Raw genomic sequence first — 57,671 nt, 5'->3', positions numbered from 1 at the left:
TTCTGCGAAGCCTGTTTTCTCAACAACTGCTCGGCTCGCTGTTGCTTAAAACGCTGAATACCGTCTTTTGCAGTGCGGATATTCTCTTTTGTGGTTTCAAGTCCTTTTCGTCCCGCTTTGTCAAACGCATAAGCACCATCGTGAACCACCTCGTCAATGCCGCTTTCCAGTTTATCGGAAGCATATTCCTCGGCAGAGCTGCTGTTGGCATTTACCGACCGCTCCGCCTTTTCTTTTGTTGCGATATACGCCTGCTTCATTCGTTGGGTTGCAACGGCAGCCTTATCTATGGTTCGTATCGTACCTTTTGCATTGTCTTTCGTTTTAATATCAGCCATACAATCCCTCCTTCCTATGCAGGCTGAACCACCTGTTGCGTTATTCGTTAATGAGCTTTGCCACTACAACAAGTCTGCCGTTTGTCCGGGAATACTCACAGGTGGAAAGGGTCAGGAGCTTGTCGCCGTATTTAGCGGTTACACCCGTATCGTAAAGTGACAGTTCCTTGCACTTCTCAACATAGGCTGTGAAATCCTCATCGGTCTCCGCATTGATAAAATGATAGTATTTGAAGCTGTCGGGGCTGTCCGTATATACTACGGTTTTGAACACGGCAATCACTTCGTAGGTCTGTCTGTCAGTCAACGTATCAAAGGACACCGTTTTGTGCTTTTCCCAAAAGTTCTTGTCCTTGAATTTCATAAGACCGGCGAACATCGAGCCATCGTTCATATGATGACCGTAGATAATGATATTGTCGCTTGGCAGCTCCATATCGCAGTTTTCCTGAACATAGGGACAGCCGTAGTCGGTGTACGCTTTATCAAAGCCGTGCTTCAGATAGAAGTTCGGGTTGTCCTTTGACTGCATAACGGGATAATTGATTTTTGTGTCCTCAATCTTTATCCAGCCGACCATATCGTTGTTTTGTAAATAAAGCTCCTGATACTCTGGGATAAAGGTCTTTTCTTTGGAGTAGTTCATCGGCTCTTGGGTATCTTCAGGCTCGGTCTCCACAACCTCAATCAGATTGTCGTACATTTCCGCCTGCTTTGCAGAGTCATAATAGTGCTTGATGAGAAAACCTGAACTGACGGCAAATACAATGCTGAAAGCACAGATTATGGCAATATAGATTTTGTTTTTCATAGGTGTTTCCTTTCTCATTTACAGAATAGGGCAAGGGTTATGCACCCTCGCCCGGTTTGGTTGTCATCAGCTTATACAGCTTCGTATTCTTCGGGAACTTATTTGCAAACGGTACAAGCGAACTGCCGACCTTAATCAGTCCGTGTCCTGCGTCAACATTCGTGATATACGAAAGCTGAAGGTCAGAAATGTTAAGGAGCTTTGCAAGCTCAATTCTGTCGGTTGACGCCTGATTGAGCATAATCAAAAACTCGCTGTTTGCAAGCATAGTTCTCGCCGTATGGCTCTGCAAAAGGTCGTCCACATTCTGCGTAATGCCAGTAGCATAAGCACCGTACTTTCTTACACGCTTCCAAAGAGTAAACAGGAAGTTTGCGGAGTATTCGTGCTGGAAAAGGAGATAGATTTCATCAATAAAGATGAATGTCTGCTTACCTTTAGCACGGTTCTGTGTAATACGGTTCAGAATAGAGTCGAGGACGACAAGCATACCGATAGGCATAAGCTGTTTGCCGAGGTCAAGAATGTCATAGCAGATAAGGCGGTTATCTGTATCCACATTGGTCGGCTTTGCAAAGGTATTCAAAGAACCGTGAGTAAACAACTCAATAGCAAGGGCGATTTCCTTTGCTTCCGGCTCGTCCTGTTTCAAAAGCTCCGCACGAAAATCCTGCAAGGTAGGAACAGTACCGGTATATCCTCTCTGCTGATAGTCTCTGTAAACGCTCGCCGTACAACGGTCGATGATAGATTTCTGCTTTGCTCCGAGGTTTGTGCCGCCGATAAGCTGTTCGCAGAGGGACATTATAAACTCGGATTTCAAAATAACCGGGTTTGCACCGTCGCCGTATTCTTTGTTCATATCCATTGCATTGATATGACTCGGAGAAGTTGCGGAAATATTGATGATTTCACCACCGAGAGCCTTTACAAGTTGCGAATACTCTCGCTCAGGGTCGATGATAATAACATCTGCGTTGGAGGAAAGAATGATGTTTTCAATCTCTCCCTTAGCCGCAAAGGATTTACCGCCGCCGGATACACCGAGGATAAAAGAGTTACCGTTGAGTAGCTGTCTGCGGTCGGCGATAATCATATTTTTGCTGATGACATTCTGACCGTAGTAAATGCCGTTTTCGTGGTAAATATCCTGAACCCTGAACGGGATAAATACTGCAAGGCTTTCTGTGGTAAGGGTTCTGAATGCGTCAATCTTGCGAGTTCCGAACGGCATAGCCGTATTCAGTCCGTCCATCTGCTGATATTTGAGAACGGCAAACTGGCACAAATGCTTTCTTGCAGTCGTAAGCAGAGCTTCGGTGTCGTTATCAAGCTGTTCTTTGGAGTCCGCAGTATGAACCATAGTGAGTACAGCGAACATCATTCGCTGATCACGAGTGGTGAGGTCATCAAGGAACTCTTTCATTTCCTTTTTCTGCTGTTCCATATCATAAGGAACGGTGGCGGAAAAGTTGTTGTTCTGATTCTGTTTTCTCTGCCAGTTGGTAATGTTCGTCTCAACACCGAGCAGTCTGCTCTCTGCTTCTCGCACGGCTTCATCGGTCGGAACGGGTACAATGTCAATGGACATCATAAGGTTGCGGTTCAGGTCGGTAAGCTCGGCTACCATACTGTCCTTGATATAGGAAGCGTACTCACGAAGAAAAAGGACTCTCCCGTAACGGTTTCCCATTTTGAAGTAGTCCTTTTCAAATTCCATTGTATCCGGGCAAACATAATCTTTGAAATCGTGTCCCTTTTTTCTCGTTTCCTTAATATTGAAGTGGTAGGCGGTTTCCTCACCGACACGGAAGAAATCGTGGACAATTCTCAGTCTCTCATCGGTTTCAAGCTCCACACATTTGCTTCCGAGTCTTGCAAAGTGGGCAATAAGGTCAGCGCCGACACGGGCAAAATAGGTTCTTGCGTCCTCTACGCTCTTTTTGTTGATAGAGATAGTAACATACTTATCCTGAACGATTGCATTTGCACCGGTTGCCTTGTCGAGAAGCATTTTGTTATATTCCTCTCGGTAAACATCAAGCTCATCGCCGGTTTCGGGGATAAGAATGGTTTTCTCAAAGTCAAGACGGTTAAGCCGTCTGTTGTTGATAGTCAGCTTTGTAGTAGCTCCGCTGTCAAGAGAGTTGAGAAGCTCGGAATATTCAAGGAACATCGCTTCCTTATCCTCACGGCTTGCTACGGCAAAGTTAATATCCGTGAACTTAAAGCTCTTGGAATACTTGTCCTTGCCTACACGGAAAATGCCGTCGTCATAAATTGCGGTAATGGGAATACAATCCTGTACGCCCTTTGGTACTACAAACTTTTCTTTGTCCTGCTTTAACAGGTTCGTAAGGGTTTTAATCATTGTTCTTGTATGCCTCCTTTTGCATAAAAAAATCGCCACTTAATTAAGTGACGATAAAAATTAGTGTTGTTAAGTTTTAATCCCAGTGCTTTCTTGAGTTATAAACATTGTTTACAGCTTCAATATAACAAATAAACGAAGAATGGTTATAGTCATTTGAGGTCAAATACTTGTTTTTTATTCTTTTGTACTGTTCTCTGACTAATGCCCATTTGCCTTTGCTTTTAATATAATCAGCCTTTTCTTTGAGTCGCCTTGAATTAGGTGCTTGATTCCAAAAATACTTATCATAATAAGAAAAGCCTGTTTTTTCGTGAATTAAGCGGTGATAATTGCCGTCAACATCCTCACAGACAATACAGACATCTATTGAAAAATCTGTATCATTGCCCTGAGTGAAACAGCGCTTCTCCGTAGTTAGTGATGATGTTGAATCTTCACAGTCATTCCATCCGTGTTTCCGAAGAACCGTATTAAAAGCCTTTCTGACACACTCCTTGATGTTTCTACAATCCTCCCAGTCATCTATTCTCGTGATTTCAAGGTTATAGTCCAAGTCAATAGGTCTGTTGGCATTTTGCATTATTAGATTTTTTGCACCGCTCCCCACAAGGTAGAATGAAGCACCAATGTCATATTCTTCTTTCAATGTGTGACAAAGGTCTTGCATTATATCTCCACAAAGAGAACGCATACGGCTCAGAAATTGTTTGTCATTTACATACTCGTACATAGTAAAACTCCTTTCTTCCCAAGCCGTCCATTCAGCTAATGCTAAATCATATTATTATAATTAAACAATGCTTACTTGTCAATCCCGAAAAACTGTTCAATTTTCCTTTTTGATTTTTTGTTTTTGTTCGATTGTCGATTTCATCAATTCGTAATAGGTGTTGGTGGAATGAAAAACCAGCTTTTTCGGCATAAGGAACTCGGACTTAATCCACGCCCATATAAATTTCTCAGCTGTCATTCCGTTGTATTTCACAAAGCCTAGAGCCGCAAAAGGGGCAGCTCCCAAAATGCACACCCACGATACGGTTTCTGTTCCAAGGTACGGTTTTAAGAGAAAGTAAAGTCCTACCGCTACCGCACAGGCGAGAACAGAAAAAATGAACTGTCTGAGCGACAGTCCAAAAAACATTGACTCTGTATAGTTTCGTATCTCTCGGTTAATTTTGACTTCCATCAAAAGCTCCTTTCTCTGCGATATGCTTGTTTTGCGTGACGGATTTCATCAGAGCAGACGCAGGCGTCCGCAAGGCAAATTACATTGCCGTTTTTCTTTCCTCCGTAGTACACACAATATTTGCAGTCGCAGTCGGCAGGCGTATAGCCCTGCCATCTATCGTTATTTTTCTTGTTTTTCTTCATCAGAGAACCTCCCGTTATAAGCCCATCATTTCACGGATAATTCGGTCGCTCATCTTTACTGCACCGACAAGCACAAGCATATTGAATACCAGTTCGCCGATATATGCCCATACCTGAGTAACGGCTGCTGCGTCAGGGTTTACTACCGGCGGCGTAGAAGCAAATAGGGAGAAGATGATACAAGCAAGTACAATTACTGCTCCCTCAAGCAAAACGGCACAATAGCTCTTTATAAAGCTCTTACCCACATTCTGCGACGGCTCTCCGGCAAAAGTGGAAAGCGGTATCGGAGCGAGAGCCGTGTACATATACAGCTTGAAAAATCGTCCGTACACCGTCATTATCATAATGAACGACAAGACCGTGATAAACAGTCCGCCGATAAGAGTAACCGCCCACAATGGGATACTCTCAAAAAATCCGCAGCTTTCAATGGTTGTTACCATTTCAGCAGGCAAGGTTGTTTGATTGGGCGTACCGAATCCCGCAGATGTCATTATGGTTGAAATCGTACCTTGTACGATGTCGAACAGGGCAAGCATAAGCTCCAGCCCGTAGGTAATCACACCTTTGGCAATGGCAAATCGAATGAACAGCTTTAATGCGTGTTCCGGTTTCTTTACATCGGTAAAACTGCCGCAGGTGCGAACCACACCGACAACAAAAAACAGAACAAGCAGGGCAAGACCGATAGCCTGAACTGCACCGTTGATATTCACCATTACCGACCAAATACTGCCGCCTTTGAACTGCTGCGGTGAAGTGGTTAGTAACTGCCATATTTCCGATAGCTTGCTGTTCCAAGTTTCAAGGGCATTTTCGAGGTTCTGAACCACCCAGTTATCACTCATCTGTTTGCACCTCCTTTAAGATTAGGGGCATACCTGAAACGCCAGGTATGCCCCGTTTGATAACTGTGTTCTTTTAGCCGGTAATAAGGGTCAGGATTTCCTTGGCAAAGGTGATGATGATACCTCCCGCAAGGGTCAGGAAGCCGTTGGCTCTCTGAGACGGGTCGTGAGACTTCAAAGAGAGACCGACCTGAACGATACCGAAGCCAAGCAGGATAAGACCGATGGCACGGATAAGTCCGAAGATGAAATCGGACAGATTGTTGACTACGGTAATCGGGTCGCTTGCGGCAAAAGCGGTAACGCTCATGCCGCAGACAAGAGTTGCTGCTGCGATTACGGCGCAGTAAGCACGGAAGCCTTTCTTAACCTTTCCGGTCATAGGCAGCTTCTGAGTAGTTTTCTTTTCGTTGTTCTTCTTAAAAATAGTCATTGTGTTTTCCTCCGTTAAAATAAGTTTTTATTTACTTCAAAATCCTCATCGGACAGAAGCTCGTAATTGGTTTCTCCGTAGCTTTCCTCCGGAAGTTCTTCCGGGTCAATAGAAAGAACGGAAATTGATGAGTGTTTGATGGTAACTTCGCCGTGCTTATAGGCAGAAGCCTTTCCATCGGTTGTAAGTGCCACATTCGGGTGCTTCAAGATGTCATACTTGAAATCCATAACGGGGCGTTCTCCACGAATAAACAGAATTGCATATTGGTTATCAAGCATACGAACTTCATCGGGGGTAAGAAGCTCTCGACCGCTAATCTGATAATTGGTGGAGTAGTTACCGCTTCGCCCGGTACTTTTTCCGAAAGTGTTGGTATCAATGGTTTCCTTGCCGAGAAGCTCGGACACATATTTGTGAGTGCTTTGCTCGTTACCGCCGAGATATAAAAACTCGTCGCAGTTGCCGACAATACTTTCCCATTGCTTTTCAAACAAGGCTTTTAACTGAGCCAAGTTCTGCAAGATAATACTTACCGACACTCCACGGGAACGCATAACCGACAGTATCTTGTCAAAGTCATCGGGCAGGCTCACATTTGCAAACTCGTCCATCAGGAAATGGACGGGAACGGGAAGCGAGCCACCGTGAATATGGTCGGCAGCATAAAACAACTGCTGAAAAAGCTGTGTGTAAAGGATAGATACCAAGAAGTTAAAGCTGGAATCGTTATCCGGTATCAAAGCGAACAGAGCGACCTTTTTCTCTCCGAGTGATGGGAGGTCAAGCTCGTCTGTGGTGGTTAAAGAAGCAAGACTTTCAAGGTTGAACTTTTCCAGTCTTGCCGCAAGGGTTATCTGTATGGACTTTAAGGTTTTCGCCGCACCCGAATGATAGGAACGGTAATACTTCAAAGCGATGTGGTCGGGATTTGACATTTCCAGTTCCGCAAACAGTTCATCAAGAGGAGAAGGTCTTGTGTCCTCCTCGTCCTCAATCGAACCGGCTCTGAGCATTTCCATTACCATTGCAAAGTTCTGTTCATCTTCGGGTGCTTCGTAATGAAGATAAAATACAAGTGCAAGCAGAAGCATTGAAGCCGAGGTGTCCCAAAAAGGGTCTTGTGCCTGACTGCCTTTCGGAGTGGTACTCTTAAAAAGGTTCGTCACGAGCTTTTGCACATCGTTGTCATTCTGCAAATAGACAAACGGGTTATAGCAATGGCTTTTCTCCATTGAAATCAAATCGAGAACACGAACTTCATAGCCTTTGCTTTCAAGCAGCTTTCCGGTGTCTCTGAGTATTTCGCCCTTTGGGTCAAGAATGACAAATGATGTGTTGCACTGCATAAGATTCGGCTTGCAGTAAAACCTTGTCTTACCGGCTCCCGAACCGCCGCACACAAGAGTGTTTAAGTTTCTTCGGTGCTTCTTCGCATTGAGTCCGATACAGACATTTTGCGTCATCAGCTTATTCTCTGAAGCCGGAGACTGTCTGTATTTTTTATTTACGGCTCTTGCGTTGCCCCATTTCGCAGAGCCGTGTTCTTCACGCCTTCGATAATTCTTCTGTGTCGAGAAGTAAATCCCGATACCCATTGCATAGCAGAGAAGCAAAACGAGGACAGTTTTTAGGCTGTCCTCGCATAGCTCAATATGAAATGGGTTGTTGAACGCTGTTAATAGGCTTGGCAGTATTTCCGGCAATCCTCCTTTTACAGAAGGTGCAATCAGAAGTGCCAGCCATACGACCGGGATAATACCGATGACGGAAAGAATAATAGCAGACTGCCTTTCGTTATCTCGATTCACAGGAGCGTTCCTTTTCGATAACTCTGAACTTTTTCTTTGGGGCAGTTCCGACCTTGATGATAAGGTCGTCCACCGCATCGGTAGATTTCCCTTCGTTCATCAAATCTGTTTTCTCATCGTTGAGAGAACGGATTATAATGCCGTGTTCATAATCGTCCAATGCGATATGATACATTTCTTCCTTCGCCATAGTCTCACCTTATCTTTCGTAGTCTTTGCTTCGTTCCTGCTTTTTCTTGTAAAGCTCATCGGAAACACGGGAGTGAATATCCGCCATCGCATTTCTCGTTTTGGAAAGCTCATAGCGAATGTCCTTCGGCTCTTTGCCGGCAAGCTTCTCAGGAATACGGTTGATAGCAAAATTCTGTGTATCGACGCCGTACTTCTTGCAAAGCATATAACCGATACATACCGCTTGAAAGCCCATATCCGCTCTGCTGTAACTGTCGCTGTTGATGGAGAGCTGTGCGTGGCCAAGTTCCTGTGCTACGCACTGAGCGACCGCAACGCTGTCTCCCACATCACGCTTCACATACAAGGTCTGCTCCTCGTTGTTGTAAAACGCCGCCATATTGGGATACGGAAGTTCATTTGTGGCTTCCACTTCAACCGGGGAAGAATCCAGCATAACGGTAATGAGAGCTTTCGGGTCACGGTTTACAGTAGGTGCAGGCGGTCTCTTGCCATTGGTCTGCGAAACATCAAAGACCTTTTTCACATTGTAGGAAATGCCGGTCGTACCGTCTCTCTTGGCATACTCGACAGGTTCAAGAATGGAAATGCTTTTCGCACCTTTCTGAATTTTCACATTGTCTTTGCTCCAGTCGTCAAAGTTTTTGAGCTGGCTTGCTTCGGGAAGCTGCTTGAAAATCAGAAGTGCGTTGACCGCAGAATATCGGTCAAGACGGCTCTGCGTATCAAGGAACGCTTTGAACTTCTCCGGGTCGGAAACGATAGCCTTTGCGGTTTCGTCCGCCATCTGATATACGGCTTCCTTTTCTGCCTTCATCTTATCGGCGTATTCCTCTTTGGAAAGTCTGTTTCTCTGCTGTCCTGCCTTAGCAGGGGTAAAATTGTTTGTCATTGTGATTACCTCTCTTTCACATTTTTGCTTTTGGGTTTCGGCTGCTGGTGTACGGTCTGTGCCGGGGCGTTCTTAACCTCCGGCTTTGATACCTCCGGCTCTTTGCGTTCTGCTTCTTTCTGCTGCTTGGACTGTGCCTTATATCGGTCGAGCTTTGCTTTCACCGACGGCTTTCTCTGTCTGTCGCTGACAGTACCCTTATCAGTTTGCATATCTACCGGCTCTGAGTTTTGCCTTGACGGAGGGTTTTTGTCCGTTTTGGCGACTGTGGGGTTTGACTGGGAGTACCCCTCTTTCTGAATAGGCTTTCTGACTGCTTCCTCTGTGATGATTTCGTTCTTGGATTTTGTCGGCTTGTCTTTTTCCAAAGCATCACGCTTTTCGACAGCCTTCTGAGACTCGGTAACAATAGCAGCCTTATCAACCTTGCCGAGTTCAAATCTCTCAACGATTCTCTGAATTTTGGAAGCGTCCTCAGCACGGGCGATAATATCAATCGGTACATTATCGCCCTTTGTGTTTTTATCCCTGAGTACGCAGTAGAGAACGCCGTAGCGTTTTGCCTGCTCGGTAAACTTCTTCAAGTCCTTGTTGGGGATAGAAAACACTTTCAGCTCCTTGCCCGATTTAATCATATTGGTAAGTCGAGCCTTGCCTTTTGTTTTTTGTTCCTGTTTGAGAACAGAGACTAAAAGAACGGCAATATTCTTTGCTGCCGCTCCGCTTAATTTTGCGGCTACTTCAAAGCCCTCAAGCGATAGCCTGACGACCTGTTCTGCCGCATCACCTCCGTTTGTCATTACGGTTCTGCTCCTTTCGTTCTTGTTTTTCTTCGTAAGCTCTTACCGTTTCAAGGTTGGCTTCAATGACCTTTGACCTTTCGGCTATGTCATCACAAAGACCGACCTCTTTTCGGAGAGTCCACAGCTTGCTCGTGATTGCCGTAATCTGCTCTTTGACATTTGATAGCTCATCGTCACTCAAATTTCTTCTTAACTGTTTTCGCAGGTGCGTTCTATCGTCAGTCAGGGATTTGATTTGCGACAATACGGACTCTTTATATGAGAAAAGCTGCTCGTCGGTAGAAATGTTCTCCCGTCCAAGCAGCCTTGTCTCCTGAGTGATTTTGTCCAGCTTCAGTAAATCTTCTTTCAAAAGATAGTGAAGCCTTGCGGTATTCTGTTTTTTATATTTCGGCAGATAACCGAGTTTATAGCAGTAATGCAGATACAGCCCATACAGTCCGCCGACCTTTTTGATTTTGTGTTCTCTTGTGGGCAATCGGTACTGTGTGACTCTTACCGTTTCCTTTACAAAAGGAACGATGAGAACCTTTTGATTTTCCGTCAGCCTACGCTTGATTGCGTCCTCGGTATAATTCTCTCCGAGGGATTTAAGTCGTATCGGCTTCTTGTATCCTTTCGGAACAATCGTCCAATACTTTCGGCTGTCGCTGAGACAATGCTCATAGCCCATCTGCGTCAGGATATAATCAAAGGTCTTTAAGTTAGTGCTGTGTGCAATCGCTTCATCAATGGCGTCACGGGTAATGGAGTATCGGCTCGGCATACCGGCTTGTTCCTGCTTGTAGTAATATGAGGATTGCTTACTGCGGTTCGGGTTCGGATTGTAATACAGTCCGTACTTTTCACAGAGACGGTCGGCAACCAAGCGGAACTTGAACCACGCTTTTTCGTCTCCCCATAATCGCTTACCGTCCACAAAGGAAACGGAATTGATTACATAGTGGCAGTGCAGGTGCTTTGTGTTCAGATGAGTAGTAACCACCACCTGAAATCTTTTGCCCCACACTTCGTTTGCAAATTCCATTCCGATTTTCTGTGCAAGCTCCGGGGAAATATCCTGTTCCTTAAAGCTCAGGTATCCGTGATAGGCTTGAATGCCATCGTCTTTGCCGTATGCTTTTTTCACAGACACAAACTGGTCTCTTGCGGTCGCCGGATTGCAGTTGATACCCTCAACGAAAAACTCACGCTCAGTTTTTTCTTCGTCCTTTGCATAGCTGAGAACATCACGGAGAGCCTGATACTGTTCCTCGGTGTAAATGTCTGTCGCAGTCTTTTCGGGATTGGCGGCATAGTCGATTACCTGACCGAGCCTTGATGTGACCGACCACAATTTACTTACTGCCATTTCATATCGCTCTTATCGGGTCTTAAAAAAGTACGCTCCACATCAGCCTGAAACTTGTGCCAACGCTCGGCTTCCTTTTTGAGCTGCGGTGCGTCAACAAATCCGAGGGAATTTGCTTTTACCGCAAGCTGATTGATGTTGTTCCCGATAGCAGATAACTCACGCATAACATCGTAAAATCTTTCGTCGGGCTTTTCTCTCGGCTCGTATCCTTTGAGAAGCAAACGGATAAGACCGCCTTCGGAAAGACACGCCCGCTTTGCTTTTTTCTGCAAATCCTGAGCTTCTGCCTTGTTCATCAGAATGTGCTTTTCAATGTTTCTCTTGCTCATTTTTATCGCTGTCCTTTCTGTTAATATAGTGCCTGTCCCGGTTTATCTGAAACAGGCACATTGTTGTTACTCCGAAAAAGCCGCCGATGATTAACCCGGCGGCAACCAATACTATCTCCCGCATTGCTTTACTCCTTTCTTGCTTGGGGTATTAGGGGCAACCCCTAACGAGTGTACCGTTTTGGACATTCCTGTCCATAAATGGTCTGCTCGCTAAGATTATGCAGACACTCAGGGTTGCCCCATAGATTGACTCTTATCTCTCCATATCCTTGGAGACCGGCTTATACGGCTTTGCTTCAATACCGTCCAAAGACTTGTAAAACCTCTCCGGATATTTGAACTTTTCCTCGTACTTACGAGCCAGTTCTTTCGGCATACTGAGAAACTTTTCCGACTCAATCGGTGCGTATGCAATGAAGAACTTGCCGGCAATAATGTCGAGCATTTCACGGTTGCTGTCGTCTTTTACATAACATTTTTCAATCTTCCAACCGTCCTTGCCGCCGTGTTCATCAGCCATATATGCTTCCAGTCGCACACATTTATCCGAACCGTCAAGGGAAGAAGCATAGATAGAATATCCGCCCATACCCTCAATGAAAGCCTTATTGTTACTGCTGACAACATAGGTTCTTTGTTCTTCTGTGTAAGGCTTGTCAAAGCTGTCAGCCGTAAAAACAATATATCCGGTCGTGTGGTTTCTTTCTTTTTCTGCCTGCCGGAAATGAGCTTTCAACTGCGGATAACTCATCTCAACATTCTCAGGCTCGGAATAAACAGCCCTGTTCAGCGGCAAGCCGTTCATCTTTCCTTCATCGTTGCAGATGATGGCAACCTCGTCCTCAAAGGGCATATATTCTTCAATATCTCCCTCCACAAGAGACTGCATTGCTTCCAGCGTATCCTCGATTTCAATGAGCTTCGGATACCTGCCCGGCTCAACGAGAATGACGGAAATCTTCTCCGGTGCTTCGACCTTTTCAAAGGTATCTTCGTGAATATTCAAAGCGAGAGAGCTTCCGTTTTCCCAACTCATATGAATCTGTCCGGCGTCGTCAACGAACTTAACCGTTCCTTTCAGACCGTAGGGCATTTGACTTTCGCCAGCCATTTCAGTGAGTACAATCTGCGTACCCTCCGGGTACATTTCTCTGATTTCTTTTAGTTTCATCGTGCAAAACTCCTTTCGGTTTTATCTTTTATTCCCAAGCGTTTACAAAGAAAGTCGTTGACATCTTTCCCGTATTGGGGAGGGTCATCAACGACTTCATACTTATCTGAGAGAATAGTCTGCAACGCTTTGGTTGCTTTTCTTCCAGCAATATCATTATCCAAATGAAGAACAATTCGCTTGATTGTTTTGTCTTTTTCAAGCAGCCTGCCGAGTGTAACAGGCACTTTTGAGTCCTCGATTTTCTGCTTTGGGGAATACACTCCCGCAAGAGAAACAAGGTTAAACTGTCGCCAGTCTTTGCCCTCCAGCTTCATCAAAGTTGCATAGGAAAGCAGGTCAATGGCACACTCAAAAAGATGAACCTCTCCGGTGTTTTCGGCAGTCAGGCGGAAAGAATATTGCTTTTTACTGCCGGTGCAGTCGCCCATAATCCTTGATTGATTTGTTGCTCTGTAAGCGGCGTATTTAGGTTCTTTGTTCTCGTCATAGCCGATAAAAACAGCATTGTGATATGGGAGCGACTCAATGATTAGCTCCTGTTCCAAACAGTGGTTGATGATTTCATAATCAATCCCACGCCCGAAAAGGTAATCAAATACCACATCGGCAGTAGGACTTTTTTCAGGCAGAAGCAAGGGTTGTTCCTCATAGCTTTTGATGTTTTCACAAGTCGGAAAGCTGACTGAACCGTTTCCCATAATGGTCTGAACCGCCTGCACAAAATCCATTCCACGGACTTTGATAAGGTAATCGAGGGCGGATTTGCCCCCGATACCTCTCGACCACCACATCCATTTTCCGTTGGAAATCTTCAAACTGTCGTGGGTTCTTGTGGTGTAGGTGTTGCTTGAAAACTTGACAAGCTCGCCCGGTTCATACTCTCTGAGATAGGTTAATAAATCCATTCGTTTGGCTTCGGTTATGACTTCCGGTGCAATATACGGCATAGGTATCACCGCCTTTTTACATCAGCAAATCGGCAACCGCTTTCTGTATCGGTTCGTTGATACTGAGCTTTGCAATGATAATGAGTATCTTATCAACAGGGCAGCCGATGTCATTCCAAACAGTCCAAGCACCTCCCGCAAGGTCGTCGTTTTCATACAAAGCAATGATTTCTTCCGGCGAAAACACCGTTTCAATGCTCTGTCGAACCAACTCTCCGTAGAAAGAAAGCTTTGCATTTCTAAGGGCAAATTCTGCTTCCTTTGCGGGCGGTTTGCTTCTTTTTAATTCGAGATATGCTTTATCAAGTCTCCTGACCACAACCATCATCATTGCATCAAAAGGGTTAATGATTGCTTTTCTGCAAGGGCAGTTTTCTCTTTCCTTATCGGGTGTCATTTTATCGTTCATAGGTTTTCTCCTTTCGTGTGTTCGGCACTTCGCCCTCATCGGGTTCGCCGCCGACAATTTCGTTTTCTCGCTTATCCATATTGAGCAGAATATTCAGCTCGTCCAGTCGGGCAAGCTTTGTTTTCAATTCTTCCTCTTGGATAAATGGTTTTTGGACTTCTTTCTTTGCGGTTTCCAACTGATTTTTGGTGTTCTCAAGGTCATTTTCCGCAAGCGACAAGCTCTCGGCAAATCTCTCAATTCCGTTATCGAGGCGGATAATATTGCCGTATGCGTCATCGCCGAGAGGAACATTTCTGCTTGTTGCACCTTTCAGTCGAACCTCATAATTTCGCTCTGCGGTATTAAAAAGCAGCTCCGTTTCAAACCCTCGGTACTTGCCGAGAGGAATAGGGTCGGGGCTGTTCATCTGCTTGCAGGCTTCAATGATTGCTTTACCGGCGTCGGCTTTTTCGGAATAAAAAACACCCTTAACCTCCATACCGACAAAGCGGTCTTCCGTTGGTTTCGGGTGCTGTTTCGCAGTATCTACATCTTGCTTCAAGCCTTCAATGCGGTTTTCCAAAGCTTTAATTCGCTGCGGATAATATTTGATTATCTTATCTTCCAAAGCGTATTTTTCAGATAGAAAGTTGGATTTTAAGAGCTTCAGCTTTTGGACTTGAATATCCAAATCCATCTTCTCCTTAATATACGGATTGCCGGTGGCAAGCATTTTAATCTCTGCATAGGACAGGGCGGTTTCATCAATATCCTCGGCAGAACGCACCGGGGATTTGCTCGTCATAATCTGACTGGCGAACTTTTGCTTTCCCTCTACAAGCTGATAGAGATATGCGTCAAAGGTCTGCTCCGTTACATAGCGGTAAATATCTACATCAGGGTTTGAGTTGCCCTGACGGATAATTCGACCGGAACGCTGCTCCAAGTCTGACGGTCTCCACGGACAATCCACATCGTGAAGTGCGATAAGTCTGTCCTGAACATTCGTGCCAGCTCCCATCTTCTGCGTAGAACCGAGAAGCACTCTGACCTCGCCTTTACGGGTCTTTTGGAACAGTTCTTTTTTCTTCACATCGGTATCTGCTTCGTGGATAAAGCGGACTTCGCTTTCGGGGACACCACGCTCTATGAGCTTCTTTCTGATGTCGTTATATACCGAGAATGTGCCGTCGTTTTTTGGCGTTGAAAGGTCGCAGAACACAAGCTGTGCTGATTTTTTATCGGCTGTTTCCTCCCAAATACGGTAGATGTTATCGACGCAGGCGTTGATTTTACTGCCCTCAAAATCAGGCAGCATATCGTTGAGCATACGCTGGTCAAGAGCCAACTTTCTACCGTCGTTTGTGATTTTGAGCATATTATCTACACTCGAATCCACACCGCCACCACGGACTTTCTCGGCTCGCTCCGCAAGGGAAGCAACCATTTCTTTCTGCATTTCAGACGGCTTGACTGCAACATTGTGGAAGTGTGCATCCGGCACAGGCAATTCCAACATATCCGCCGTCTTAATGTCGGCGACCTCCTTAAACATCGCCATAAGCTCCGGAAGGTTATAGAATTTTGCAAAGCGGGTTTTCGCTCTGTAACCCGTTCCCTCCGGGGTAAGCTCTACGGCTGTTACAGTCTCTCCAAAGGTACTTGCCCACGAGTCGAAGTGCTGTAAATTGTTTTTCACAAGCGTGTTGTACTGCAAGTATCGCTGAATGGTATAGAGTTCCACCATACTGTTTGAGATAGGAGTACCGGTTGCAAATACCGTTCCTCGACCGCCTGTAAGCTCGTCAAGGTATCGGCACTTCATAAACAGGTCGGAGGATTTCTGTGCTTCCGTCTGAGCGATACCGCCCACATTACGCATTTTGGTGTAAAGGTAGAGGTTCTTGTAATAATGACTCTCGTCAATAAAGAGCCTGTCCACACCGAGTTCTTCAAAGGTAACAACATCGTCCTTGCGGCTTTGGTCGTTGAGCTTTTCCAGCTTTTGCTTCACGGACTTTTTAGACTTTTCAAGCTGTTTAATGGAGAAGTTTTCTCCACGATTTCGCTTCAAATCCATAATACCGTCTGTCAGTTCTTCAAGCTGTTGCTCAAGAATTGCCCTCTGTCTTTCAATGGACATCGGGATTTTCTCAAACTGAGAATGACCGATAATTACTGCGTCGTAATCTCCCGTAGCAATTCGACCGCAGAACTTTTTGCGGTTCTTGGTCTCAAAATCTCGCTTTGTCGCCACAAGAATATTCGCCGCCGGATAGAGCTGCAAGAACTCCGCCGCCCATTGCTCGGTTAAGTGATTCGGGACTACGAACAGAGACTTATTGCAAAGTCCGAGTCGTTTGGACTCCATAGCAGCCGCCACCATCTCAAAAGTTTTACCTGCACCGACTGCGTGTGCCAACAGCGTATTGCCGCCGTACAGAATGTGTGCAACCGCATTTTTCTGATGTTCACGGAGTTCGATTTCCGGGTTCATACCGTTGAAAACAATGTGGCTTCCGTCGTACTCACGAGGACGAATACTATTGAATTTCTCGTTATACATTTTCGTAAGTTTTTCTCGGCGGGCAGGGTCATCCCATATCCAGTCCTGAAAGCCCTGCTTTATGAGTTCCTGCTTTGCCTGTGCGATTGCCGTTTCCTTTTTATTGAGAACTGCTTTCTTTTTGCCCTCGTCATCTTCGATATAGTCAAAGATACGGACATCTTTCAGGTTCAGAGTTTCCTCGATTATCTTATATGCGTTGATACGGGAAGTGCCGTATGTGCTGTACGCTTTAACATTGGAACGGTCATAGCTCTTTCCCTCAATGTTCCATTCTCCGGTAAACTGAGAGTAGTGAACCTTGATATTCCACTGTGCATAGCGTGGCGTATCGAGAAACTCAAACATAAACTGTTGGAATATTTCGGGCGGTATCCAAGTCGCACCGAGCCTTACGGAAATCTCGCTTGCCGTCAAATCCTTTGGCTGCACCTTTTCAAGTGCCTGCACATTGACGGTGTAATCTTCGGGATACAGAGTCGCAGACCTTTTGGCTGTTGCCAGCTTCTCACGAACATTGCCCGACAGATATTCGTCTGCCATCAGATACTTCGGCTCATAAGAATTGCCGTACTCATAAAGGGGATTTAAGAAGATAACACCCTTTAAGTCAGAAAATAATTCTTCCTCACTTTTGCCGGACAACTCCATCATATATGCCATATCAATGGCTGCTTTTTCGCCCATAGAGACAGCGAGAGCTTCGTCTGCGGTGTCAACCTCCGTTACAGGCTTGTGCGGTTTAATCGTTCTCTTGAAGAACATATCCGCCTTGCGTTCCAGTTCGCCATTTTCGTCCAAGACCTCAAGAGCAGAGAGCAGAGCATAGGAGCTGTCATCGGAAAAGGCGGAAGTATTGGCACGGCTGTTAATCAGTCCGTACTTCTTTGTAAAGCTGTCATACAGAGTGTTCAGCTTTTCCTGTGCCTGTTTGATTTCGCTGTCGGGGTAATCCTCGGTTTGCAGTTCAATCAGGTTGCGAACGCAATCTCTTATCCCAATCATACCCTTGATACGGTTCTCGGCGGTTGCCGATACCTCCACCGGGGACATACGGGAGTTCTCACGGAAATAGATTTTATCGTCCAAAATTGTGTAAGAGAAGTTCCTTACCGTAGGGTCTGCCGGGATAGAATTATCTTCTTCCTCCAGCTCGTCGGCAACCTCGTATTCGGAGATTTCTCCGTGAATGTTTGAGACTGCTTCGTTCAAAAGCTCCGAAAGGTCGGCATTTTCAAACGGTTCACAGGTTGCTTCCGGTCCGAAACGACCGCTTACCATTTTCATTTCGCCGAGTATCATTTCCGGGTGCTGAACAAAATATGAGTTCATCCTTATACCGTTTTCGTCGGTGTCAAGATGAACCCAATCCGGTTCAATATCTATGAGCCTGTCTCGCTTTTGCAAAAACAGAATATCGGATACAACCTCTGTTCCGGCATTGCCTTTGAAGGTGTCATTCGGAAGTCTGATTGCTCCGAGAAGCTCCGCCCTCTGTGCGATATATTTTCGGACATTGGAGTTTTCCTTGTCCATAGTTCCTTTGCTTGTCACAAGAGCCATCACACCGCCGGGTCGTAATTTATCAAGCGATTTTGCAAAGAAATAATCGTGGATTAAGAAGTTGTACTTGTCATATCGTTTATCGGAGACTTTGAAATCTCCGAAAGGCACGTTGCCGATAACACCGTCAAAGAAGCTGTCGGGGACATTTACTTCCTCAAAGCCCTGTGCCGCAATGGAAGATTTCTGATAAAGCTGCTGAGCGATACCGGCTGAAATGGTATCAAGCTCAACACCGTAAACCTTTGCGTTTTCCATTGACTTAGGCAGCATACCGATGAAGTTACCGATACCGCAGGACGGCTCAAGCAGGTTGCCCTCCTGAAATCCCATCTGTTCCAACACCTTGTAAATGGCGGTAGATACTTCGGGCGGAGTGTAAAAGGCGGTCAAGGTGCTTTCTCTTGCCGACGCATATTCCTCCGGCGTTAGGATATTTTTCAGCATTGCATACTCTGTATGCCAAGCTCCGGCTCGTTCGTCAAAGGCTTCGGGAATACCGCCCCAACCGACATATCTCGACAAGATTTTCTGCTCGTCAGGTGTTGCAAAACGGTTTTCGTTTTGACAATCCTTCAAGACCTTAATCGCTGCATAGTTTCTGTGAAAACGCTCTTTTTTGTTCACTTCTTCAACCTGATTATTGGCAAGGTCAAAGTTGTGTCGCTCCGACATCGGAATATCCGGGTGGAGGTCAAAGCTCTTTACCTTTGACTTTTTCTTTTGCTCCCAAGCGGGTACAATCGGTTCAGGCTCTTTGTCGTAACCGTTGCCGATACGAACACCCTCGTTATACATTTCCTCATAACTGTCAAAACCGTTTTGAGTAGCAACGATTTCTCTGTAATCCTCAATCGGTACATTCCCGATATTTGTTGCTACCATATCAGCTCTTTCAGCGTTTTTAATAAGAGTTTCCATTGTGGCAGAGGTACAGTCGGTCAAATCCGGTGTCCTGTGAAATTCTCGGTCTGCGTCCTCAAACCATTCAGTACCTACATCGGCAAGCTCCTGATTTGCAATGCTGCCGAGGTAATCAAAGAAATCCTCAGTCGAGTCATATTCCCGTGCAGCTTGCTGTATCTCGTCAAAAGAAAGCGTATTTGTAACATACTGACCTCCGGCATTGCTGTCGGGGTTATAGTACATCCAAGTAACGCTTTCATTGTACCGGTCGATAAAGAAGGCATCGTCATAACCGGTTTTCGGACTGAAATCCTGTACGGTTTCGGTATCATTTTGAGTTTCATTTTCGCCTGTAACGGTTTTTTCTTCCGCCGGTAATACACTGACCTTCAAGTGGTCGTTCATTGGATTTTCACGCACTTTGCGGTCAAATTCTTCCCTTGAAAGCTCCTTGTTGAAAAGCGGCATATCAAAGTCATAAAGCATTACACGGTTTTCATCAAAGGACAAAATCTCATACTGCGAAGCCCCGATATAAACGCTGTCGCCGAGATGATATTCATACTGTGCTTCCGGTTCGTCCTCTTTGTTTTCAGGTTCAGGCGGTGCGGTAGAAAGTATCTCACGGTTTTTTCTCTGCTCTGCAAGCTCGGCTCGCCGTTCTTCCTGCTTTTCAAGCCATTCAGGGTACTGTTCTTTTTCCTTTGGATTTAGGTATCTGTCCATACGGATAAGGTCTCCGATACGCTTTTCAACCTGAGACCAAGAAAGCGTAATGTGCGGCTTGTCGCTTCCGATACCTTTTGAAATTGTGATACCTTTTCCGTCGTGCTGTTCGTCAATGCCTGCACCGATAATGACAGGGTAAGAGCCGCCCCAACCGTATTCGTTTTTCAAAAAGTCGGCGTTCTCTTTTGCGGAAAGGCTCTTTTCAAACTGCTCATAGATACGCATTTTGCCTTCGGAAACTCCGCTTCCACGGGTCAATACAGCGTCTATGATTTCCTGAGAAAAAGTAAAGGCAGAGGTTTTTTGTTTCTCTGCCTGATTGCCCATTATAAGAGTCAACTGACCGTCCATAGACGGAAGCGGTTTCATTGTATCGGTCAATTCTCCCAAAAGTCTCATTGCTTCAAAATGCTGTGCGATAACGCCCCAGTCGTAGAAGCTCTGAGCGGTTCTGTTTTCGTATTCGCCCTCCCACAAGTGGAGGACATTCTGAAACGTTTTGTAGCCGACAAGCCTGCCGTTGCTTAAAGGTAGCTGTGTGTAATCGTTGTTGAAAATACCCTTGATATATTCGGTACGGGTCGCATTGTCCCTATTTCTCTCATAGAAGTCTTTGATTTCTTCCTTTGAAGCGGACAAATGCGGGGTAGTGCCGAGTATCTCTCGGATAGTATCATCGCCACCGAAAAACGGCAGGCTCTTGTTCTCGTGGTTTCTGTCGTAATACTCTAAGCGAATATTACCTGTTTCTTCACGATTTCCTGTGCCGAGTTCCTGATGTTGTTCATCAGGCGAACCCATTTCATCATATCTTCCGCCTTCATCTGCTCCGTCAGTCCGGCTTTCTGTGCCATCTGCTTTACGAGAGTTTTCTCCAGTTCGCTGGCTCTCTGCTGAACCTCCGCCAAGTGACTGTTCAGAATCCCTTTCGTCAGAAGATTGTAGTACAGGATTTTGTGATGTTCCTTCAGATAAGTTCTCCTCATCTGCGACCATCTGCCGAGAGTCACTTCCGTCTGCTCCGGCAGCTTCAGGTTCGGAAGATTGTAATCTCCCACCATCGTGTATGTGATTTCGCTCATCGCTTTGACTCCTTTCGTCTTTGATGTCTTTATTGTATTCGGATTGCCCCTGTTCATCAATTATGCGATTTTCCTTGCTGAGCGTGCTGATTGTTCTGCTGACAGGGAGCAACGCCATTTCAGCAATGTCGCTTGTAGCAATACCCACCGCATTGAGAACTTCCTGTGAATTGAAGCTTGAAATCCCGGCAAAGTCATCGGGAGAATAAACCTTGTCTGCGTCCAGCCCCAATCGTGCCATAACCATATATGATACGCTGTTTCTGACAAGCTCCAAATACAAGGCATTTGCTTCGTTGGCAGACAAATACTCAATATCGCTTCCTGCACCCAAACTCATAAAGTCGGAGATATAGTCTGCGATGTTGTCCTCTACGGCATTGGCAATGCTCTCTTTGACGACGTTTTCAATACTCGTTGTATCGTTTACCGCACCGAAAGTGTTTTCAAGCGTTTCAATAACCTCTGCTTCAAATTCGGGTCTCATCTCCCAAATCGGAACAGGGCGGGAATATCTGCTTTCGTGGGTATCCGATATATCAAAGTAATGAATCAGCCTTTGACGGCTTCTGTCTGCGTCCTCAAATACGGCAATACCTTTTGCACCTCGGTTTACCCAACGACCGAAAGTACCGTTCCATCGTTCGATTTCAAGCACGGCTGTTGCATCGGGTCTTTGGGCATAAATGAGAAGCTGTTCATCAAATCGGAGCCTGAAATTTCTGCCTGCTGTTTTCAGAAACGATTGCCAGTATACTGGATTGTCTGTAACTGCAAAACAGGTTCTTTCATACAGCTCTGAAATCAGGTCAAATTTTCTTGCCACCTCGTCTGCACCTCCTTATCGTGTTTTTTGTTTGTCCTTTGCGGATTTCGTGTTTTCTTTTGCGGCTGGTTCTACGGTATGACCGTTTCTCTCGCAAAGCTCGGCAAATTCGCAGATATGGTAGAGATTTGTGCCGACCTCCAAATGGTAGTCGTCGATATATCTGCAAGTTCTCTCCATTGTTTTGCCGTCGCCGAGCTTGATTGAGATTTTTTCTCCGTCCGCAATGCGAAACTGCTCCTGATAGTGCGGGTCAATAAATCGGATACCACGCTCGGCATTTTTCAAGTGGTTGTTCAGCCACTCTTTCTGATAGCAATAGCAGTACAGATTGTACTCTCCACGGTTGGGATTTAAACGCATAAGGTAGGAATATCGCTCGGTATCAACACGGACGCCGTATTGATTGCGGTCATCTTCGTAGCTGCTTTCGGGGTGTTCATAGCAGAATTTTGACATAGTGCTTCTGCCGCTTAAAAACTCGCCGTCCCCGAAACGGTAGGAGTTTATCACCAAGTCAAATTCCTTTTTGAAATCGTCGGTCTTTAAGTCCTTTCTGAAATCGTTCCAAGTGGAATAGAACTCTTTGCCCGTACTGCCGAAATCTGCCCTCAAATACCCGATAAGACCGGTCTGCATTGAGAGTTGCTGACTTTGGCTGAAGGTGTATTTACGCTCTGCTTCGGTCAATACTCTGTAATCCATTTTCATCACCTCGCTTGTTCGTTTGTTTGTCTTTGCTTTGGAATAGGAAAACCATAAACTCCGGCAATGTCATCGCCGAGCCTTTTGGTAACTCGTGTGATGTCGGCTCTTGTGGCTTTTCCGTTATAGATTTTATCTTGCAGATTTTCAATCTGCGTATCGGTAACACCGTCTTTGAATACACGGTATAGATAATGGTTTGTTCCGTCGTGATGAACGGCATCGGCTCTAAGGTCGCCGTACTTATCCACATACCATTCGGTGTAATCGGTATCGGAGTAAAGGCAGTCCTTAATGTTGCCGGAATCAATCATCTTGTAGCCCGCCACTCTGCCGTTCCATCTGCCGAGGTCGCCGATTACGATAATCGGCTGTGAAAGCTGAATGTTGAGATTTACTCGTTCATCATAAAGATTTTCGGCATTGGATTTTACCATAATGTCGTAAAGCTCATCATCGGAATATCCGGGATACAGTTCCTCCAAAGACTCTCGCCAATCATCAAGGTCAAGGCTAATGTCGCTCCAAATGATATGACGGTCATTCTGTTCCTGCCTGCTCATCAGTGCCACCTCCCAAATAAGAGAACAGCTTATTGGCTTTGGTCTGCTTCTGAAGCTCGATAATCAGGCTCATATCCGGAATAGTGATACCGGGAATTTTCAAAATGCTCTCCATATCAAGCTGCTGCAATTTCTTTTCGGTATTGCAGCCTGCGTCAAACAGTTTCGTCAGAAGCTTTGTTTTCTGTTGAAAAGTGAATTTTTCCTTCATTGCTTTGTCCTCCTTATCGTTGTTTGTCTTTGTTTCGCTTCTTGTGTAAAAGCTCTTGTGCCTTTTCCTTTGCCCATTCAGGCAGACGCTCAGGCTTTACTTCGCCCATAACATCCATTCTTTCATATCGGGTTGATTTGCCGGTGTGAAGATTGGTACAAAACACGGCGCTTCCACGGCTGTTTGCCGACGCACCGAAACCACCTGTAACATAGTAGAGCTGTCTGTCGGCTCTCTGAAATTCAGGCTTTAATACCTTGGGGTCAATGGCTATGATTTTGCCGTTGATGTCTTTGGAATAGTGGTCGGGGATACAGTCGGCTTCCGTTATGAGTGTGATTGGAATATCCAGCTTTTCTACCTGTTTCTTGAAAAGCTCCGCTTCATTTGCCACACGGCTTCCGAAAAGGTGTACGATTTCAATATAGTCATCGCTTACCATACATTCCGAACACAGTTCAAACAGGTCGTTTCGCTCCGCAAAGCCGCACAAAAACTTATTGCCGTTTGTGCTTTGCTCATTGGAAGCCAAGATAACCTCCTTTTCGCCCACATTGACCGAGCAGAGAACGGTGTATTCACCGATTTTTCTTTTTTCCTCGTTCATATCCACACCTCAGCTTACTTCAATCACAATTCTGATGTTTCCGCAGTCGCAGCCACTGCACTGCCTTGACAGTTCGGGAAACAGGGATTGCACTCTCTGTCTTGCTCTGCGGATAGTCTCAAAGCACGGCAAGCCGTACCCTTTATAGTTGTTGACTATATCCTCAAGCGGTAAATCTCCGACTCTCATATAGCTGTATCGGTTGTAATAGCAAAGGATAAGCTGCATATCGTCATACCTCGTTTCGGGGCATTCTCTGAGTATTGCAAGCACCTTGCTGTCAACCGTCTTTAGCTTGTTCATAATGCACCTCCGTAAAAGAACCGTGGGCGAAGTTTTCACTCCGCCCACACAAGCGTTCCTTATTTCTTTCTGTTCTTAATCTGCAAGAAGATAAAGCCGCCGATAATAAAGGCGACCAATACAACTGCTACGATTGTTTTAGCGTCCATTACTCATTGTCCTCCTTCTTCTTTTTTCTGTACGCAACAACGGCTGTGCCTACAATACCGAGGGCAGAAAGTCCCGCAAGTGCAGTCCACAAGCCGACATTGCTGTTATCTCCGGTCTTTGGTGTGTCTCTCAGCTCATTGTGCATTTCCACAACGGTAGTAGAGCCGACCTTTACGGTTGCAATCTTATCCGCAGGAAGCACATAGGAAGCAGAAACAGTATCCTGAACCTCGGAAACGGTGTAATCGCCGATACGAAGTCCCTCGATAATGATTTCGCCGTTCTTATCGGTCGTGAAGCTGCGGTCATAACCGTTTACTCCCGTAACTCTGAAAGTGAAACCTTCAACCTTACCATCAGAGGAAGTCTTAACGATTTTCAGGTTTCCTTTCATTGCCGTGTTAATAAAGCCGACGCCGGCTTTGTTTTCTACCTCGTATGTGTTTTCATCTTTTTCGATGAAAACAGAGTACACACCCTTATCAAGCTCAAAGCCTTCCGGTGCTTTGGTTTCTCTTACAAGGTATTTTCCGTAAAGAAGCTCCTTCATCTCGTAAATACCCGTAGTTGTTTCAGTAAGCGTACCGATAAGCTCGTCGCCGTCGTCCAGTTTGCCGTCGCCGTTTACATCTTTGTAAACCTCAAAGGTTGCACCCGTCAGTTTGTTGTCCGGGTAATCTTCATCGACCTTAGTCAACTTGATATTGCCGTGAACATACTCATTGACGATTTCAACCTCAATGACCTGACCGACTTCGGAGATTTTAACTTCATAAGAAGTTTCATTGAGAACAAATCCCTCCGGCTGTTCAATTTCTCTTACAAGCCAGTTGCCATACGGCACTTTCTCAAAAGAAAAGCTACCGTCTTTTTCAGAGGTAGCAGTCATCAAAGCATTTTCTTTTGTAAATTTGGTTTCATCAGCCTTAAACAGTCCGATAACTGCACCTCCGAGTTCTTCGCCGTTCTCGGTAATCTTCTTACCGGAGACAGAGCCGTAAATGAGCTTATTTTCAATCGGCTTGCCGTCGTTGACTGCAATCTCAACATTTTCGGTATCCTGTCCCGCATAGCTGAAAGTAAACGGATACTTGCTGTCGGAAAGGATATAATGCTCATCGGTTGCAAGCTCCTTTACATAGTAGCTTCCGAAAGGAAGGTCGGTTTTGATAACTGCCTTGCCGTTTTCGGAAAGAGAGATAATCTCAATCAGTCCGTCTGCCGGGATAGAAGTACCGCTTGCGGAAACAAGTTCCTCGGCGGCAAAAAGTCCGAAGCTGATGTTTTTTACTTCATCGCCGTTGCCGATATTGAAGATGTCGTTCTTTTCGATTGCCTTTTCAAGACTTACCGTAACCTTTTGTCTCTCGTTTACGAAGCTGGTTGCAGTTTCCGTCACGGCGACTTCCTGACCTGCGTAGGTAAGCTCGACCTCGTGTGCTTCCTTGTTGATAACCATACCCTCCGGTGCGGTAATTTCAACTACCGTATATCTGCCGAGGTAAAGCTCCTTACTCTTTGCAAGTCCGTTTTCATATGTGGTAACAGTATCTACGACCTCGCCCTTTGCATAACGGAGTGTTCCGTCAGGCGTGATAACATCTTCTGCTGCGGTAATCTCATAGACCGCACCTGCAAGACCTTTCACTTCATAGACAGGCTGATAAATCACATCGGTATTTTCCTCTCCGGAGATGTTTACCCCTGAGAATACCTCGCCGGTCTTTTCAATGCTGACAGTACCTTTCTGTGCCATATTAGGCTTATCTACCTTAATCACGGTAATACCACCCTCATCGGAAGAATGTTCCTCTGCCACATCAAAGTACACCGGTGAGCTGTCAAGCACATATCCGTAAGGAGCCTGAACTTCCACAAGAGAATATCCCTTGCCGTATTCCAGTTTCTCCGGTGTAACAAGCTGTCCGTTTGCGTCGGTGTAGAAAGTATCAATCGTTGTCGGAGTAGGATAAGTAAAGGTCATTGTTACCTGATTACCGTTAGGGTCAAAGATTTTGAAGCCTGCACCGGCATACGGAATGTTTTTACCGCTTTCTGCGTCCACCTTGACAACCTTGATATAGCTTTCAAAGTTTGCGTTGTTAATAAGATAGCGGTAGGTCTGACCGTCCTGAGCAATGAACACATCAAAGTCTTTCATAAGCTCACGACCTTCCCAACCGGAGGTCTGATGAACGGTATATACACCATACGGCATATTCTTTGTCTGACCGAAGCCGTTTTCATCACAGACGATAACATCTCTTTCATCTTCTTCTGCTGCGTCAAAGCTGCCGAAAGATTTGAGATAGATTTCAAAGGTTGCACCGTTTTCAGGTGTCTCAATCTGTGTTTCTCCGTTATCGGTATGCTTGATGATGGCGATATTACCTTTCATAACCTGCTCTGTAACATCATTTGCTGTCTGATTGTGTTCAACCGTATAAAGCTGCGGTTCAGCACCGACCTTATGGATTGTGGTATCAAGCAGATAGCCCTCGGACGGAGTGATTTCACGGATTGTCCAGTCGTCATCACAGATATATTCCTTTGTGGTAAACTGACCGTTCTTATCCGTTACATACTTGTCCACAAGGGTTTCGCCTTTATAGATACCGTAAACTGCTCCGGCAAGGGTAGCGTCGCCCTGCGGCGTTCCTTCCTCACGGTCGCTCTTTGTTACAGTTACGCTGAACTTTTTGAGAATGTTCGTGAAATTGCGGGTTGTAACATCTTTCCAGTTAATCGGTGCGGTCTGATTTGCAGGCACAACATAACGGATAGCCGTATCTACTTCTTCAACAGTGTAAGGGGTAGTACCGCTGATAAGCACATCATTGAAAGAAGCAACACCGTTCTTATCTGTTACGGCATATTCATCTACGGCAATACCCGCAAGAGAAGTGCCGTAAAGGTGGAAGGTAACGCCCTCTACAAGATTATCCTCCGAAGATTTGATAACCTGAAGATTACCTCTCTTGAGAACATTATTGAAGTTGACCTTTGCCACCTGACCGGCAACAACAGTTACTCTGTGAACCTCCTGCGGAACATATTTGTCGATAGACTGTTCTGTTACCGTGTAAACACCGGGCATAAGGTTATCCAGTTGGAATTTACCGCCGTTTGCGGTTGTTACAGTCTGATTGACACCGTTACCGCTTATGGTAAACTGAATACCGTCAACCTTTCCGTCCTCACTTGTCTTTACAATCTGACAAGAGCCGTAGCTTACCTTCATTTTGACAAAGCCGCTGACAGGGTCGCTGACCTCTTGAGCATAAGTGACCACATCCTGAATGCCGTTTCCATTCTGATGGATACCGTCAGACCATACGACAACACCTCTGCGGACACCGTTCTTTTTTGCGGCTGTGATGGTAAATTCCTTGCTCGGAGCTTTCTCCATCGAAACAGTCAATTTGTTTCCGCTGACAGAGAACGAAACGCCGTCAATGTTTGCCGAGAAGTTGTAGTTGCCAAGCACACCGTTTGTATCGGTGAGAGTTGCAACATACTTGCTTCCGTTCCATTCAAGCTCGTTTACCTTTGCAGAACCGCTTGACCTTGTGCAGAAGCTCGGCACTTTGGTGTGATTCTGAACGCTTGTTACCATACTGTTGTAGTACGACAAGATTTTACTGCGGAGAGGGTGTGCAGAGCTTACACATTCAAGCACGGCATTGTACCCGCCGGTAGAAACGTGATTAAAGCCTGCGTCTCTTTCGCCGACAATCGTTTCCCAAATCAAAATCTGAGTGGCATAAGCGTGGGCGATACAGTTTGCGTCGCTTTCATTCTGCGACTTCCAGCTTGTCGAAATTCCTCCACGGTAGCCGTACTGCAAGATACGACCGATAAGCAGGCGAATATCATCGCCGGAAATCGTACCGTTCGGACTGATGTTGTTGAAGAAGTTCTCGTCCTTTTCGGTGAGAGTATCTCCAGTCCGCTGACCTGTACCCGGCTCGATACAGTAGGCGATATTGCCCGAATACGAACCCATTGCACGAAGTCCCGTATATTTCGTGGACAAGCCTTTCCAACCGTTCATATAGTTGAGATTGCCGTGTCCCCATTCGCCGTTGTTATTGGTATCTCCGCTTCGGGGATAATCGACGAGGTACACATCGGCTTTTTCGCCTACGGCTGCAAAGGCTGTCGTTGCCCCAATGCCCATAAAAGCAGTAAGGCTCATAACCGCCGCCAACATAAGCGAGACGGCTTTCTTGAATTTTGTTTTAACCATTGCGTTTTCCTCCTTGAAATGCAAAAACGCACCGATTTTACTCAGTGCGTCCGCTTAAAATTATTTTGTTTTAGCAGTAGCCGATATAGATGTTGTACTCCGTATCGGATAGCTTTTCTGTCCATATCCACACAGCGGTAAAACCCTCGCTGTTCTTGTATCGGTTCAGTCTGCTTTCAATATCAGACTTGATACCGCTTCGGTTAGGATTTGCGGATATGGGGTTGTCCCAACATTCTGTCGCCGTGCTGTCAAGAGAAAGCCCTATGCTTACCGCATACTCTTTTGCGTAACTAACATAAGGGCTGACATCGAATGTCTGCTTGGGCGGCTCTGTCGGTTTCGGTTCTGCCGGCTTTTCAGTCGGCTTTTCAACCGGCTTTTGTTCGGCAGTTGTCTGTTCTTTCGGCTGTTCCGGTTGTTTTTCGGGTTCAGCCTGCGTGGTTGTCTGCTTCGGTGGCTCTGCCTTTGGCTTTTCGGTTGCAGGAGTATCAGCCGTTTTATCTTCCGCCGGTTTTGTCTGAACAGTTGCTACCGTCTGACTTTCAGCGGTTGATTTGCTTTCTTCTGCCGTAATCGGTGTTTCCTCCTGAACTGCCGTGCTTTCCGGTTCTTCTGCCGTTTCTTCCTGAGAATCTGTTTCGGTATTACCAGCCGGAAAAGAAGTCTCTGTTTTCGTTATCTCCTGTGCAGCTTCTTTGGCTGTGTTACCGTTACAACCTACGAGGAAAATCATCAGGCAGGCAAGAACACAAGGTATCAGCCTGTTTTTCATATCCATCGCTCCTTTCTGCTTTAATCGTAATCAAAACCGGTCAAAACATCAAAGGTGCGATTGGCTGAACTTTTTATCGTAGCAGACATTTTGCTTTTGCTCCAAATGTGCGAACCCTTTTATAGACAGCTATATGTTATTAGAGATAGATATACTCAAGGGAGATAGAGTATATTTTTTCAGCAGGTTAATAGCCGGTATATATAGGGGTTAGAGTGTGAGAAAGGGGGGAGGCTATCGGCTGTCACGGTCGGCTCTGCTTCGCAGAAACTTGTTGTAATGCTCCAATGCCTTGCACACAAAATCCTCCGTTTGGCTTATGGGAATGTTCTTCGGGATAAGCTGTCGAACTCTGTCGCCCCTCAAAACAATTTTCTCCCTTTGGTTTGGCTTTTCCTCCGACATAATCGCTTGGATTGCTTCGGTTGTGAGCTTGCCCTCCTCAAAGAACTTTCGCATACGGATTGTTTGGTCGTGGGATGGGGTTGCGTCGTTCAGGTCAATTTCGTCAACCACATCACGCTGACTGTCCTCATCGAGAAAAGACAGTTCAACCGCCGGTCGCATTTTAATTCGCCCCTCATCAACATATTCCAAAAGTTCGGGAACAAGGTTTGTAAGGCGAATATATCTGCGAACTTGGGTTTGACTGTCACCCGACTGCTCTCCAATTAGTTGTGCTGTTTCTTTTCCGCTTGACTTCCAACCCACTGGGTCGGAAGTTAGGTCTGTTCTTTTGCCTTGTCTGCTCAATGCCTCCAAACGCATTTTGTAGGCATAGGCTTTTTCTGAGGGAAGTATTTGCGACCTTTGGTAGTTGCTCTCAACCATTAAAATCGTGGCTTCGTCTCGGTTCAGTTCAACGACCTCACAACGGAGAGTATCAAACCCGGCAAGCTCACAGGCTCGCTTTCGTCTGTGTCCCGATATGAGTTCGTATCTGCCGTCCTCTTTCTGCCTTACCGTCGCCGGAGTGATTACCCCTCGTTCCTTAATACTCTCAATGAGCTGTGCCATATCCTCGTCATCACGCACCTTAAAAGGGTGGTCGGGGAAATCGTCAATCTCAGTCAAGGGAATATCTCGGATTTTTGAAAGCTTTTCTTCATCTCTCTGTTCCTGCGTTGAGAATAAGTCATCGAGCTTCGTGAGAGTGAAGTCGCTCTTTCTTCCTGCCATCGGCTAACACCTCCTTTGTAAATTCGGTGTACGCCTTTGACACCGTACTGTTGGGTTCATAGGCAAAAATGCTCTTGCCTTTGGAAGAAGTCTCTGCGGCTTTTACGGCAATCGGGATATATGTTCGATACATCTTAATTTGATTACCGAAGTTCTCTCTCAGAGCTTCTACCGTGCTTTTGGCGAGGTTGGTACGGCTATCCACCAAAGTGAGAAGCATACCGTCAATCTTCAAGTTCGGATTGATACGCTTCTTAACTCGTGAAATGGTCTGAACAAGCTGCGTCATTCCTTTAGCCGGTAAATACTGAGCCTGAACGGGAATAATAACGCTGTCTGCCGCAGATAGAGCATTGATTGTTACCATTCCGAGGGAAGGCATACAATCTATAAGGATATAGTCATATTTGTCCTTCACTTCGCTGAGATAATTTCTCAATGCCGTCTCTCTGCTCATTGCGTTGACAAGGTTAAATTCCATTGCAGAAAGCTCAAGGTTTGCCGGAACAAGGTCTACACCCTCGTCGTGGTGCAGAATACCGACCGTAGGGTCATTCATCGTTTCGTTTAAGACATCTGTGAGTTTCGTTGCAAGCGTGATACCCAAGTTGTCTGTATCCTGCCAACCGAGACAAGTGGTTAAGTCGCCCTGTGGGTCTGCGTCTATGAGCAGCACTTTCTTTCCCTGCATTGCAAGACCGACGCCGAGGTTTACCGTAGTGGTCGTCTTTCCAACTCCGCCTTTTTGATTGCATATCGCAATCGTTTTGCAGTTCGACACTTTGTGCGTCCTCCTTTCGTAAAATTCATAGCCATCGCAGTATGGCTATGTACTTGACCGGCTCATTTCCTAACCGGTCGGGCAATATTTGTTCTCAACACCCCTTGCCGAGCAATAAGCTCACGGGAAGTCACTAAGGAACAGACTGCTAATCTGTATCATAGGAATTTCACCTCTGCCGGGTACTCCGCCAGCTCCGTAGAGAAGTATCATTATCCTTCTGACTGTCATCGCCGTAACAGGGGCAACCTATTACTTATACCGGGAGTTCTCGCTGTTCTGCAATGCAGAAGTCACGGCGTACCCGATAAGGTGGCTAAAATCATCAGAATTAAAGTCTTAGTGAATGATTTATTCAGTTGTCAAAATACAAGTGAAAGGGCTGACCTTTTTGTGGTTCGGAATTAACCCCTTCACTCATTTGGACAAAGGGGGTCAAAATGCACACCCAAAATCACCCATTTTTCAAAAATTTCTTGAAAATATTTTTTAGAAACAAAAAAGCCGCCTATTTCCCTCGTAATTGAGGTCAATAGACGGCGGGTAGAAATATTCATATTTTTGGTGTATAATAAGAGTTAATCAAAAGAAAAATTTGAATTTTCTGTTGCGAAAGAGAAGAAAAAATATTATAATATCAACATTGGGAATGAGGCGCTCCCATGGGTAATAACCCCTAAACCGCAATTATGCTGATGGCTTCTGCGAAAACCACGCAGAAACTGTCAGCTTTTTTAGTTCCTGTGGTATAAGGAGGATTATATGTTAACGAGTATTGCTATTATTTTGTTGTTCGGGTTACTGGTGGGATGGATATTTTCAAAAATGAAATTACCAAGCTTGCTGGGAATGATTATCGTGGGAATTGTATTAAGTCCACATTGTTTGAATTTAGTAGATGACTCGATACTTACTATATCAGGAGATTTGAGACAGATTGCATTAGTTATTATTCTGACAAGAGCTGGCTTGTCTTTAAATTTTTCTGATTTGAAAAAGGTAGGTCGTCCGGCAATTCTAATGTGTTTTGTACCGGCATGTATTGAAATGATGGGAACAATAATTTTCGCACCGTTATTATTAGGTGTATCTATTCTGGATGCAGCAATCATAGGAAGTGTCATAGCTGCGGTATCTCCTGCGGTGGTTGTTCCAAGAATGATAAAACTGATAGAGGATGGATATGGTACGGACAAGAGTATTCCACAGTTAATTTTGGCGGGAGCATCTGTGGATGATGTGTTTGTGATTGTAGTGTTTACCGCACTTACTACTTTAGCTTCAACAGGGGAAGTATCTGCAATAAGTTTCATACAGATACCGACATCTATTTTGCTGGGAGTTCTTTTAGGCGGAGCAGTAGGAACTATTCTTGTATGGTTTTTTAGAAGATTTCACATACGTGATTCCGTAAAGGTGCTTATCATTCTAAGTGTTTCATTTCTACTGCTTGAATTGCAAAATAGACTGGAAGGTATTGTGCCGGTTTCAGGGCTGTTGGCAATAATGAGTATGGGCATTATCATCAATCAAAAATATGATGTGTTGGCAAAGCGTCTATCCGTAAAATATAATAAGCTTTGGCTTGGAGCAGAAATATTCCTATTTGTATTGGTTGGGATTGCGGTTGATTTGAAGTATGCATTAGCGGCAGGTGTTGTAGTGATTTTGTTAGTAATTTTGGCGTTGGTATTTAGGATGATGGGAGTAGCAGTATCGCTTGTCAAAACAAAGCTAAATAAAAAAGAGCGTCTATTCTGTATGGTTGCATATACACCAAAGGCAACAGTTCAGGCAGCGCTTGGAACGGTACCGCTTGCGATGGGGCTGTCTTGTGGAGAGATTGTCCTTACGGTTGCGGTAATATCTATTTTAATAACAGCACCTTTTGGAGCGATATGTGTTGATAATTCGTATAAAAAGCTATTATCAAAATAAGAGTGAAATTTCAGTTTGTCGGATTTACTCTAAAATTAGCAAAGACCGCTTACGTCGTGTAGGCGGTCTCTTTTTGTGTTTAGAAATATTTGATTTTGACCTTTCTTTTCTTGGCTGAAAGCACCTTGCAGAGAACATCGTCAACTCCGTCGGTGTATCTGCCTTGTGCTATCAGGCTGTTCTTCAAACGGATAAGTGATTGTATCACTCTGCTGTATTCGTCATCATTAAGATAGATATGGAACTTTTCTTCTCTCACAGTCGCTTCCTCCATTCATTGAATTTTGCTCTGATTACCGAAACATCTGCTTCGACATCAGAATAAATAAAGATATGTACGCTTTTGAAAACTGCTTTTACTCTATCGGCATACTCCGCTTCCGTTTCGGTTGTCTTAAAAGGGAGTTTTACAAGTTTTATATTTCGCTGCTTGCATAGATGGCTTTTGAGAACCTCCATATGTTCTGAGCCGTTCGTAAATTCTATCGCCAGCTTTTCTGACGGAATGTAGGTTTCAAGTGGTATTCCTAATAGTTTATCTGAACCGAGCTGTACCTTTAATCCTTTTTGATTGGCGTAATAGGCGACCGCCAAGCCGGGGAATACGGAGCGATATTCTTTTTCGCACACAGTGCATTTTTCTCCGATAATTGTTCTATCGCTGATTTTTGCTTTCCAAGAGTGTCCCAGTGAACATTTCCACCACACACTTTTCATCGACCTTCTTGACACTTGTGTCGGGAGCAGAGAGTTTGTTTCGTAATCCCATTCAGCAAGCAGTCTCCTGTCAGTTGTGGCTAAATCATTGTATCCTGCAAGAACCGCCCTGTCCGCACAAACCGGGCATACTGTTCCTTTTACACGAGCATTGATAACGGACTTCCACTCATTGCCACAGGTCTTACACTTCCACCAAACATTGTGTCTTGATTTTGCGTTTACCTCATCAGGCATTAGGGGATAATTTCTTTCTGACCACTCAGCCGCAAGTTCAGGGTGCGTAGTCGCCAAGTCATTAAATCCTTTGAGCAATGTATATCCGCTGCAATACGGACATCTGCTCCCATCGGCACGGGTTGAAATAAGAGTGTGCCACTCGTTTCCGCAATCTTTGCATTTCCACCAAGCCTTACTGTTTGCAAAGGCTGTCACCATTGTAGGTAGCAACGGAAGATTTCTGTCAGACCATTCAGCAGCAATATCGGGATACTGTGAAGCAAGGTCATTGAATCCGGCAAGGACTTTATTGTGTGAGCAGTATGGACAGCCTGTGCCGTTTATCGTTCTGCTTTTAACGCTTGCTTCCCATTCGTGTCCGTGTTTGCATTTCCAAATAATCTTCTTATGAGAAGCGACAGATATCTCGGTTGGCTTTAATTTGTTCTTTTCAGACCACTCCTGAGCTAACAGGGGCTTCAATGTGGCTAAATCATTGATACCCTCTATTACTCTCGCTCCTGAGCATATCGGGCATTTCTCGCCCTTTGAACGAGCTTTAACGCTCGTTTCCCATTCGTGTCCGCAAGCACCTTTCCACCACACTCTTTTATTTGAACCGAAGGTTATCTTATCCGGCGTCAGCGGTAAATTCCTCTCTGACCATTCAGGAATTAGCTCCGGGTGAACGCTTGCTAAACTGTTGCTCATAGTATAACCACCCCTTCCTCTTTGATTATCCTCATTATATTGAGAAAAACAGAATTGGTGTAGTTTGCGATGTAGTCCGAAAACTATGAGAAATGAAAGAAGCTCCTGAGAAGATGTAGCTTCTCAGGAGCTGTGTGAAACTCAAAATTATGCGATTTTTTAGTCTCTGCACCGTTTTTAGCACCGATTGGTGTAAATTTGGTGTAAAGAGGTAAATTTATTCAGTTTGGAAAGTCCCGAAACCCGCATAAACACTGGCTTTTTCTTACTTGTCGTTCGGTAAGGACTTCATTGTGGGGATTTCTAACCTCATACATCCGTTAGAATTTATTATCCCTTATTAAAACACTTTACAGTCTGTTATCAGTTATCCTATAAACCTTTAAAACTGATTAAGGCTCTCGAAATTGTCGTACTCTTGTCGTACAGCACATAATTTGTCGTACTCTCTTTAGCACTGTAAAAGACTCTTTCCTAAAATACGTCTATCTTATGTGCTAACTTTTCGATTGCTTCGTGTTTCTTTGTTTCGGTGACTTCTGCATAAATATCCAGCGTAGTCTCTATATTCGCATGGCCCATGATAGACTGAATCACCTTTAAATTTGTTTCATTCTCACAAAACCTTGAGCAAAAGGTATGCCTCAAATGATGGCATGAGAAATGTGGTATCAAAAGCGGCTCTCTGTGTTCTCTTGCTGCCTTTACCACTTCTTCTGCATTGTACGATTCATAAATACGCTTGATAGCCCGGTTGATTGCCTGCGGATTATGTACGTTTCCAAAGCGGTTCATAAAAATAAAGCCTTTCATACCGTCAATTTCCGTTTCATTAAATCCGTTTTCCTGCTGCTCATTCCACTCTTTCTGCAGTGCTTCGTAAACAGCATCCATCATGGGAATAATGCGTATTCCTGCTTCTGTTTTGGGTAGAGATATAGAAAACGTACACATGGGATGTTCTTTGTAGTCTCTGCTGTAATAAACTAAGCTGTGATTGATGTTGATCAACCGTTTCTCAAAATCTACATCTTCCCATCTGATACCGATAGCTTCCCCGATCCGGCATCCTGTTCCAAGTAAAAACTTAAAAATACTCAGCCAGCGGTCAAACTTCGGATTGTCCTCTATATATCGGATAAAGGCTCGTTGTTGCTCCAACGTCAAAGCATGGCGAACACCGTGATTTTTTCCAGGCAGTTTTTTTATCTGTGCCATAACACCATCGCTGGGATTTTTCCGTATAATATTATCCCGCAGCGCTAACTGAAAGGTCGGATGAAGTACCGTATGAATTGTCTCCAGTGTATTAATCTGCATTGCCTTGTCTTTTATTAAATGCTGATAAAAATGCAGAACATCTGAAAATTTTACCCCGGCAATCTTCTTTTTCCCAAAGCCGTCCCTGACAAAACGATTATACATATATTTATAGTTTGTCATCGTTGTATCTCTAAGCTCTGCTTTCGTAGAGATATATCTGTCAAAGACAAAATTGATTGTAGCGCTTCCGGCAACATATGTATCCAATCCGTCTAATTGGTCTTTAATCAGTTGTTCTTCCCGCTCCCGCAGCGTTTTAATGTCTTTGGAATAAATACTCTTTCGCCGTCCCTCCGGATCGGTGTAAGTATATACATATTTTCCATCACATCTACGCTGAGTTTCGCCTTTTCTTAAAACCCTCCCTTTGTTATCTTTCCTTGATTGCGCCATTTTAGCTCCTTTCACAAGGAAAGAGTTTTCGCATTAGCTACTCTGAGGACTCTTCCATTTGATATTGCAGGTCGATCCCTCTTTGCAGCACTTCTGTTATGGTCATGCCATGTTTGGACGCATACTCTCTAAGTTTTGTGGCTTCGTCCTCTGTCAGCTTCAAACCGATTAAACTGTTTTTCGGATTGTCTGACCTTGGCCTTCCTGTTCTAGCCACTCCATACACCTCCATCCATTTCATAATTATTATACTTTTTGTTTAACGAAAAGTCAACACTTATTTTCTGTTATACGAAAAATCTTTCCTCTATTCTCTCACACGAAATGTTTCCAGATACTGATCGAATGTATCCAAATCCACTAATACCATCCTGTCTATTTTCAAAATGGCTCCGGCATCCTTCGCCAACGCCTGAAACTTATTCATTCCCATGCTGTACATCTCTGCACCTTCTTTATATCTTACCAATCTCTTTTTTTCTAATTTTTTAGGTGTCCTCTGCATTACATCATTCTCCCTTAAGTATTTGTAAGCATATATAGCTTCACTGCCATTACTTTTCTAAAAATCCTGCAGGCGGCTGTCGGGGAACAGCCTCATTGGTATCTCACCATCTTTTCAGACCGGAGCAGCCTCTCCGGAAGTGTCATTATCAGAAACAGTATCCTCGCCGCAAAGTTCCCACGCTCTGCCCGCAGCATGATATTTCTTCGCTCCTATCCTTCTTCAACTTCTGCTCTGTCTATATATACGAACTTTACGACACGATGTCACAAAGTAAAAATTGAAGCCGGATCATCCTGGCGTATCTGCCGCCCAGCTCCACTGTTTCTTTACGTCCTGCAGGATAAAATATTCAATTATCAAGGTACAGTGTCTTCAAAGACAGAAATAGAAAGGGAATATTCCTGTCCTTTCGTTATAGCCGGATCTCAAAATCCAGAATTTTTGTAATCAGCTTTGTCTCCAGCCGCCTTTTCATATATTCATCGGTCACATAATGGATTCTTCCAAATTCATCCTTATATTCTCTCTTGCACTCACTATTGATAAATGGCTGAAAATGGGAAAGTATCTGATTGATTGCTTCGGCGTCGCCTTCAATAGCAGCCTGGATTGTTTCAAACTCCGGCATTTCTCTGTGTTTCTTTGCTTTCATATGTAAATTCACTCCATCAATTTTCTCAAAAGCCTTAAAGAATCATCTTTATGATAATGTATGGTACTCTGCACCAATTTCAGGCAGTTAGCGATTTCTTTCTCTGTCATATTCAGAAAATAAAGCATCAGGATAATTTCCCGCTTTTTTACAGGAAGTTTTTTCAACGCCATGCTGATCCACTCGTTGCGGACAGGAACCTGCCTTCCCATAACGGTAAAATAATCTGCCATATCATAATCGTCACAGCTATACAGAGCGTCCAGGTCTTTCTGCAGAAGTTCAGAAAAAATTACTTCCCGCTCTCTCTGCCGATCCAGCTCATCAAGATAATTCAGTGCCTCGCCATGCAGAACTTTAATGCAATAGGTGCAAAATTTTCTCCGCACGATTTCTTTTTCCTGACGGTTCAGTTTCAAAAGGGATCACCTCCCTTCTGCTTAAAGCCGTAGTAAAAGATGTATGATCCTCCCTTTCACAGCGAGGACAGGAGGGAAACCGATAAAAAATCGAAAAAGCGTGAAAATTTTTAAAAAAACTTTTCTCCAACTTCTCCAAAACCTTTCATCAGAATCTTTCTCTGATGATTGGCGGCCCTCGGTTTCGAGGTTTATGGAGAAAGTTCCACAAATTTCGACAAAAAATAACGCCAGGGAGTTTTTTACACTTCCTGACGCTGCTTATTAAATTTTGATTATATGGAATTTTATGCCAACCGGATAGGTATAATAATACTCTTTGAAAGATATAAGGCAGACCACCTACGGACAGAATTTTTTTAATAATTCATTTAGACTAAGACTTTTCCTTTTCTTTAAAACGAATACCATCCATATTCCTTCCAACGGCAGAACACAGATGGGCAGGAAACTCACAAATAAGCCCTGCTGTGGAAAGCCGTTTTTTTTATTTCCTTCTGCAGGGCTATATATATTCTTTTTATTTCAGCATAATATTGCCTATCAGATACGAAAGATTAGGTTATGTTAAAACTAAAATCGGCAAGATAGAATATATATGAGGTGAATGATTATGCCGAAAGATAAGCTGACTTATCTGGGAAACTGTATTCGCCAGGCAAGAAACGATTGCAATCTTACGCAACAAGATCTCGCAGATCAGTCACATGTGGCGATTAAAACAATCCAGATGATCGAAAAAGGGAAAATAAATCCCTCCTATGAAATCCTCTATCCATTAATTAAACGTCTTGGTATTTCTGCCAATACTTTGTTTAACCCGGAAATATCCGATACGGACGAGGAAATTCAACGGTTCATAGGGAAATTTCAAGCCTGCCTCCCTGAAAACCGCAAGATCCTACTAAACACGTTGAATTATCTGGCAGAACAACTTCTAACTCTTCAGCACGATCCCAGCGAGAGTCCAGAGTGAAACCAGCAGGGCAAAAACTCATTTTGTTACTGCTGGTTTCTTTTGCTCTATATCCCATTATTAAAGCCTCTTGATTACAGCTCTCAACAATCTGTCACTCAACTAAAACTATATTATAATGTTAATTTGTGTCCCTTCAGCGCAAAATCTCTTTAATTCTGGCATAATTCAAAAAGAACTTTTCGTAATTTTCCGGCATCATTTCTTTAATCAATGTTCTTCCTCATAACATTACTACTTTTTAGATGCTGCTTTCATTTTTTCAAAACTCTCTGCACTTATCACATGCTCCATCCGGCAGGCATCTTGTTCCGCAGTCTTAGGATCAACACCTACGGAGATAAGCTGTTCAGTAAAAAAACAGTGTCGCTCGTAAATTTTTTCAGCAACCTCTCGCCCCCCATCAGTCAAATGGAGAAAATGATCCTCGTCCATCGTAAGAAAGCCGCCGTCTTTCAGAGTGTTGACAGCAACACATACACTTGGTTTTGACACTCCCATGTGCCGGGCAACATCTACAGAGCGTACCATATTGAGTTCTTTTTGAAGGACAAGAATAGTCTCCAAATAATCCTCTCCAGATGCATGAAGTTTCATAATACGTTTTACCTCAATTATCAGGCAATGCTCCAGCCCTCCGCCTGCTCACGGATTGTAATGAAACGGCGATAAAGTCCTTCCTGCTGAACAAGCTGCTGATGTGTTCCTTTCTGAACAACTTGACCTTTATCCACCACTAAAATCTGGTCAGCGTGTTCAATCGTTGCCAGACGGTGGGCGATAACGATAACCGTTTTCCCAATGGTCAGTTCACTGATTGCCTGCTGGATCAGATGCTCATTTTCGGGGTCAATACTTGCTGTTGCCTCATCAAGAATTACAATGTTGGCATTTTTCAAAATGGCGCGGGCAATAGAAATGCGCTGTTTTTCTCCGCCAGACAGCGTGGAGCCGCCCTCGCCGATTACGGTTTCATATCCATCGGGAAGATCCATTATGAAGTCGTGGCACCGGGCCTTTTTCGCGGCCTCTATAATTTCTTCCTTCGTTGCACTTGGATTGCCGAAACGGATGTTGTTTTCAATGGTATCGTGGAACAGGTAGACCTTTTGAAAGACCATCGAGATATTGCGGAGCAAACTGTCACAGGTCATGTTCCGCACATCCTCACCGCCTACTGTGACCTTGCCGCTGTCCACATCATAGAAACGGGCAATCAGGTTGCAAATCGTGGTCTTGCCGCTGCCAGATGGCCCTACAATGGCCGTAGTGCTGCCCTGGGGGATGGAAAAGCTGATATTCCGCAAAACAGGAACTTTATCGTAGGAAAATGTCACATCACGGAAAGCAATGTCTGTGTTCTGCAAAGAAATATCTTTCCCGTCTTTGTCTATAATGTCAGCGTGTTCAATGCCGTCCAGTTTATCCAGCGTAGCATCAATAACCTCCAATACATGGGCGGCGTTGTTCATGGCTTCCACACTTCCAAAGATCATAAAGGAGAACATATCCAGCATGAGCATGGTAGGAAGTTCCATACTGCCGTTATAGGTCAGCCAAGCAGCCACAGCTACAATGGCAATGGAGGCGGCTTTCAGCGAAAACAGGTGCAGGCAGTTGAAGGGCATATATTCCACTTCAATTTTGATGTTGATTTTCTTGCTGTCGTTGTATGCTTTGTGGATACCGGCAATAGACACGCCTTCCTGCTTAAAGGCTTTCACCACCTGCATCCCCCGCAGATACTCGATGGAACTTTCCACCATATCGTCCTGCGCCTTTTGATGGATAGGCGCGTTTTGGTGGCTGCGCGCCTCCAGCAGATGAAGAAACAGGGCAGACAGAAGGACGCCAGCCAGAGCAATTCCTCCCGCCATAGGACTATAAAATGCAAGGAACAGTATCAAGACGATAACTGTGATATAGCCGTTGACCACGGTGTTTACCATGTTCATGGCATACATTTCCATGAACGAGAGATCGGTTGTTGCGGCCGCCGACAACTCACCGATATTGTTCTTGTTGAAAAAACCCAGCGACACCCGTTTCAAAATATCTCCCAGCCGGATTCTCTCGTCAGCGGTTGCTTCATAACCGACACTTTCCTGCGTGATGGCTCGGAGATAAGAGAACAGGTATCGACCCAGTACAGCTAAAATCATGGCCCCCAGCATGATCCAGATGTCCCGGCCCTCCAATGGCTTGACGCCACCCCAGTCATCCAGAACAGCACTTAATCCATTCGCAGCCAGCATAATAGGGATTGCGGTAAAAATGCTGTGAATGAAAGCGTAGATAAACCCGATGTAAATACGCCGTTTATATTTTCCTGTCCATTGGATCAGTCGATTTACAATCCGAAACATATCAGTTACCTCCTTTCCCGGAACCGGCAGACCAGTTCTGTGCTCCGATATGCGCCTCCCACATATCCCGATAGAGAGAGTCGCTATCTAAAAGTTGCTGATGCGTGCCCATATTCTCAACCTGTCCATTTTGCAGGACGATAATCTGATCAGCATTTTTGATGGTGGACAGACGATGGGCGATGACAAGCAAAGTTTTCCCTTTTGTCAAAGCAGCAATGGACTGCTGAATTTTTTCTTCGTTTTCCTGATCGGTGAACGCAGTTGCCTCGTCCAAAATCACGATAGGGGCATTTTTCAAAATCATGCGGGCAATGGAGATGCGCTGTTTCTCGCCACCTGAAAGCCGGTTTCCCGCATCTCCGGCCATCGTGTCATAGCCATTGTCCAATTTCTGTATAAATTCATCACAGCAGGCGGCTTTTGCTGCCGCATATACTTCTTCGTCCGTAGCATCAGGGTTTCCCAGCCGGATATTTTCCTTGATGGAGCAGTTAAACAGGAAGTTATCCTGTGTAACAAAACTGACAATATCGGCAAGTTGGGCCAGCGGCATACTGCGAATGTCCACACCGCCAATGGTGATTTTTCCATCGTTCACATCCCAAAAGCGGGCAATCAAGCGGGCAACGGTGGACTTGCCTCCACCGGACGGGCCGACAAGCGCCGTAAACTTTCCCTCCGGGATTTTCAGATTGATATGGGAAAGCACCGGTTTACCGCTCTCTTTATCATAAGAGAACGAAACATCCTGAAGTTGAATGTCTTTGGACGGCACCTCCACTGGTTTTCCAGTATCAGGCAGTTCCTCCGCATGGAGCAACTCGTCCACGTCGTGGACGGCGTATTCAATCGCCTTCGTCTCATTGATGTAAGTAGTAAAGTTCATCAGCGGGCCTACAATACCCAGCGAGAGGATCAGGCACATTGCAAGGTCCTGCGGCGTAAGGCTACCGTTCCAGTAGAGATACATACCAATCGGGAGCGTTCCCAAAAAGGTGGACGGTAGCACAGCAGCAACAAAGTTCATCACTTTCCAGGAATTTTGATACCATTTGAGGGTGTAGTCTTTGAAGGACTCTACCGCCTTGGTGAACTTTTCGTAAGAACTGGAGGACTGATTGAACGCCTTGATAACTTCGATACCCTCCACATACTCCACGATCACGCCGTTCACATAGTTGTTGGACTCCATGTAATCAGCATAGAGCTTGTTAAAATTCTTCATCATCATAGCAAAAGCAATCAGAACGAAAGGCAGTGTGACCAGCATCGCCAGCGCCATACGCCAGTCGATGCAAACCAGATAAACAAAGACTGCCACAGGGAGCAGCAGGTTGGAGATACACTCTGGAATCATGTGGGCCAGCGGCAGCTCAATCGTTTCCACCCGATCTACCAATACATTTTTCAGTTTACCCACAGACTCTCCGATGACTGTCCCCAGCGGCGCTTTCATCAGCCGCTGGGCAAGAGCCAAACGAATATTCTCCAAAATGGTATAGGCGGATATGTGGGACAGGCTCGTTGAAATACCATAGAGCAAGAAGCGTATCGCATAAGCGCCAAGTCCGATCCAGCACCATTTCCAAACCTCTGCCATCACAGGTGAACCGCCGATAAAGAGCGTGATAATTTGGTAAACACTCCAATAGGGTATCAGTCCGGCAACCACACTGATGATCGCACATAAGACGGACAGGACAATCTTGCCCCGGCACTGTGAAGCAAAGGAAAACACAATAGAAATCCAGCTTTTCTGCTTCATTTCCTTTCCTCCTTAAGCAAAATAATAGAGAGTATCAATCGACTTGATACTCTCTAAGTATTGCAGATATTCATGTTGCCCGCCACTCTGCCCAGCCGGATTTTACTCCGTTTAGATTTTTATTTTTCGATATTCCAGCGGCGTTTTTCCCTTTACCTTCTTGAACGCCTCAGAAAACTTGCTGGTGTTCGTATAACCAACTTTTCCGGCAATCACCGTAATCGGTTCATCCGTCTGTGTCAAAAGAGAAGCTGCCAGGTCCATACGATAATTCCGCATATAGGTATAAATGGCGGTGCCATACACGCCCTTAAAGCACTGCTTTAGGGCAGAAGTAGAAATATCAAACTTTTCAGAAAGTTCCTCCATCGTGAAATGGCGCTCCGGCTCATTTGTCATAAACGACATGATAGCCTTGACCTTCTCCACCTGAGTCTTATAAAAGTAGGGACGCTCCACACCTAAGACTGTAGGGTCTACCGTCCTGAGCGTGACCAACAATTCCAGGATCTTTACCCTGAGATATTCCAGACGGATATTATCAGGCACTTGGTACAGTTCTGAGATTACATGGTCGGGGACAGAGTTTCCATGCATGATGAAAGGGCGTGTTTTCAAGGCAAATTGCTGTTCAATCTGCTCCAGGTCAATGGAAAACAGGGACAGAAGATCACCCAAACCCTCTACCGCTTCGGGGACAGAAATCGTAACTGTAATCCCGTGGTAATGGCTTACAGGAAAGCTGCAATGGTTGTTTTCCGTGGCAGAACTGTCCAACATAATATCGCCGGACGCAAGATAAAGATAAGCGCCATTGCTGACTTCCCACTCGACGCGGCCTTCTCTGCAATGGTGAATTGCAAAAGTGTGCGTATTTTGTTCAAACTTCCTTGACGGGCAGTGCTCCATGTGAAAATCATTATACATGACACCTATTCCGGGATATACTTCATAATAGGTTGCAGTTCCGTCTCCTGTTTCATTTTTCATTTGGTAGACTGAGCAGGATTCATCCCGGCAGAGCAAATTCATATTTTGCTGCGAGAAAAACAGGTCGCTTTTATTCAAACTGGGATCACCTCGATTCTATAAAAAAATTTTGAAGGCGCTGGAACCCTGCGGCATCCAAAGCATATTGTTCCTGTACCACACCATGCTCCAGATGCAGAATATGAGTACAGCAACTGACGATTAACTCATAATCATGGGTAATGACAAGAGAGGTCTTTCCCATTTCCTGTATCGTAACGAGTTCATCAGCCACTTCTTTCATGTGCTGTAAATCCAGACCGCTGGTAGGTTCATCCAGCACTAAAATCTTACGCTCGGAAACAAGAGCGGTGGCAATCGCCACCCTCTGCTTCTGACCACCGGAGAGCGCCATCGGATGCCGCTCCCTAAACTGCAACAAATCCAATCGGTCAAGAATTGCATCTGCCTTATCCGAAGCTGGCTCCGCCATGCTGATGAGCATTTCTTCCTCTGTGCTTTCTGTAAACAACTGATGGTTGACATCCTGCATGACCATATAACACAGGGACAGCCTCTGTTTTCTATTATACGTTTTCCCATCCGCTTTCACAATGCCCTTACAGTGTTTCTCCAATCCGCAGAGACACCGGGCCAAGGTGGATTTTCCGGCACCGTTATGGCCGATCACTGCGATAATACCCGCCTGCGGCAACGAAAGTCTATCAATATCCAGCGCATCCCTTTGCTTTGTATAAGCAAAATGAAAGTTCTCACATTCGATAGTACCGTAGCTTACAGTAGGATGTGCTACTACCGGGAACGCCCCCAAGTCAAAAGGCCGCAATCCCATTTCTGCCTGTTGCATTGCGGACAGTTTCAATACGTCCGAAGCCAGATAATCTTTTTCAATTTTTCCGTTTTTCAAATAGATAACACGGTCTATCAGCTCTTTCAGATAATAGAGCCGATGTTCCGCAATAATAATGGTTTTCCCTTGCTGTTTCCAAATCTGGATCATCCAGCGCAGATCTTTTGTGGCTGACATATCCAGATTAGAAGATGGTTCATCCAGGACAATGATGGGCGGATCACTGACCGATACAGAAGCGCAGGCGATTTTCTGCTTTTCTCCGCCGGAAAGAGAAAAGATATTTTTCCCCAGCAGGTTCTCCATCCCAAACTGCTCCGCAGTCGATGTCACCCGCTGAATGATTTTTTCTTCAGGCAAGCCCTGATTTTCACACCCAAAGGCCAGTTCGCTGGTAGAGTCCACCGTAAAAAACTGTGTACGGGGATTTTGAAAAACGCTCCCCACATATTTTGCTGTTTCATAGAGCGGAAGGGAACTGATGTTTTTTTCATCCAGCAGGACTTCGCCGCTTAACTCGCCCTCGTAATAATTCGGGATCAGCCCATTCACCAGGCGGGTCAGGGTTGTTTTTCCGCAGCCGGATTGCCCACACAAAAGGATAACTTGCCCGTCCGGGATGATTAAGTCAATGTTTACAAGCCCACCGGCATCCGTTCCCCCGGCATAGCGAAAATTGATATTGCGAAGTTCAATCATAGACTCCTTCCTCCTAACAGATAAAGAAACCGACCCAACAGGGTATCGCCAGCAGGAAGAAAAAAACATCCAAAGGTCCAAACCCAATTTTACAAATATTTGTCCGTTTCTGCGGCGCCCCAAGCCCTCGTGTGAGAGCCGCCGCAGACAGTTCTTCTCCGATTTTGGCAACCGACATCATCAGAGGGACCACCCTGTATTCCAGCATCTTCATGGGACTGCGGAGAGTAGTGATGCCGCGCATCTTCATGGCATCCCGTATAGCCGCATATTCCTCTTTGACTGTGGGAAAAAATCGGAATACCACCGACATAGGGATCACGATTTTTTGTGGAATGTGCATCTTCTCCATCGCAGCAACAAATTCACTGACTGTTGTCGTACTCACCAGATAATATCCCATGATAAATCCGGGGAGCATGTGTGTATAGATTCCGACTGCTGCTCCCAGGATAAAATTCCATGTGCCAGTGAGCAGCGGTAATACCGTTAATTCCAAAGCAAACAGAATAGCGTATGTAACAGCAAATCTAGCTGCGTCCACCCATTTCCTTGAAAGGAGCAGGAATACAATCGGGCACGCCATGAGGCACGGGCGAACCAGGTTCATAAATCCGCCCGTGCCGCCGGTAATCATAATAGTGCTGACAGTTACAGTCAAAAACAGTTTTGTCCTCGGATCGGTGGGAATAACAGATTTGTTTTCAAATTTTAGCGTTGTAACCGCCGCATCCATCAGGCAATCCCCGCCTTTTCAAAATGCTTTTTCAACACGGCCTTGCCAAGAAGTGCCCCAAAAATGCCACCGATAAAGGTTACAACGAATAAAACAGGGAACATCCAATTTGGGGTGTAGGACATAAGCGTATCTACATATTCCTGTCCATAACTACTTACAAGCGAAGCAAAGAACTCTGTGCGGGTGAGGAACATCCGGCTCACATAACCCATGATCCAAAGGGAAAACACACCATTGGCAAGGAATGTGCATTTCCAACTTTGATATTTTCCGGCTCTTAAAATCAAATCGCTTGCAATGCCAAAAATAATCCCAGCAACCAGCACCAAAATTCCGCTACCCATGATTAAATTCAGTAAGCCAAGGATAATGCCGGTCAGTGATACCATGCCAAACTTCTTGACCTTTGTTAAGTACAGCATAAAGGGAATACCGCACAGGATGGGGCACACCAGTCCAAGCAGTGGGATAAAGATAGGGATATACCCCAGCATCATGCCTGCAAAGAAAATGACAAAATAAATGGCGGTGAAAATGCCTACATTAATCAGATCTTTGGCTTGTAGTTTGTTGCTTCTTGTTTCCATTTTCTACATACCTCCAGCGCAGTTAGATTTCTCTAACCTATTGTGATTAAAAATAGCGAAACAGGATTTCGCATAATTATATTTTACTAAAACCAAATAGGCTGTGCCACTCTGGATAGGTTGAAAATGCTCCATATGGTTTCCAATTTTCTCATGCCATAAACCGAGAAAGTTATTTCCGCCCCACCAACATCCGGGACTCTCCCAGCATCATCATCGCCGCCCGGCGGTGGGATCCGAAGGCTTCCTCTGCCGTGTCGATCAGGCGGACTTCCTGGTAACCCATGTCCCGAAGCCGCTGCGCAAAAACTTCCATATCCCCGTACATCCGGGGTTTCATCTCATCATTAATGGCAAACACACCGCCTTTTTTCAGTACCCGCAGGGTTTCCAGAAGAAGCCCCTGCTTATCCGTTCCGGTGATATTATGGTAGACATAGTTGCTCACTACGGCGTCAAAACTCCCATCGGGAAAATCTAATTTGCAGGCATCGCCCCGCCGGAACATGCATCGAAATCCCACCCCTTCGCTGGCTGCGTTCTTTTCGCAGAGGGATTGGCTGTAATGATAAACAGCGCCCCAATAATCGATGCCGGTGACTACGGATTCCTGCCATGTGAGAGCCGCCCGGATGGATAGCGCCCCGGAACCACAGCCCACCTCCAGCAAGTTTCCTTTTCCATCATAATCAAGATGAAACAGAAGAACCTGATGGACTTTTTCCATCATGCCGCCCCCATCGAAAGCGTACTGCCGCCGTATCCATGTGATCCATATGAGCAATGCCAGCAGTACAACTACAGCACCTGTAAAAATCACGCCCAACACAGTAATGTGAAACACCGTAAAGGACAATACCGACAATACCGCCGTTATGGCGAGAAGGCCTCCTGCCATATAAAATACCGGGTTAGACATCCAATTCCCGTAATCCTCCCCATGCCTTCCAAGGTGAATATTTTCCTGTTTGATCCTCTTTTCCACCATATCATTGTCTCCTTTCTTCATGATTCCGTCACAACAGCGCTGTAAAAAGGCCAACGGCTATACAGGCAGGAAGACCCAGGAGCATTCCGATACCGGACTGGCGGATGTGGAAACGGTAATCTTTATATTCTTCCATATCCTCCGTCCCCGGAATCCGTACCCGCCGGGAATGGCAGAACCAGACACAGTCCAGGATCAGCCCATCATACCAATCGATGATCAGCCAGATCAGATAAGAATCCCTGAAGCCCTGCCAGAATGTCTGCGCACCGTTAAAACACTTCAAAGTCCATGAAAGCGCTGCGATAAACACCAACATCGCTGCGGTCTTCCGCACAATATCCCCTTTGGTGAAACGCTTCTTCCGTTCTTCCACAAGCCCCAATTCCATGCATTTTTTCCGGATTGCCGGGGGATAATCTCCGACAGACGCTATAGGATCCTTCAGTGTGACCAGCACAATTATAATCGTAAAAAGAAAGATCCCTACCACACTTTCTATCAATACAACCATGAATTCACACGCCTCCTTAAATCTTTTAGCGGTTCACATGATATTCATAAATGATAGTTTTATGACCGGAACCATCCGGGAATAATTTTTCTGCCGCTTTTGTAAAACCACGTTTTTCATAAAACTCCCAGGAAGCCAGTGTATTCGTCATCAGTTTTACGGTATCTGCTCCATCTGCTTTGGCTCTGTCCATAAACTTTTCCATAAGCGCTGTCCCCAGCCCTTTACGGTAAGCTTTTCTGGATGACAGCGCCACCAACTCCAGGTCACAGCCGGTAAAAAATTTCTCATCCCGCTCACGCAGCTGCAAAAAGAAAGCGTCAAACTGCTTCTGGAAAGCTTTAGACAAATGATATTGTTTCAAATAAAACTTAAAAAACATCCGGCACCATGCCCCATAATGTCTTTTACAGTGGTCAGAATTTGTTTTCCGCAGGCGGATTTTTTTATCATAATTTCCGGAAATAAACCCTACGATCTGATGATCCGGCGATTCCGCCACATAAGTAAAACTGCACTTTTCTATGAGAACCTGGGCATAATCCCGCAGAAAGATCCGGTCATTGGCATTGATAGGGCAAGTAAAAAAACCTTCATAAAAACATTGGCCGCAGCCAACTGCATCCTGTTCTCTATATGGCCGGATTATAAACATAATAAACCCACCTCCTGCATTTTATGGTTAGTCATTTCTAACTTTAGATGATCCTATTATAACTTTATCTTTGTCAAATTGCAATTCCTGATTACAATATTCCTTCCCTGAAAATAGTCCTGCAAAAGTACTGATATGATGAAAAAAACTAAGCGCCGAAAATTCCCCTGGCGCTTAGCTCTAAAGAAAGCAAATCTGAATTTCAATTTTCCAAATACTCTATATTTTCAGAATGCTGGTATCTGCATGAAAATGCATTATGCTATCAGCACAATTATAATAAGGAAAAGCAAAAAGAAAGTTCCCCATATCAGGATCTGTAGATTTACATGCAAAAAAGTTAATAAAGCTAAAGTCAGGCAGATCCCCAACACCGTAAATATGGCGTAGATTTTTCTGCCTGTAATGTCTTTCCTGTTGCTGATAAGAAGATAAAGCCCTATGGGAATAAATGCAATAAAAGCGCCTGCAACAATTCCTCCGCCTATACTTCCATAGCCATAAAATTTTATAAAAAATGTAACAAACAGCATTGTGATACACGCAATACATGTAATAAGCCTATCCTGATGTTTATTTCGCTTATTCATTTCAACAGCATTTTCCATCAAATGAACAATAGCCGTATCGTCCTGAAAAAGTTGGGCTTTTTCTTTTTGTCTCTCCGAGTGCATTAATTCCAAAACTGATACTTCAAGAGCCTCTGCTAAGGGCAGAAGCAAATTGATATCCGGGAAGCCTTTTCCCCGTTCCCAACGGCTTACCGCTTTATCTGTTACCATTATTTTTGCTGCCAGTTCTGATTGTGTCATACCCTTTTCTTTGCGGCACTGTGCGATAAAAGTGCCAAATTTTTGAGCATCCATCCTAGCACCTCCTGGCTATTATCATACAACAACCTCTGCTATTTTTAAATCGATGCTTTGTTTACTTCGCAATTTTGCGCCTAAAATCTTTATCCATTGCAAAAACATATCCTAAATTGGATACCGTTTGAATATAAACTGGGGTTTCTTTATGATCTTCCACTTTTTGCCGGATGCGGTTTATTGTATTTGTCACCGCTGATAAACAGCTTTCACTATCTTCCGCCCAAACGTTCTCAAAAATTTCTTCTTTGGTGAATAAAGTGCCTGGATGCTGCGCCATAAAACTTAAGACCCCATATTCATATCTTGATAGATGAATCTCTTTTCCATCCTTCAATACCCTACGTTGGCTTAGACGAATTTCCAGACCTGGATAATATAAAATGGAACAGACCAGTTTGCTGTCTGCTTTTTCTTCCTCATCCGTCCATTCCAGTAAAGTTTTTTCTCCTGTATTCACTCCATCGCAAAAAATCCTTGCAACAATTTCTATTTTCTTCACTAAGAATCTCCTCTTAACGTAAAACAGACGGCTCCAGAAAATCTCCAGGGCCGCCTAAAAAATCAGTTTATTTTTCTATTTTCGTATCGGGCTTGGCTGCCGCCTTTATCTTTTCAAAACTTTCTGTACTTATCACATGCTCCATCCGGCAGGCATCATTCTCCGCAGTCTTAGGATCAACGCCTGCGGCAATAAGCTGCTCGGTGAAGAAACAGTGTCGCTCGTAGATTTTTTCTGCAGTTGCTCGGCCCTCATTGGTCAAATGGAGAAAGTGATCCTCATCCATTGTGAGAAATCCACCGTCTTTCAGAGTGTTGACCGCCACACATACACTTGGCTTTGACACTCCCATATAGCGGGCAACATCTACAGAACGCACCATACCGAGTTTCTTTTGGAGAACAAGGATAGTTTCCAAATAGTCCTCCCCGGACGCATGAAGTTTCATCTGAACCTCCTTTACTGAGCCAACTTCCAGCCGATAGCCTCCTGTCTGGCCGATACAAAGTCGGCATACAGGCCCTTTTGCCGGATCAACTCCGCATGAGTGCCGCGCTGAACGATATGAGCGTTGTCCAGCACAAGGATCTGGTCGGCGTTGCGAACGGTTTTCAGCCGGTGGGCAATCATGATGATAGTCTTATCATGGGTCAGCGCCTCGATAGCCCGCTGCAATTCATCCTCATTTTCCGGGTCAACGCTGCTTGTCGCCTCATCCAAAATGATGATGGGCGCATTTTTCAGCATGGCACGTGCGATGGAAATCCGCTGTTTCTCGCCGCCTGACAGAGTGCCGCCGCCCTCGCCAATCACAGTATCATAACCATCCGGCAGGGCAGAAATAAAGTCATGGCAGCAAGCCTTTTTCGCCGCCTCAACCACCTGCTCATGGGTAGCGTCCGGGCAGCCAAACTTGATATTGTTCTCAATCGTATCTGCAAAGAGGTACACGCTCTGAAACACCATCGAGATATTCTTCATCAGGCTGTCCAGTTTGAAATCCCGTACATCCGTACCGCCTATGGTAATCTTCCCGGCGTTCACATCCCAAAAGCGGGCAATCAGGTTGCACATCGTTGTCTTACCTGCCCCGGAAGGGCCTACAATGGCCGTAGTCGTTTTTTCGGGAATGGTAAAGCTGACCTGATCCAATATCTTGCGGTCTGCGTAGGAAAAATCCACCTTGTCAAACACGATTTCGCTGGACTTCGGCGTAATGTCAGCGCCTTTCTCGTCCATCACCGGCGTGTCATCAATGGAGTTTGCCGTATCCATCGAGGCCGCTAGCATTTGCAGCAGAGAGGCCATATTCCCGGCGTTCTCCAAATCGTTGAACACCATAAAAGAAGCGATTACCAAAATCAGGCCGTAGGCCAGCGGCAAAGAGCCATCCAGCCAGAACCAGACTGAGGCCAGCAACAGCAGGACGCTGAACACCCGGACAACCACTTGCTTGATAGCGTCATAGGGAACGCTGGCTTTTGTCAGTTTCAGGTTATCCCGGCAGCTTGCCTGAATAGCGTTTCCAATGGATTGTGTGCTGTCCCGTTCAAGGCCAAATGCTTTGACAATCCCCATGCCCTGAATGTACTCCAACACGGACTCCACAAGAGACTCCTGCGTGTGCTGGCGTACCGAGCTTAGAGCCGCAGACTTGCGGAGGGCCAGTTCCGCCGCTGCAAGATAAAGAAGGACACCGACAGCAGCCACAAGCCCGATCCGCCAGTCGAATATCAGCAGGACAATGACAAGCGCCACTGAGTTGAAAAATCCACCCAGTACAGACACTAGGACACGAGCCGCCGAGTTCTCTACATCGCCCAAAGTCGTTGTAACAATGGCGGTAATGTTCCCGATACTATTCTTGTTGAAGTAGCCCATCGGGATATAGCGCAGCCGATCTCCAATGTGGATACGCTTTTCCGCTACCATGCAATAGCCGGTTTCCGTTTGCTCCATCGTGGAAAAGTAGGTCGTGATGATACGCCCGATGAGGGATACCGCCATAATTCCCAACGAGATCCAGATAAACTTTCCGTCCCGGTTGTCAGATACCAGCGCACCGATCACTACAAAGAGGGCGGCAAACTGCATGGCTGAAAACAGCCCGGACAGGAACGCAAACAACAGGGATTTTTTCAAAAGCCCCTTTTTGCTGCCTGCAAAAGCAAAGATTTTTTTCAATGTTCCATACATCTGACAACACCCCCTTACATCTGGTCTTTCGCGCCGATATGCGCCTGCCACATATCCCGGTAGAGGGGGCAGGTTTCCAACAGTTTCTCATGCGTACCCTGTGCGTGGACGGTTCCATCCTTCACAACAACGATGTTGTCCGCACCAACAATGGTAGACAGCCGGTGTGCGATCACAATCAGGGTTTTGCCGACAGTTAAAGCGGAAATGGCTTTCTGTACCAGCGCCTCATTTTCGGGGTCAATGTAGGCTGTTGCCTCGTCTAAAATGACAACCGGCGCATTTTTCAGCATGGCGCGGGCGATGGCAATACGCTGGCGCTCCCCGCCGGAAAGGTGGGAACCGGCGCTGCCGACAATCGTATCGTAGCCATTGTCCAGCCTGCGGATAAAAGCGTCGCAGCCACTTTGTTTGGCGGCCTGTTCCACCTCTGCATCTGTGGCGCCGGGCCTTCCCATACGGATATTTTCTCTAATACTGCGGTTAAACAGATAGTTGTCCTGGGACACATAGGAAATCTGGTCTGAAATTTCGGACAGCGGAATATCTTTCAGTTCATAACCCCCGAGGGTAATGCTGCCGGATGTAACATCCCAATACCCGGCAATCAGTTTTGCCACCGTGGATTTACCGGAGCCGGACGGTCCCACAAGGGCGGTCATGGTTCCGGGGCGGATGGCAAGGCTCACATCATGCAAAACCTCTGTTGTCCCGTCATAGGAAAAAGACACAGACCTAAGAGAAATGCCGGTATCTTCCAGCTTAACCGGCGCGTCCTTATGGTTCAGTTCTTCGGCGTTCAAAAGCTGGCTGATTTCTTCCACATTTGTCCCCAGTACAGCCAGATCGTCCGTAAAGGTAAAGGCCGCAATAATCGGCCCAATCAGCCCCAGCGAAAAAATCACAATGGACAGGAAGGTGGAAAGCTCCAGACTGCCGGAGAGCCAGAACGCAAAACCGCAGGGCAGCACGCAAATCAGCACCGAGGGCAGGATGGCGTTGTAGGCACTCATGGTTTTCTGGTTTTCCCGCATCCAGTCCACATAGTAGTTGGCGTTATAATTCACTGCGTCAGAATATTTTTTGTAGGAACCGGCGGACTGGCTGAACGCCTTTACCACCTCAATCCCGCCGATGTACTCTACAATGGCGTTTGCCATCTGCTTGCCTGCCTTGACAGCACCCTCCCATTTGACGGGATAATTCTTCATACCGGCAGACATAACAGCAAGGCCCACCACCAGCGTAACAAGGGACAGAAGCGCCATGCGCCAGTCCAAAAGGAACAGGTACACAGCGATCACAAGCGGCACCAGCACATTTGCGGTCATTTCCGGGATTAGGTGCGCGAAGGTTGGCTCCATACCTTCCACCCGGTCAACAATCGTTGTTTTATACTGGCCGGACGGAGTATCTAAAATCGTCCCCATCGGGACGCAGGCCAGCTTTGCGGTGATATTCTCCCGCAGATCGCACAGCGTGTAATAGGTCGCCGTGTGAGAAATTGTTGTGGAAAGATTTGAGAATATGACTTTTCCCAAATAACCGCAAAGTGCAATAACACAAGCTGCTGTATAGTGCGAAAAATTCTGATCCCCGGACAACATCAGCGTAACAATATGTGCCACACAGAAATAAGGCACCATCTGGCAGGCCACGCCTAATACCGCAAGGATAATGCTACCGATGAATTTCCCGTGATAGGGTTTGCCCCATCCCCATAAGACGCCTATGGGTGACTCTTTCTTTTCTTCTTTCACTTTACAAATACCCCCTTAGAAAAAAGTTTCTAATTTTTTCAAGTCCATCCGCATCCATTGGAAATTGGTCGATGATAGAACCATCTTCAAAATGAACAATATCCGTACAACAGTCTAATATCAACTCAAGGTCATGAGTAATGACATACACGGTAATACCCGTGTCCCTGACTTGCCGCAGGACATTTGCAACCTCTTTCATGTGCTTATAATCAAGGCCGCTGGTCGGTTCATCAAAAAATAAGATAGAGCGTTTAGAAGCGATTGCCGAAGCAATCGCTACCCGCTGTTTCTGGCCGCCGGATAGGGACATGGGGTGTCTGTCTCCCACATCTGTCAAATCTAACTCGGCAAGGATTCTTTCTGCCTGCTCCTCGCTTTCGTCCTCCATGCTGATTAAAACCTCATCTAACACTGTTTCCGTAAAAAGCTGATGATTGACTTCCTGCATTACCATATAGCAGGTATTCAACCTGTCTTTGGGACGGTAGGCTTTTCCATTCCATATAACTTCGCCGCACCGCTTTTCCAAACCGCAAAAGCACCGGGAGAAAGTCGATTTTCCAGCTCCATTATTTCCAATAATCCCTACAATACGGTTCGCCGGAATTTTGCTTTCATGAATGTGAAGTGTCTCCGGTTCGTTTTTATAGGCAAAACAGAAATTGCGAAGCTCCATTTGTTCTCCGCTTTGCGGTGATCTTCCGGGCGGCAGCAAATCTTCAAGAATATAAGTGCGAAGGCCCATATCGGCTCTTTGCTGCTCTGTAAGTTGCTCAAACTCTGCCGCAGAGTAATCCCTTTCCACTTGTCCGGCAGTAATATAAATAAAATGATCCGCAAGGCCTCGCAGGTAGTAAAGCCGATGTTCTGACACGATAATTGTTTTTCCCTGCGCCTTCCAAAATGCAAGTATGGCTCTCAAATCGAGAATAGAAGAAGCATCGAGGTTAGACGATGGTTCGTCCATAACAAGTACATCAGGTTCCATAATCGACACCCCGGCACAGGCGATTTTCTGTTTTTCTCCCCCGGATAGGTGAAAAATATTGCGCCCCATCAGTTTCTCCAAATGAAAATCCCGGACGGTTTTTTCTAATCGTTCTCGAATACTTCGCTCTGGCTGGCCGAGATTTTCACATCCGAATGTAATTTCACTGGTCGTGTCTACATTAAAAAATTGAGAGCGTGGATTTTGAAATACGCTGCCAACTGTTTTTGCAGTATCATAAAGGGGCTGCTCCGAAACCTTTGCCCCATTCACCCAAACATTCCCATTCATTTTGCCCTCATAGTAGTGAGGGATCAATCCATTAATCAGGCGGGTAATTGTCGTTTTTCCACAGCCGCTTTCGCCGCAAAGTACAATAAATTGTCCATCCTCTATGTTCAGGTTTATATCCTGAACACCACCGGCACTCTCGCTTTCTTCCCCATACGAGAAGGTCACATGGTCAATCTGTATCACAGGCTCACCCCCTTTCAAAAGACAAGTTGCTTCTGAAGCAGAAATACAATAAAGCAGAGGATACAGAATAGGGCGGCAATTACATCTTGAAAATGAAAACCGATTTGGCATACATTTGTGCGTCTAACAGGGGCGCCCAACCCCCGTGTCAACGCAGCAGCAGATAGTTCGTCACCAATCTTTACAACGGATACCATCAAAGGAACCAGCCTGTATTCCACCATCAGCAAAAGATTTCTCCCACCCAAGCGGATACCCCGCATTTTCATGGCATCCCGGATTGCCTGATATTCTTCGCTGATTGTTGGGAAAAAACGAAAAATCACAGACATGGGGATGACAATTTTTTCTGTGATGTGCATACGCTCCATTGCGCCGATAAACTCACTGACGGAAGTTGATGAGATCAGCCATGCACCGGTCATGATGCCCGGTGCGAAACGTGTCATAATGGATGTAACCGCCAGCACAATGAAGGAAAGTAAGCCGCTTAAATACACAAGGGCAATCCGCTCCAATGCAAAGCAGGCTACATAGAGCAGTAAATATTTTCCGGCTGTTTTGAAGCGATGTTCTGATAAAATCAGCACAAAGGGGACAAGGCTTAAACAGGGCTTGACGATATTCATAATCCCCTCATTACTGGTACTGAACATCAACGTTGTAATCATCAACAACAGGAGGAGTTTTGTACGGGGATCAAGCAGTATTCCTTTTCTTTTTTCAGTTGTTTCCGAGAATGCTACTCCGCTCATTACACAATTCCCGCTTTGGCAAAATGCTTTTTCAGAAGTGCCTTACCTAACAGGCCGCCCAAAATCGCAAAAACAAAAATCCCGGCAATCACCAGAACAATGCTCCACATGGGCATGACAGCCATCACCTGGTCAGCATATTCCTCACCGAAGCTGGCCGCAAAACTGGCCCAGGAATCCTCTACCATGAAATACATGGGAATGTATGTACCGACCATCCAAAGACTGAATACAGCATAGCTAATCAGGCTCTTTTTAGCACTTTTATAACCTCCGGATTTCAAAATTAAATCTCCCAGCAGGCCAAAAATCAGACCCATTGGTACACCCCAGAAGCCCATGCCGGTCAAGCCCATCAGCAAACCGCTTAAAATCCCCATAATCGTAACCATGCCGAATTTCTTTACTCTTGTCAGAAACAGCATGAAGGGGATACCTGTAATCAAAGACCACAAGGCACCGAGGATTGGCAAAAAGATAGGCACAAACCCAATAGGAATGGCGACACAGCAGCCAATCACAAAGTAGAGAACGGTGAACAGCCCCAGGTTAATCAGGTCCTTTGCTTGTAACTTGTTACTCATAACGAATACCTCCACTCATTTACTGGTTAGATAATACTAACACAGAACAGAATATCAGATGTTCTTACGTTTCTCTACAACCTATCAGTTTTTTGGCTCCAAACAGCAACGAGTTTTCCCGTTGACCGGATCATCCAGCCTGACTATAATATAAAGGTAGCCTTTGATAACCGATTCTCATTCATACTAACGGAGTTCTATATGAAAATTGATGATATTCTAAAAAAGTGTATTGAAATCCCCGGTATATCAATAA

At 45.3% G+C, this 57,671-nt stretch carries 56 protein-coding genes and 1 riboswitch (2 of these 57 cut by a window edge); of the genes, 3 read left to right on the top strand and 53 right to left on the bottom strand.

Translation table 11 applies throughout. From position 1 onward, the window contains the following. From OCV88_RS06635 to OCV88_RS06495, 28 genes are all read right to left on the bottom strand, one after another. Nucleotides 1–338, bottom strand: partial view of a CHAP domain-containing protein gene (locus tag OCV88_RS06635; protein ID WP_115716333.1) — the 5' portion only. The gene continues 1,372 nt to the left of window position 1, outside the view; 338 of the gene's 1,710 nt are visible here — the first part of the coding sequence; it begins with the start codon at nucleotides 336–338; its stop codon lies beyond the left edge, outside the window. A gap of 40 nt (nucleotides 339–378) precedes the next feature. Continuing rightward, nucleotides 379–1,149, bottom strand: a complete 771-nt coding sequence (srtB, locus tag OCV88_RS06630; RefSeq protein WP_050618042.1) for a class B sortase — start codon at nucleotides 1,147–1,149, stop codon at nucleotides 379–381. Between the two features lie 37 nt (nucleotides 1,150–1,186). Then, the gene (locus OCV88_RS06625) at nucleotides 1,187–3,520 is read right to left on the bottom strand and encodes a VirB4-like conjugal transfer ATPase, CD1110 family (RefSeq protein ID WP_050618041.1); all 2,334 of its coding nucleotides are present in this window, start codon (nucleotides 3,518–3,520) and stop codon (nucleotides 1,187–1,189) included. A gap of 76 nt (nucleotides 3,521–3,596) precedes the next feature. Next, nucleotides 3,597–4,253 carry a hypothetical protein gene (locus OCV88_RS06620; protein ID WP_003525205.1) on the bottom strand — a complete coding sequence of 219 codons (657 nt, stop codon included), beginning with the start codon at nucleotides 4,251–4,253 and terminating at the stop codon, nucleotides 3,597–3,599. A gap of 96 nt (nucleotides 4,254–4,349) precedes the next feature. Then, nucleotides 4,350–4,709 carry a PrgI family protein gene (locus tag OCV88_RS06615; protein ID WP_003525207.1) on the bottom strand — a complete coding sequence of 120 codons (360 nt, stop codon included), beginning with the start codon at nucleotides 4,707–4,709 and terminating at the stop codon, nucleotides 4,350–4,352. Next, nucleotides 4,709–4,894: a hypothetical protein gene (locus OCV88_RS06610; protein WP_003525213.1), complete on the bottom strand. Its 186-nt coding sequence runs from the start codon at nucleotides 4,892–4,894 to the stop codon at nucleotides 4,709–4,711. The genes OCV88_RS06615 and OCV88_RS06610 overlap by 1 nt, the downstream gene beginning before the upstream one ends. Nucleotides 4,895–4,908: 14 nt before the next feature. Further along, nucleotides 4,909–5,745 carry a VirB6/TrbL-like conjugal transfer protein, CD1112 family gene (locus OCV88_RS06605; RefSeq protein ID WP_003525214.1) on the bottom strand — a complete coding sequence of 279 codons (837 nt, stop codon included), beginning with the start codon at nucleotides 5,743–5,745 and terminating at the stop codon, nucleotides 4,909–4,911. Nucleotides 5,746–5,818: 73 nt separating this feature from the next. Continuing rightward, on the bottom strand, nucleotides 5,819–6,178 hold the full coding sequence (locus tag OCV88_RS06600; protein WP_003525215.1) for a hypothetical protein: 360 nt from the start codon (nucleotides 6,176–6,178) through the stop codon (nucleotides 5,819–5,821). 14 nt (nucleotides 6,179–6,192) lie between these two features. Then, entirely contained in the window at nucleotides 6,193–7,989 is a 1,797-nt protein-coding gene (locus OCV88_RS06595; RefSeq protein WP_050618040.1) for a VirD4-like conjugal transfer protein, CD1115 family, read from the bottom strand. Beyond that, nucleotides 7,976–8,179: a hypothetical protein gene (locus tag OCV88_RS06590; RefSeq protein ID WP_003525217.1), complete on the bottom strand. Its 204-nt coding sequence runs from the start codon at nucleotides 8,177–8,179 to the stop codon at nucleotides 7,976–7,978. The genes OCV88_RS06595 and OCV88_RS06590 overlap by 14 nt, the downstream gene beginning before the upstream one ends. Nucleotides 8,180–8,188: 9 nt before the next feature. Then, entirely contained in the window at nucleotides 8,189–9,073 is an 885-nt protein-coding gene (locus OCV88_RS06585; RefSeq protein ID WP_050618039.1) for a hypothetical protein, read from the bottom strand. 5 nt (nucleotides 9,074–9,078) lie between these two features. Beyond that, on the bottom strand, nucleotides 9,079–9,873 hold the full coding sequence (locus OCV88_RS06580; protein WP_050618038.1) for a PcfB family protein: 795 nt from the start codon (nucleotides 9,871–9,873) through the stop codon (nucleotides 9,079–9,081). Beyond that, a complete protein-coding gene (locus OCV88_RS06575; protein ID WP_050618037.1) occupies nucleotides 9,857–11,227 on the bottom strand; it encodes a relaxase/mobilization nuclease domain-containing protein in 1,371 nt (456 codons plus the stop codon). Before OCV88_RS06575 ends, OCV88_RS06580 begins: the two co-directional genes overlap by 17 nt. Further along, nucleotides 11,218–11,559: a plasmid mobilization protein gene (locus OCV88_RS06570; RefSeq protein WP_050618036.1), complete on the bottom strand. Its 342-nt coding sequence runs from the start codon at nucleotides 11,557–11,559 to the stop codon at nucleotides 11,218–11,220. Before OCV88_RS06570 ends, OCV88_RS06575 begins: the two co-directional genes overlap by 10 nt. Further along, nucleotides 11,540–11,683, bottom strand: coding sequence for a DUF3789 domain-containing protein (locus OCV88_RS06565; protein ID WP_074403911.1), 144 nt, complete (start codon nucleotides 11,681–11,683; stop codon nucleotides 11,540–11,542). Before OCV88_RS06565 ends, OCV88_RS06570 begins: the two co-directional genes overlap by 20 nt. A gap of 132 nt (nucleotides 11,684–11,815) precedes the next feature. Beyond that, nucleotides 11,816–12,733: a DUF3846 domain-containing protein gene (locus tag OCV88_RS06560; protein WP_044761239.1), complete on the bottom strand. Its 918-nt coding sequence runs from the start codon at nucleotides 12,731–12,733 to the stop codon at nucleotides 11,816–11,818. Further along, nucleotides 12,730–13,683 (bottom strand): DUF3991 and TOPRIM domain-containing protein, encoded by a 954-nt coding sequence (locus OCV88_RS06555; RefSeq protein ID WP_158424762.1) that lies wholly within the window; start codon nucleotides 13,681–13,683, stop codon nucleotides 12,730–12,732. The genes OCV88_RS06560 and OCV88_RS06555 overlap by 4 nt, the downstream gene beginning before the upstream one ends. 16 nt (nucleotides 13,684–13,699) lie before the next feature. Then, on the bottom strand, nucleotides 13,700–14,092 hold the full coding sequence (locus OCV88_RS06550) for a hypothetical protein (RefSeq protein WP_014635901.1): 393 nt from the start codon (nucleotides 14,090–14,092) through the stop codon (nucleotides 13,700–13,702). Continuing rightward, on the bottom strand, nucleotides 14,082–21,746 hold the full coding sequence (locus tag OCV88_RS16185; RefSeq protein WP_158424761.1) for an N-6 DNA methylase: 7,665 nt from the start codon (nucleotides 21,744–21,746) through the stop codon (nucleotides 14,082–14,084). Before OCV88_RS16185 ends, OCV88_RS06550 begins: the two co-directional genes overlap by 11 nt. 15 nt (nucleotides 21,747–21,761) lie before the next feature. Next, nucleotides 21,762–22,451 (bottom strand): hypothetical protein, encoded by a 690-nt coding sequence (locus OCV88_RS06535; protein WP_158424760.1) that lies wholly within the window; start codon nucleotides 22,449–22,451, stop codon nucleotides 21,762–21,764. A 5-nt stretch (nucleotides 22,452–22,456) separates the two neighbouring features. After that, entirely contained in the window at nucleotides 22,457–22,936 is a 480-nt protein-coding gene (locus OCV88_RS06530; RefSeq protein WP_262590864.1) for a hypothetical protein, read from the bottom strand. Between the two features lie 55 nt (nucleotides 22,937–22,991). Further along, nucleotides 22,992–23,225 (bottom strand): hypothetical protein, encoded by a 234-nt coding sequence (locus tag OCV88_RS06525; protein ID WP_050618029.1) that lies wholly within the window; start codon nucleotides 23,223–23,225, stop codon nucleotides 22,992–22,994. A gap of 13 nt (nucleotides 23,226–23,238) precedes the next feature. Next, complete coding sequence (locus tag OCV88_RS06520) at nucleotides 23,239–23,832, bottom strand: hypothetical protein (protein WP_158424758.1); 594 nt, start codon at nucleotides 23,830–23,832, stop codon at nucleotides 23,239–23,241. A 9-nt stretch (nucleotides 23,833–23,841) separates the two neighbouring features. Then, complete coding sequence (locus OCV88_RS06515) at nucleotides 23,842–24,135, bottom strand: exodeoxyribonuclease VII small subunit (RefSeq protein ID WP_066733310.1); 294 nt, start codon at nucleotides 24,133–24,135, stop codon at nucleotides 23,842–23,844. Nucleotides 24,136–24,283: 148 nt separating this feature from the next. Further along, nucleotides 24,284–28,534, bottom strand: coding sequence for a SpaA isopeptide-forming pilin-related protein (locus OCV88_RS06510; protein ID WP_158424757.1), 4,251 nt, complete (start codon nucleotides 28,532–28,534; stop codon nucleotides 24,284–24,286). A 70-nt stretch (nucleotides 28,535–28,604) separates the two neighbouring features. Beyond that, nucleotides 28,605–29,309, bottom strand: coding sequence for a hypothetical protein (locus OCV88_RS06505; protein WP_158424756.1), 705 nt, complete (start codon nucleotides 29,307–29,309; stop codon nucleotides 28,605–28,607). 234 nt (nucleotides 29,310–29,543) lie between these two features. Then, on the bottom strand, nucleotides 29,544–30,488 hold the full coding sequence (locus tag OCV88_RS06500) for a ParB/RepB/Spo0J family partition protein (protein WP_024721697.1): 945 nt from the start codon (nucleotides 30,486–30,488) through the stop codon (nucleotides 29,544–29,546). Continuing rightward, the gene (locus OCV88_RS06495) at nucleotides 30,445–31,269 is read right to left on the bottom strand and encodes a ParA family protein (RefSeq protein WP_158424755.1); all 825 of its coding nucleotides are present in this window, start codon (nucleotides 31,267–31,269) and stop codon (nucleotides 30,445–30,447) included. The genes OCV88_RS06500 and OCV88_RS06495 overlap by 44 nt, the downstream gene beginning before the upstream one ends. A gap of 636 nt (nucleotides 31,270–31,905) precedes the next feature. Continuing rightward, nucleotides 31,906–31,981, top strand: a riboswitch (Fluoride riboswitch). A gap of 50 nt (nucleotides 31,982–32,031) precedes the next feature. Between OCV88_RS06495 and OCV88_RS06490 the strand changes: the two genes are divergently transcribed. Further along, entirely contained in the window at nucleotides 32,032–33,207 is a 1,176-nt protein-coding gene (locus tag OCV88_RS06490; RefSeq protein ID WP_158424754.1) for a cation:proton antiporter, read from the top strand. A gap of 79 nt (nucleotides 33,208–33,286) precedes the next feature. On the opposite strand, the gene OCV88_RS06485 is transcribed toward OCV88_RS06490, so the two are convergent. The 7 genes from OCV88_RS06485 to OCV88_RS06455 all read right to left on the bottom strand — a co-directional run bounded on the left by OCV88_RS06485 (nucleotide 33,287) and on the right by OCV88_RS06455 (nucleotide 38,149). Next, the gene (locus tag OCV88_RS06485; RefSeq protein WP_158424753.1) at nucleotides 33,287–33,466 is read right to left on the bottom strand and encodes a hypothetical protein; all 180 of its coding nucleotides are present in this window, start codon (nucleotides 33,464–33,466) and stop codon (nucleotides 33,287–33,289) included. Then, on the bottom strand, nucleotides 33,463–34,854 hold the full coding sequence (locus OCV88_RS06480; RefSeq protein ID WP_158424752.1) for a zinc-ribbon domain-containing protein: 1,392 nt from the start codon (nucleotides 34,852–34,854) through the stop codon (nucleotides 33,463–33,465). Before OCV88_RS06480 ends, OCV88_RS06485 begins: the two co-directional genes overlap by 4 nt. 474 nt (nucleotides 34,855–35,328) lie before the next feature. Beyond that, a complete protein-coding gene (locus tag OCV88_RS06475) occupies nucleotides 35,329–36,570 on the bottom strand; it encodes a site-specific integrase (RefSeq protein WP_158424751.1) in 1,242 nt (413 codons plus the stop codon). Nucleotides 36,571–36,607: 37 nt separating this feature from the next. Further along, nucleotides 36,608–36,787, bottom strand: coding sequence for a hypothetical protein (locus OCV88_RS06470; protein ID WP_262590855.1), 180 nt, complete (start codon nucleotides 36,785–36,787; stop codon nucleotides 36,608–36,610). A 90-nt stretch (nucleotides 36,788–36,877) separates the two neighbouring features. Next, entirely contained in the window at nucleotides 36,878–37,075 is a 198-nt protein-coding gene (locus tag OCV88_RS06465) for a DUF6462 family protein (RefSeq protein ID WP_158424750.1), read from the bottom strand. 415 nt (nucleotides 37,076–37,490) lie between these two features. Further along, a complete protein-coding gene (locus tag OCV88_RS06460; RefSeq protein ID WP_158424749.1) occupies nucleotides 37,491–37,730 on the bottom strand; it encodes a helix-turn-helix domain-containing protein in 240 nt (79 codons plus the stop codon). A gap of 8 nt (nucleotides 37,731–37,738) precedes the next feature. Then, nucleotides 37,739–38,149, bottom strand: coding sequence for a sigma factor-like helix-turn-helix DNA-binding protein (locus OCV88_RS06455; RefSeq protein WP_158424748.1), 411 nt, complete (start codon nucleotides 38,147–38,149; stop codon nucleotides 37,739–37,741). Nucleotides 38,150–38,762: 613 nt separating this feature from the next. Between OCV88_RS06455 and OCV88_RS06450 the strand changes: the two genes are divergently transcribed. Beyond that, complete coding sequence (locus tag OCV88_RS06450; protein WP_158424747.1) at nucleotides 38,763–39,125, top strand: helix-turn-helix transcriptional regulator; 363 nt, start codon at nucleotides 38,763–38,765, stop codon at nucleotides 39,123–39,125. 234 nt (nucleotides 39,126–39,359) lie between these two features. Here the strand turns inward: OCV88_RS06450 and OCV88_RS06445 are convergent, their stop codons facing one another. The 18 genes from OCV88_RS06445 to OCV88_RS06360 form a co-directional block, all read right to left on the bottom strand. Further along, nucleotides 39,360–39,722 (bottom strand): metal-dependent transcriptional regulator, encoded by a 363-nt coding sequence (locus tag OCV88_RS06445; protein WP_158424746.1) that lies wholly within the window; start codon nucleotides 39,720–39,722, stop codon nucleotides 39,360–39,362. Nucleotides 39,723–39,742: 20 nt separating this feature from the next. Then, complete coding sequence (locus OCV88_RS06440) at nucleotides 39,743–41,491, bottom strand: ABC transporter ATP-binding protein (protein WP_158424745.1); 1,749 nt, start codon at nucleotides 41,489–41,491, stop codon at nucleotides 39,743–39,745. A gap of 1 nt (nucleotide 41,492) precedes the next feature. Beyond that, nucleotides 41,493–43,259 carry an ABC transporter ATP-binding protein gene (locus OCV88_RS06435; protein WP_158424744.1) on the bottom strand — a complete coding sequence of 589 codons (1,767 nt, stop codon included), beginning with the start codon at nucleotides 43,257–43,259 and terminating at the stop codon, nucleotides 41,493–41,495. Between the two features lie 111 nt (nucleotides 43,260–43,370). After that, nucleotides 43,371–44,327 (bottom strand): AraC family transcriptional regulator, encoded by a 957-nt coding sequence (locus OCV88_RS06430; RefSeq protein WP_262590851.1) that lies wholly within the window; start codon nucleotides 44,325–44,327, stop codon nucleotides 43,371–43,373. 7 nt (nucleotides 44,328–44,334) lie between these two features. Next, nucleotides 44,335–45,798, bottom strand: a complete 1,464-nt coding sequence (locus OCV88_RS06425; RefSeq protein ID WP_158424743.1) for an ABC transporter ATP-binding protein — start codon at nucleotides 45,796–45,798, stop codon at nucleotides 44,335–44,337. A gap of 13 nt (nucleotides 45,799–45,811) precedes the next feature. Continuing rightward, nucleotides 45,812–46,534 (bottom strand): energy-coupling factor transporter transmembrane component T, encoded by a 723-nt coding sequence (locus OCV88_RS06420; protein ID WP_158424742.1) that lies wholly within the window; start codon nucleotides 46,532–46,534, stop codon nucleotides 45,812–45,814. Continuing rightward, nucleotides 46,534–47,124, bottom strand: a complete 591-nt coding sequence (locus tag OCV88_RS06415) for an MptD family putative ECF transporter S component (protein WP_158424741.1) — start codon at nucleotides 47,122–47,124, stop codon at nucleotides 46,534–46,536. Before OCV88_RS06415 ends, OCV88_RS06420 begins: the two co-directional genes overlap by 1 nt. A 172-nt stretch (nucleotides 47,125–47,296) precedes the next feature. Further along, nucleotides 47,297–48,112 carry a class I SAM-dependent methyltransferase gene (locus OCV88_RS06410; protein ID WP_158424740.1) on the bottom strand — a complete coding sequence of 272 codons (816 nt, stop codon included), beginning with the start codon at nucleotides 48,110–48,112 and terminating at the stop codon, nucleotides 47,297–47,299. Between the two features lie 28 nt (nucleotides 48,113–48,140). Further along, a complete protein-coding gene (locus tag OCV88_RS06405; protein WP_158424739.1) occupies nucleotides 48,141–48,626 on the bottom strand; it encodes a hypothetical protein in 486 nt (161 codons plus the stop codon). A gap of 25 nt (nucleotides 48,627–48,651) precedes the next feature. Next, nucleotides 48,652–49,281, bottom strand: coding sequence for a GNAT family N-acetyltransferase (locus tag OCV88_RS06400; protein ID WP_158424738.1), 630 nt, complete (start codon nucleotides 49,279–49,281; stop codon nucleotides 48,652–48,654). Between the two features lie 257 nt (nucleotides 49,282–49,538). Further along, a complete protein-coding gene (locus OCV88_RS06395; RefSeq protein WP_158424737.1) occupies nucleotides 49,539–50,147 on the bottom strand; it encodes a helix-turn-helix domain-containing protein in 609 nt (202 codons plus the stop codon). A 61-nt stretch (nucleotides 50,148–50,208) separates the two neighbouring features. After that, nucleotides 50,209–50,652 carry a winged helix-turn-helix domain-containing protein gene (locus OCV88_RS06390; RefSeq protein WP_330671928.1) on the bottom strand — a complete coding sequence of 148 codons (444 nt, stop codon included), beginning with the start codon at nucleotides 50,650–50,652 and terminating at the stop codon, nucleotides 50,209–50,211. A gap of 67 nt (nucleotides 50,653–50,719) precedes the next feature. Further along, the gene (locus OCV88_RS06385; protein WP_158424736.1) at nucleotides 50,720–51,100 is read right to left on the bottom strand and encodes a metal-dependent transcriptional regulator; all 381 of its coding nucleotides are present in this window, start codon (nucleotides 51,098–51,100) and stop codon (nucleotides 50,720–50,722) included. An 11-nt stretch (nucleotides 51,101–51,111) separates the two neighbouring features. After that, nucleotides 51,112–52,848 (bottom strand): ABC transporter ATP-binding protein, encoded by a 1,737-nt coding sequence (locus OCV88_RS06380; RefSeq protein WP_158424735.1) that lies wholly within the window; start codon nucleotides 52,846–52,848, stop codon nucleotides 51,112–51,114. 14 nt (nucleotides 52,849–52,862) lie between these two features. Next, nucleotides 52,863–54,608: an ABC transporter ATP-binding protein gene (locus OCV88_RS06375; protein WP_158424734.1), complete on the bottom strand. Its 1,746-nt coding sequence runs from the start codon at nucleotides 54,606–54,608 to the stop codon at nucleotides 52,863–52,865. Nucleotide 54,609: 1 nt separating this feature from the next. Beyond that, nucleotides 54,610–56,076, bottom strand: coding sequence for an ABC transporter ATP-binding protein (locus OCV88_RS06370; protein WP_158424733.1), 1,467 nt, complete (start codon nucleotides 56,074–56,076; stop codon nucleotides 54,610–54,612). A gap of 14 nt (nucleotides 56,077–56,090) precedes the next feature. Further along, nucleotides 56,091–56,831: an energy-coupling factor transporter transmembrane component T gene (locus OCV88_RS06365; protein WP_158424732.1), complete on the bottom strand. Its 741-nt coding sequence runs from the start codon at nucleotides 56,829–56,831 to the stop codon at nucleotides 56,091–56,093. Continuing rightward, nucleotides 56,831–57,415: an MptD family putative ECF transporter S component gene (locus OCV88_RS06360; RefSeq protein WP_158424731.1), complete on the bottom strand. Its 585-nt coding sequence runs from the start codon at nucleotides 57,413–57,415 to the stop codon at nucleotides 56,831–56,833. Before OCV88_RS06360 ends, OCV88_RS06365 begins: the two co-directional genes overlap by 1 nt. 201 nt (nucleotides 57,416–57,616) lie before the next feature. Here OCV88_RS06360 and OCV88_RS06355 point away from each other — a divergent pair, with 201 nt between their 5' ends. Further along, nucleotides 57,617–57,671: the beginning of a helix-turn-helix domain-containing protein gene (locus OCV88_RS06355; RefSeq protein WP_158424730.1), read on the top strand. It continues 938 nt past the right edge of the window; 55 of the gene's 993 nt are visible here — the first part of the coding sequence; its start codon is at nucleotides 57,617–57,619; its stop codon lies off the right edge, out of view.

Source organism: Brotonthovivens ammoniilytica (genome assembly GCF_025566885.1).
GTDB classification, from domain to species: domain Bacteria; phylum Bacillota; class Clostridia; order Lachnospirales; family Lachnospiraceae; genus Brotonthovivens; species Brotonthovivens ammoniilytica.
The sequence above is the reverse complement of the archived record's forward strand: the minus strand, read 5'-3'. Positions and strand labels throughout refer to the sequence as shown.

What these genes read in the sequence shown, in the direction of transcription:
- srtB (WP_050618042.1), bottom strand. Translation starts at nt 1,149, where the DNA reads ATGAAAAACAAAATCTATATTGCCATAATCTGTGCTTTCAGCATTGTA.
- OCV88_RS06625 (WP_050618041.1), bottom strand. Translation starts at nt 3,520, where the DNA reads ATGATTAAAACCCTTACGAACCTGTTAAAGCAGGACAAAGAAAAGTTT.
- OCV88_RS06620 (WP_003525205.1), bottom strand. Translation starts at nt 4,253, where the DNA reads ATGTACGAGTATGTAAATGACAAACAATTTCTGAGCCGTATGCGTTCT.
- OCV88_RS06615 (WP_003525207.1), bottom strand. Translation starts at nt 4,709, where the DNA reads ATGGAAGTCAAAATTAACCGAGAGATACGAAACTATACAGAGTCAATG.
- OCV88_RS06610 (WP_003525213.1), bottom strand. Translation starts at nt 4,894, where the DNA reads ATGAAGAAAAACAAGAAAAATAACGATAGATGGCAGGGCTATACGCCT.
- OCV88_RS06605 (WP_003525214.1), bottom strand. Translation starts at nt 5,745, where the DNA reads ATGAGTGATAACTGGGTGGTTCAGAACCTCGAAAATGCCCTTGAAACT.
- OCV88_RS06600 (WP_003525215.1), bottom strand. Translation starts at nt 6,178, where the DNA reads ATGACTATTTTTAAGAAGAACAACGAAAAGAAAACTACTCAGAAGCTG.
- OCV88_RS06590 (WP_003525217.1), bottom strand. Translation starts at nt 8,179, where the DNA reads ATGGCGAAGGAAGAAATGTATCATATCGCATTGGACGATTATGAACAC.
- OCV88_RS06585 (WP_050618039.1), bottom strand. Translation starts at nt 9,073, where the DNA reads ATGACAAACAATTTTACCCCTGCTAAGGCAGGACAGCAGAGAAACAGA.
- OCV88_RS06580 (WP_050618038.1), bottom strand. Translation starts at nt 9,873, where the DNA reads ATGACAAACGGAGGTGATGCGGCAGAACAGGTCGTCAGGCTATCGCTT.
- OCV88_RS06575 (WP_050618037.1), bottom strand. Translation starts at nt 11,227, where the DNA reads ATGGCAGTAAGTAAATTGTGGTCGGTCACATCAAGGCTCGGTCAGGTA.
- OCV88_RS06570 (WP_050618036.1), bottom strand. Translation starts at nt 11,559, where the DNA reads ATGAGCAAGAGAAACATTGAAAAGCACATTCTGATGAACAAGGCAGAA.
- OCV88_RS06565 (WP_074403911.1), bottom strand. Translation starts at nt 11,683, where the DNA reads ATGCGGGAGATAGTATTGGTTGCCGCCGGGTTAATCATCGGCGGCTTT.
- OCV88_RS06560 (WP_044761239.1), bottom strand. Translation starts at nt 12,733, where the DNA reads ATGAAACTAAAAGAAATCAGAGAAATGTACCCGGAGGGTACGCAGATT.
- OCV88_RS06555 (WP_158424762.1), bottom strand. Translation starts at nt 13,683, where the DNA reads ATGCCGTATATTGCACCGGAAGTCATAACCGAAGCCAAACGAATGGAT.
- OCV88_RS06550 (WP_014635901.1), bottom strand. Translation starts at nt 14,092, where the DNA reads ATGAACGATAAAATGACACCCGATAAGGAAAGAGAAAACTGCCCTTGC.
- OCV88_RS06535 (WP_158424760.1), bottom strand. Translation starts at nt 22,451, where the DNA reads ATGGATTACAGAGTATTGACCGAAGCAGAGCGTAAATACACCTTCAGC.
- OCV88_RS06525 (WP_050618029.1), bottom strand. Translation starts at nt 23,225, where the DNA reads ATGAAGGAAAAATTCACTTTTCAACAGAAAACAAAGCTTCTGACGAAA.
- OCV88_RS06520 (WP_158424758.1), bottom strand. Translation starts at nt 23,832, where the DNA reads ATGAACGAGGAAAAAAGAAAAATCGGTGAATACACCGTTCTCTGCTCG.
- OCV88_RS06515 (WP_066733310.1), bottom strand. Translation starts at nt 24,135, where the DNA reads ATGAACAAGCTAAAGACGGTTGACAGCAAGGTGCTTGCAATACTCAGA.
- OCV88_RS06510 (WP_158424757.1), bottom strand. Translation starts at nt 28,534, where the DNA reads ATGGTTAAAACAAAATTCAAGAAAGCCGTCTCGCTTATGTTGGCGGCG.
- OCV88_RS06505 (WP_158424756.1), bottom strand. Translation starts at nt 29,309, where the DNA reads ATGAAAAACAGGCTGATACCTTGTGTTCTTGCCTGCCTGATGATTTTC.
- OCV88_RS06500 (WP_024721697.1), bottom strand. Translation starts at nt 30,488, where the DNA reads ATGGCAGGAAGAAAGAGCGACTTCACTCTCACGAAGCTCGATGACTTA.
- OCV88_RS06490 (WP_158424754.1), top strand. Translation starts at nt 32,032, where the DNA reads ATGTTAACGAGTATTGCTATTATTTTGTTGTTCGGGTTACTGGTGGGA.
- OCV88_RS06480 (WP_158424752.1), bottom strand. Translation starts at nt 34,854, where the DNA reads ATGAGCAACAGTTTAGCAAGCGTTCACCCGGAGCTAATTCCTGAATGG.
- OCV88_RS06475 (WP_158424751.1), bottom strand. Translation starts at nt 36,570, where the DNA reads ATGGCGCAATCAAGGAAAGATAACAAAGGGAGGGTTTTAAGAAAAGGC.
- OCV88_RS06465 (WP_158424750.1), bottom strand. Translation starts at nt 37,075, where the DNA reads ATGCAGAGGACACCTAAAAAATTAGAAAAAAAGAGATTGGTAAGATAT.
- OCV88_RS06460 (WP_158424749.1), bottom strand. Translation starts at nt 37,730, where the DNA reads ATGAAAGCAAAGAAACACAGAGAAATGCCGGAGTTTGAAACAATCCAG.
- OCV88_RS06450 (WP_158424747.1), top strand. Translation starts at nt 38,763, where the DNA reads ATGCCGAAAGATAAGCTGACTTATCTGGGAAACTGTATTCGCCAGGCA.
- OCV88_RS06445 (WP_158424746.1), bottom strand. Translation starts at nt 39,722, where the DNA reads ATGAAACTTCATGCATCTGGAGAGGATTATTTGGAGACTATTCTTGTC.
- OCV88_RS06440 (WP_158424745.1), bottom strand. Translation starts at nt 41,491, where the DNA reads ATGTTTCGGATTGTAAATCGACTGATCCAATGGACAGGAAAATATAAA.
- OCV88_RS06435 (WP_158424744.1), bottom strand. Translation starts at nt 43,259, where the DNA reads ATGAAGCAGAAAAGCTGGATTTCTATTGTGTTTTCCTTTGCTTCACAG.
- OCV88_RS06425 (WP_158424743.1), bottom strand. Translation starts at nt 45,798, where the DNA reads ATGATTGAACTTCGCAATATCAATTTTCGCTATGCCGGGGGAACGGAT.
- OCV88_RS06420 (WP_158424742.1), bottom strand. Translation starts at nt 46,534, where the DNA reads ATGGATGCGGCGGTTACAACGCTAAAATTTGAAAACAAATCTGTTATT.
- OCV88_RS06415 (WP_158424741.1), bottom strand. Translation starts at nt 47,124, where the DNA reads ATGGAAACAAGAAGCAACAAACTACAAGCCAAAGATCTGATTAATGTA.
- OCV88_RS06410 (WP_158424740.1), bottom strand. Translation starts at nt 48,112, where the DNA reads ATGGTGGAAAAGAGGATCAAACAGGAAAATATTCACCTTGGAAGGCAT.
- OCV88_RS06405 (WP_158424739.1), bottom strand. Translation starts at nt 48,626, where the DNA reads ATGGTTGTATTGATAGAAAGTGTGGTAGGGATCTTTCTTTTTACGATT.
- OCV88_RS06400 (WP_158424738.1), bottom strand. Translation starts at nt 49,281, where the DNA reads ATGTTTATAATCCGGCCATATAGAGAACAGGATGCAGTTGGCTGCGGC.
- OCV88_RS06395 (WP_158424737.1), bottom strand. Translation starts at nt 50,147, where the DNA reads ATGGATGCTCAAAAATTTGGCACTTTTATCGCACAGTGCCGCAAAGAA.
- OCV88_RS06385 (WP_158424736.1), bottom strand. Translation starts at nt 51,100, where the DNA reads ATGAAACTTCATGCGTCCGGGGAGGACTATTTGGAAACTATCCTTGTT.
- OCV88_RS06380 (WP_158424735.1), bottom strand. Translation starts at nt 52,848, where the DNA reads ATGTATGGAACATTGAAAAAAATCTTTGCTTTTGCAGGCAGCAAAAAG.
- OCV88_RS06365 (WP_158424732.1), bottom strand. Translation starts at nt 56,831, where the DNA reads ATGAGCGGAGTAGCATTCTCGGAAACAACTGAAAAAAGAAAAGGAATA.
- OCV88_RS06360 (WP_158424731.1), bottom strand. Translation starts at nt 57,415, where the DNA reads ATGAGTAACAAGTTACAAGCAAAGGACCTGATTAACCTGGGGCTGTTC.